This is a genomic window from Legionella steigerwaltii, from assembly GCF_001468065.1.
GTDB lineage: Bacteria > Pseudomonadota > Gammaproteobacteria > Legionellales > Legionellaceae > Legionella > Legionella steigerwaltii.
This window is the reverse complement of the sequence record NZ_LNYZ01000009.1, coordinates 57,672-100,569: the sequence shown is the minus strand read 5'-3', so window position 1 is coordinate 100,569 and position 42,898 is coordinate 57,672. Positions and strand designations below refer to the sequence as shown.

Here is a 42,898-nt window from a genome sequence, read left to right as displayed (position 1 = left end):
TACTCATCTCAACAAATTGATTTAGTCAAAAGCGCGTAGAATATCACATAAAATCAATAACTTTTAGACGCCAGGGTAATATCATACTCGTACATTCTGTCATCCCTGGGATCCATTTATTCTATATCTCCTGCATTGTTAGGATATTCTATCCTCCAACGTTGCGAAGTTCCCCAGTAAATTGGGTTAGGAACAATTTTGAAGGATGGATCCCTGCCTTCGCAGGGATGACGGAGTGTGTGCAAGTAACCAGTATCCTAGAGTCTCGAATTAAAAAAGATACTGCATACCAAGCGCAACGGTATAATTTTTATTGGATAAACCAGCGGAATTACTTGTATAACCTTGTTCACCGGTATCGTTATCGATTATTTCCGTATCCTCATGCCCATTAGAGTAATGATTGTAGGAGCCTTCTACGAAAATTTTCGCATTAGCTGTTAAAAAATAGCCCGAATTAATCGTTGCAGCATAATAAGTGAAGTTATCTCCATGTTCGTTGAACGTTAAGTTACGGGCATAATGCTCATCATGATCATGCGCTGAAACCCAATTGCTAAATTTTAAAAGAGCATTAAACTCAAAATTATTGATGAAATATTTCCCAGCTAGCCCCACATAAGGAGTACTAAATTTTTGTTGGTATCCAATTCCAGGCTGCTCGCTGGAAAAACATCCTGTATTGGTACCATTGTTGTATTGGTAACAACCCCCCCTTGCGCGCCAGCTAAAGGAGTCCCATTGATAACCAGCTGCTAAACCTAGTTTATAATCTTGTTGTTGCATCAACCACGCTCTTAAGCTTAGATCCAACTCATTAGCATAGTTAAGCTGCGTATTTTCATGATGTGACCAGTCAGTCCAGGTTTCTTGATTTGGATTGAGCCAATCATAATCATCCATAGCAGCCTTATTTTTTGCCACTGTTGTCCAGCCTCTACCATTGATGCTAAGCCAAGCGAGGAAATCATAATTGAATTCCCCGTTTATTATTGCGGCATTTTTTATGCGCCAGTCCAGTTGGCTTAATTTACTATCCGTTTCTGGATAATAAACATATTCGTGGGCCTTACCTGATAGAATTCCTAAAGAAGCACTTAATGACGCACCATTCAAATTGTACTCAGCAGCAAAAGTATTGGCAGAGAAAGTAATGGATAAGGAAGTTAATGCCAACGTAACTATTTTATTTTTCATATTTTTTCCTAGTTAGGGCCGGCAATCCGTGCAGCGAGACTGGTTTTCGATAAATTTATCGCATTATTGTGACTCATAATGATCTTGTCAAGAACAACATAGATTGATATTGAGCATCTCGAGACGGGGTAATTAAACGCACAAGGGCGCGCTCATTTTGCGTGCCCATGTGAGTGTCCGGAAAAGTAATGAAAAATTTCGATTTTATGGGATAGCACCGTATTCCTAGGATCTAGAAATGACAGACCCAAGGATTGTCTTAGCAAGTGTAGGCTGGGATAACTTTTTCGGGTACGAACATGAGCACGCAAACGTTCACGCGCTCATTGTGGTTATTCTTTTGAACCCACTACACGTGCTAATTCAATTGTTTCTTAGCATAGATCGTCATTGCTTCAACTAAAAAAGCCACTAAGTCTGGATGGAATTTATCGTAGAAGCCTTTAAAATCTGGATGTTCAAGATACATTTGACCTAGTCCAATATAACTCTCTCTAGTAGGTGTCCAAAAGTGCTTAACCCAATTATAATGCCTTTGGATTAAATCCTGAACTTCCTTAGCCCCTGGCTTATCGTGATTCAGAATGCAGTGAACTAAGCCCAGATGAATTTCCTCCCCTTCTTTTGCATGCTCATCCCAATTATCTTTTTTCCAATGACGAATATTTTTCCAGCTTTCATCAATTTCTTTTTGGGTTATATTACCGGTATCAATTAAGTATTTTTCATATTCCTGTTGCTTTTTAGGATCAAATCCTTCGTACATTTCGATGTCGCTCATGGTTAAATTTCCTCTAATATGTGACATAGTTTTATCAATTGTCTTAATAAGAGCTTTTGTCCTTTCAAGACTTTCTAAGAGGATCGATTTATGAGTTGTCAGTGTTTCGATTTTATCAAACCCATCGCTACTAATAATCCTCTGTATGTCATTTAGAGGAAATCCAAGCTCACGAAAAAATAGAATTTGCTGTAACATCAAAAGTTGCTCTTCCTCGTAATAACGATACTGATTATCTCCGTAATAAGCAGGTTTCAATAAACCAATCTCATCATAAAAACGGAGAGTTCGTGAGCTCACTCCTGAAATCTTAGCTAATTTATTTACTGTGTAAGGCATCTCATATTCCTCTAAATCAACAATGTCACACGATAAGGGATAACGTAACGGAAAGGTCAAGCGTTACATTATAAAAATAAATGGTACTCGCAAAGAAATACGTCTGAATCGTAAAATGAAGTTAGTTTATATCAAAGTCCCTTCTTATCCTGGTGTTTAATCAAATGATTAGAAAAATGAGATTTTGGATTCATAACGATTTTGTTTCATTTCATATTACTTTTTTCGAAATAAAATCAAGATAAATTTTATTAAATTTAGTCAAAAAATCTAAAAAATAGTTGACAATTTGCATTTATAGTTCAATAAATGTTTACCTTAAATCGATTTGGTTTTAAAATACCCAAAATGTTCCATATTGGTTTTAAATGATGTTCAGATTTTCATGGTGTTAGTAAGATAAAATTTTGCTTCTTCAGAACAAATGATCACATATAGAACACTCACGGCTTTAGCCTAACGAAGTGCAACACAATAGAGGAATCGTAGAATGGCAGTGGAATCAGAAGAGTATCGCGAAAAGAGCCTAAAAACCTTAATTGAACGTTGTGAAAAATTAAACGGCAAAAAGAAATTAACCGAAAAACAGAAAACACTTTTAACGGAACTTCATACGCTAGCAGCTGATAGTAATGACAGCATCACTTTAGGTTTTCAAAGCGATGCAGTAATTATGCTTATTATCAAACAACTTGCAACCTTTTCTGATAAGCCTACGCCAGATGCCGCTGTTTTCATTTATTCTAAGGTTACTGATCAATTTGACCGCGAAAAAGTTGAAAATCAACGCAAACACAGCAATCAAGGCCGTTACGATGTAGTATTTATTCAGAACCGTAGTACGCGCGATCAGTTGCAAGATCATGATATGAACAGGTTAATGCCTGGATCTTATGGAAATATCGACGTACTGGCCCCAGCAAATCGCTTCGACGCCATCTCTCTTGACGTGAAAGAGGGAATGATCAAGGCCCTTAAAAATAAACAAATTAAGCATATTTTTATTCCAGTTGGTCCTGGTCATTGGCGTGGCTTTTATTTAACTAAACCTGATGCTGATATCGAAAAATATCAGCTTGAACTATTTGATCCTTTTGGCCCCAGTGGTGCTAATGAAATCTGCGACTTTTCTCTGGATTTGTTAAAACAATGTGGAATTGAAGAAGATCAAGTAACAATTACGACCACAGGCCCAACTTACCCGCAACGAGATGTATACGCCTGCGGCGATTTTACCTGTGCGTACAGCCATAAAAAAATGAAAGAACTTGGTGCCCCAAGTAGCGCTTATATTCAAGAGTACATCACTGTGCTGGATAGTCAGGGTAATAAGAACGATGTGTTGCGCCATAAAAGCCGAGAACTGTCCAAGAGTTTAGAAACTAGGCCAGTAGTACCACTAGTCCCCCTTGAAGAAGTAGAACGAGATGATCTTCAGTTTACAGAAGTGGATAGACGTGAATTTTTGATTCAATTAGGTAAACAGCTTACAAATCCAGATAAGATAGACAAAGTCGTTCTTGACAAAGAAATTGCCAAAATAAAAAGTACATTCGGAACATATAAGTTCGCATCGTTACGTGAACTGGATGCTTATGGGGTATTTAATGCAGACGGTTCTATAAATAAAGTCATTGCAACACAATACGAGATCCAGTTTGATGAGCCCAAGATTAAAAAGCGATTGGAATTTTATGGGCTCAAACATCTCTCATTTCGAGAAATGATCATTTTTGAATCAGTTATTAGTTCGGTAATCCGAGACCTCACTTCCGAAAACACTAAAAAGGCACTGATGCTCGAGGCTGAACTTCATAATTTAGCCGATTGGGACCCTAACTTACGAAGTAGAAGACACGCAATAAAAACAGAACTAGAATACGTCAAGTCCCATCCACCTGGAAAAGGATTAGCTAGAGCGTGTTTTGCTGAATTTGGGAGCGCATCTAAAGAGTTTAAACTGACTCATCCCTTAAGCATGGAATTAGCAGGTCCGGCCAAACAAATGGTAGGGATGGGTTATTTTAAATTTAAAGACATCAACGTTTCAATTTCACCAGGACCTTATTCCGCCAGGTCATTGACCCCTTCTAAGAATCCGGAACTTTACGAACCACAACGTGATATTGCAAGATATTTAAACAACTTACTTACCAATAATGTGACCCATGTTTTTGCTATGGGAAGAGTGCGTCCCTACGCTCCGATGCAAGAAGGTTTAGAGCATGATTTTATTAATTATTTCATACCTGATGCGCATGGACGCGTGACCCTGCCTAATATTCCTGAGCTTAAAGACATCAATATTACTTCACGTCCGATTGAAAAGGTAGGACGATTTATAACTTATGAAATCAGCATCAATGGAAGTAACCCCATCCAAATCCATCATTTTCCTATTCAGGATAAGCAACCCTTGAAGTTAGCTCCAGAAGAATTAGCCTATGTCAAAAACGTAGGTACTACCGCTTCTGTTGGAGAAAATATCCATACCCATTGCCGAGACGGGAAAGGATGTAGCAGGCAAATCGCGTATCTTTTAACCTCATTGAATCCGCAATATAAACAAGCAAATCATGCGGAATTAATTGCTCAGATGAGTACAGAGAAAGCTGCAGCTTTTCTTGAGGAAGATCTCGAACTTTATGTCATTTACGGCACTTTATTAAAACAAGAAATTGATAAACACCTGAAGCAGATTGGCTCCCAAAAAATTGTAAAAGAAGAACATAAAGATCTTCTTGCATTGATGGAAAAATATCATGAGCTAAATTCGACTCCCTTTCCTCAATTAGAAGCTTGGGTTGCATCAGTTAGCCAAAACCCAATTATTGATCAATCAACGAAACCATTATTCGCTTCACTTAAGAGCTCTACCGATTTCTTGGTGCACGCGTTTAAAGAAAATAGGAACCCAGAAGAGCTTGAGTTGTTCTTTGACTTACAGGCTCGCAGAGGAGGTTATCAAGCAATTCTTGTTGAGTTCGCTTTAATTTCAACTGATCCTAGACTAGAGCGAGAAGAGGAAGCACGATTAAAAAAATATGAATCTTTATTTGTTGCTCGTCTACAAGACGCCTACTTAAAAAATTGGAAAAAGATCTCTCAAGAAGACCGAATAGTCTGCGTTGAAGTAAAAGCTAATGTTTCAGAAACACTGGTAGGAATACTAGATGCGCTTATTACGAAACACGATCCAAAAAAATTCACAAGAGAAGTGTTTGACAATTTAAAAAGAGAATACGAGCGATGTATACAACGTATCGAGCTATTAGAAAAAATAGACGATGATTATGAGATGCTTGATGATGAGTTAATGCAACGCAGTAAAGTCATAGCACAATTGCTTGTATTAGGTTATGACAATCTTGAAGTAAATCCAGAACATCTCATTACAAAAATGCATTTGATTTATCAACGATTAGGTGAATTAAGTGCCGCTAATGAACTGAGTCCACAACAGTGGGACGAGTTAAAAAAACAGTTTACTGCGCTAAAAACCATACTTAACTTTATCGAACCTGATAAAGAAAAACCCGACATACTCTTAACTTTGGATAAATTATTTCAAGGAAAAAGAGAACACCTTACCCATCCATTTAAATGGGCAATATCGCAAGTCAACACAAAAACAGGACACCTCGATAATTATGTGGGTGAGTTAGGTTATGCTGTATTAGACGCAGCGTTCAATGAACTTCCAAAAGGATATTATGGTGAAAATGGAAACGGGGCTTATTCTAAAGAAATTAAGCAAATATTAGACGCTATTACTCATTTAGGTGAAACTTATAAAAAACCAGCTCCAGAAAAAATTGATTTACTCCGAGAACCTAAATTTCTAACTGAAAAGGAATGTGAGCCAGTACGACAACAAGTTCTTCAACTCATTTCAAAACATGCTCCATTTCTCATTACCGCAACAGATGATCTTAGAGTGCGGTTTGAAAATTTAGATAGAGATTACCTACGCTTAGAGAAACATTCTCAATTGAGGGCTCCTGAGTTTCAGGAATTAAAAACACGCTTTGATGCATTGAAATCAGAATACCTAATCAGCGGCCAACACAATGTGTTGATGAACCAATTGATAGAAAAAATAGAAGAACAAATCAAAAAAGTCGTTGCTCTCGAGGCGAAAGACGGACTTCTTCTTGACTCGTCAGCAGAAAAATACAGCAAATCACTAGACAATATTTTAAGAATTAAAGCCATTAAATCTGGAGCCTCTCAAACAACTCTCGATGAAATTGATTATTTTGAATCGCGTATTGAAAAGCATATACCCAAAGGGATTCGCTATCCTAAACCTCCAAAACTTATTGTATTTGATATAGCTGATGTACTCACTGATTTCAGCACCAATGAGCTGAAGCGAGTAAACGAACTCATCCATGTCCTACAATATGCTGAGAAACATAGTATAGAAGTAGTTCTTACTACAAATGGAAGCCCATCTCCAGATACCGAGGATCAGGCACTCATCACAAAATTAAAAGCCAAAATCGCGAAAGAAGCAGGAATTGACATTTCGAATCGGTTAACTTTTTTAAATGCTGTTCCTTTGCGCCAAGAAAAAGCCACAATAGAAAAGTATCTTCAAAGCAAAATTTCTTTACTACAACAAGAAATTGAACGTTTAAAAAGCGCAACACCTCCAGCAGAAGATAAAGAAAAATTACAAGCAATTCTCAAAAAGTTACAATTGAAACTGAATTCTTTAATTGAAAAATCAGCTACCGTTAGATTAAGTTCAGGTAAATTCTTAAATTTAGATGTCGTCAGACATTCTCATGGGTTTAAAGACCTGGACAGTTATTATCAAGCGGTTGAGGGTGGTGTTTTAAAAGATTTTAAAGACCCTGAGTTAGCAAAGAACATAAGAATTAATGATTTTATAGAAAAAAGAGAGACTTGGATTAATTTATTTAAATTAGCAAAAGTTCTGATGCATTCTAAGTCACTTAAAAACCCTAAACCTTCGTTACAAACTGTATTAAAAGATCTGATTTTTGATGCCAACAAACCCGAGCGTTTGCAGAAAAAATATGGTGATCTCCATCAGTGGGCTGAAGCGATACAGGGGGTTAATGCAGCTAGGGCATATTTTATACGACATATTCCTCAAATCGACTCCTTTTATCAAGACCGGCTTGCTATCCAAAAATTAATGTATGAAAACAGCACTGTTTTGAATGAAGAAGACATCGTGTTTTTTGAGGCTGAGCAAGATGTTATTGATCGAACTCACCAACACAGTAATTATCGGGCAATTAAGTTAAATGATTACAATAAAGACTCATTTCAATACATGATTGATTTGAATTATGAGATGGGCGCCTATAATGGGGTCATCGCTTATTTAAACGAAGATAAAGACCATTCCCCTAAAGCTTATGGTCCAAAAGGTATCAACAAAACATTAGAATCGTACTTAAGCAGCATTCCTAATTTTGCCGAACATGGATTTCAACACTCCCCTATTGTGTTGCATGTAAAAATGTCAACTGTGTTGGCCAAATTACCCGAGTTAAGTACAAAAGATACCGTACAAAAACGTTATATGGAGCAATTTTTTGAAGCTGCCATGGAACGTTTCAACCAATTACCCGAAGAATTGCAAGATGATTTTGTAACAACCTATTATCGTGATGCAGATCACGCTTTAAAAGCAATAAATCAAAGACTTAAAGAGTTAATCACGTCTCCTCCTCAGGATCTGATGCAATTTCAAAATGAGTTAATTAAGCTTACTGATCAACTCAATAAACTTATTAAAAAGGATGCGAAATTTTCACGAAGAGTTTCACCAACGTTTATAGGTCCTGAGGCGAAATTATTAGTCTCAATGATTGAAAGAATACTTACATCCGGAAATATCGACGAGTTAAGTGCAGAAGCAGAACAGGTGCGGTTTAAAAAGGATCATGATAAAAATCGAGCCATGCTTTATACAGAAGCTCTAGCAAATGAACCGCAGGTTTATCTGAGAGAGATTCATCCGGCTCTGAAAAAATTGGGGCTTGTTAATACCGCATTTATAGCGGAGCAGTATTCACTTTTCGTGATGCAACGATTAGAACCTATGATTAGGGAGTATTTTGATGAAAATGCCACGGAACAGGTAGCTCCAACATTACCCTCTCTTTTAGGTTTCCTTCAAGATTTTATGACCCAAAATGATCCTGACAAAAATGATAAATTTAAAATCCTTCCCCTTTTGCCACTTGTGAAAAAACTAGGTGGTGATTTACTCAAAATTGTTCCATACGAAAATATGGCACACAATTTAAAAGGAGAAACTAATGTCGACTATAATCAACAAATCTCTGCCCTATTGAAACAAGCAACTGATTATACAAGCAAAATTGAATCATCCGAAGAATATAAAGCCAAACTCTTTTTGGATAAAGCGGAGCAGTATTTGCTTACTAAAGAATGGAACGTTGGACTTCAATGGACACCGCGCACAGTCGAGGTAAATGGTGAAGAGAAGAGCATTCCGGCAACCGTAGCAGAACAATTAGAGGTTATAAATCGGGCTCGGAAAGATCATAATTATCTGGACGCTAAAGCAGAATTTATACGGATAGGCCACGATAAGGAGATTTCTTGGACCACATCGTCCTATAAGGCAAGAAAATACTATTCTCTATTTAAGTTTGAAGAAAATGAAAGTGATGAAACTTCTTTAGAAATGGAGTTTTCAACAATAAACGAAACGTCAATGCCATAAATGGGATTATCCAAGCAACTCATGCTGAACGAATCATTCATTCATTTTTACTGTTAAGCAGGTCGGGCCCTGGCCCGACAATTATTCTGATATTCGTAGAATTATCTATCATAGTCTGCATAGTGTAAGCGAGGTTATGCGAGCTAAAAAATTTTTTCGTTAATAATTTCTTAATCTTATTCCAATATAATGTTGTTCAATTATTGTTCGTTTCGATTTGGAGTAATAGTACCTTGAAAAGAAAACTTGAGTTAAGCAAGCATGAACAACACTATTACAAAGAAGCCAGTAAGAAAATCACACCCATAGAAGATGAGGATGAGCAAAGAAAAATTGATGAATTTCTGAAAAGGCATTCAACCCCTCCTAGAAGTACAGCTCGTGAATCGGGTTATTCCGCTTATCTGTTCCATGGAGAAAACGTTGAAGTAAATACGTCCATGGTGAAAAAACGGAAAGTTGATAAAGAACATTTTCTTATTTCAAGAACCGCTAAAGCTCCTAAATTACCCGTTTCTTGTTTGGCATCCGCAGAGCATGTGGTTGCTATGGAGGATGAAGTGACTGATTTTAAATCGGAATCGGAGCCCAAAACAAAACAGAACGTGATGTATCTCATCTCATTATCGTGTAACACGAAAAAAGCTAATGCTACAAATGAAAAAAAAGCGATTTTAAAACTCATGCAAGAATACGACGATACTTTAAATAAAAAGAATGTCCGCATTACCTACAATAGGAAAAAAGCGGTTTTTGAAATTAGAGTAAGCACCCAAGTTGCAGACATTCAATTACTTGTTCGTGCACTGACCAGTGTACCAAAATATCAAATCGTTAACTGTGATTTTGCAGATATAGGTTTAAATGAAGGGGTTTGCCTGGTTAAAAAGGATGCATCCAATCCAATTCATGCCCTGGTCAATATTGCAAATTCAGATACTGAAAAAGGATTTCTTGAACGAGATGCAGGTACAACATCTGGGCGCAGTACCGCTGCTTATCAAGATAGAAATTGGACCTTTAATTTCTTTAGTAGTTTGCCAGATATGCGCAAGAAAACTGAATATCCTCAAAGTGCTCTTGCTATAAAAATTATTAATGAACACTAGTTCTTATCCGTAACAAACAAACAATTAATTAATATAAATTCAAATAGTTAGCCTAAGTTTGCTGAGATAAGCTTTTCCGGGCAGCATACGTTCATTAATGGATACGTGGTGGGAAATTTTATTGACGCGAGATAGCTTAAAATAGAAATAATTTATATAAATTCAAATAGTTAGGATAAAATTTTCATATTGACAATAGTGTTCTTAATATATACAATGCCCGGATGGTGAATTATTTTTAATTCAATCGATCAAAATGGAGGCTATCGGTTCAAGTATGGTCAAACATAATCCCATTCAATTTTCAGTAGTTCGAGAAGATCCTGAAATTGAGAGAAAGGTTATCCTTTCCTCAGGTGCAAAAGAAGTTTTACTCATCGCTTCGGGAGGTTGTACTGCCCTATCCTTACAAGCTTACTTCCCTCATCTTAAGTTCACTTTAGTCGATCCAAATCGTGCGCAAATTCAATTAATACAAGAAAAAATGAACGCCTTAAAAGAATTTTCCTCTGCAGAGAAAAAAGCGTCTTTTAATGTAGGAAATAATTCACCGTCTGGCCTCAATGAGGGTGGAAATTTTGAGTCTCTTTTCCGTTCGTTCAGAAACTTTATTACTGAATTTATTTTGAATCCAGAAGAATTAAAGGATCTTTTGACCCAGCCAAGCCATGCCTCTCATGTGAGGACCGTGCTGTTTGAACACAGATATTGGAAAGTAGCCTTCGATTTGTTTTTTCATCACAATTTTCTCGAAGCCATGTTCGGACCCGAAGCAGTGCAGCACGCACCCAGAGGTTCCTATCCGGAATATTTCAGAAAAGTTATCGAGCAGGGGCTGGAAAAAGAGGATATGTCCAAAAATTATTTCATTCATCATCTATTTTTGGGGCATTATATCAACCAGGAATCCTGCCTCCCTTACTACCTCACTGTGCCAACACCAGAATATCACTTTGAGTTTATTAATAATACGATTGATAAAGTCGAAAATTTTCATTCATTTGATCTGGTCAACCTTTCTAATATTTTTGATTGGATGGATGAAGACAAAATTAAAAATCTGGCCAATCGTCTCAATCTTGAAATGAAGCCAGGAGCACGACTGCTGACACGCCAGCTCAATAATCAAAAAGATTTTATGCAGTATTTTCCTAATTTTGAGCTTTTGCGCGAGGAAAGTGCTGCGTTACTAGCAAGTGATAGAAGTTTATTTTATTCACAAATCAATTGTGCCGTAAAAGTAGGATAAGTATGAATCAGCTAATCGAGCAAATCCTCCGCGAAACAAATTATTGGAGTAATTCCTATTTTGTTCATCTCAACAATGGGACTTTTGACAAAAGTGATTTTGTCGAAACACAAATCCAATTTTATTCTGCCGTTGAATTTTTTGCCCGCCCCATGGCAGCTTTGGTATCCAGAATTCCCTGTCCCGATCAAAGACTTGGCATTTTAAGAAATGTATGGGAAGAGCATGGAGAAGGAGATCGTGATCGATTCCATAAATTTACTTTTCTGACCTTTTTGCAGAGATTAGATGGATGCACGTTTGAAGATGTGACGAATCGTGTCTTATGGCCAGAACTTCGAATTTTTAATTCTACCCTGGAAGGCGTATGTAACTCCGATAACTATTTGATCGGGGTTGGCACGATGGGAATGATCGAACAAATGTTCTCTGACATTTCGTTTTTTATCGGTCGTAGTGTGGTGACACGAGGATGGATCACTTCCAGCCAGCTAATCCATTATGATCTTCATGAAAAATTGGATATTAAGCATGCGGAAGACTTCTTTGCCATTCTGCGAACAGCCTGGAATTCAGATCCACACACGCACGATTCAATTGAGCAAGGACTTCGTTTGGGAGCCACTCTCTTTAATGGATTGTATGAAGGACTCTTTCAAGCACGCAGCAGACGTTGGCTTCGGGGAAATTTGGCAAACCCTAACATTGTGGAAGACAACAAGCTGATACAAGAGGCTGTGTAACTAAAGAGTATTTATCACCAATAGGTTCAATTTTATGAAATTAGTTCGTTTAACCTCTGAAACCAAAAATCTTTATCTTGAGCAGATCCTCGATTTAGAACGTGAGGTTACCTACCCCTATGGAGAGAGTTTTTTTAAAATTGATCATGGCGAAGATTATTTTGCCTTTTTTGAGAGGCTAGGAACACTCTATTATTATGTGCTCGTAGACAAAGATCGGGTTGCTGGGGTAGTTGCAACTGTTCTGATAAATCCTCCATCTCATATTGGCTTGAAAAAAATTTGGTACTATTGCGACCTGAAAATTCATCCGGATTATCGAGGTCGACGTTTACCCATTAAAATGGCTTATCAAATTTACTTGCGAAACGTCCTGACCTGTTGGAATGGTTTTGGAATTTCTATGAATCCGGCGTCAGGTAGCCGTCAAAATCGCATAAAAAAACTTTCAAAATGGCTTAGGTGGATTCCTGTAAGAGATACCCAGCTTAGCCTATTTTCGTTAGATCACGCTGCGATGCAGAAAGCTTGCCCCATTTTGGAGCGACATCGAGGGGAAATACGATTCCTCTCGCTGGAAGGAATCAAGGATCTTATTCTAACGCACGATCAAAGTAGAATCCCTGTCTTGCATGCCCAATTTGGTGAGCTAGGGGAAACAACTGGGAGTGAGCGCGAACCCCAAGAAGGTCACATCCACATGTTTTGCGCTCCATCTGAAGATCCTCTAGTCGACGAACTGAAACAGATACAACTTGTTCCTTCATCGACAATCACTTTACTGAATCATGGGAAGAAACTACAAGATTGGGATTGGATATTGACCAGCGATCTTTAGGGTCTGTTACAATTCTACTAGCTTGAGCCAAAATGCTGCGATTTTATGTGCTCCGATACTCACATACTTCGTGTATGCTGCGTTTCGGTGCTCTAAAATCACAGCATTTTGGCTCAAGCTAGCGATTTGTAAACAGACCCTAGGCAAAACGGGAAATAAATTTATGGGACAAGCACATTTTAACGGGTTAGTATACACATTGACCAACGAAGATTCGATCGTCGAATCAGAGCTTCTTCCTGATAATACAGAACGAGTCATCGCAATTGCAGGAAGTGGAAGCAGAATTGTTCCCCTACTGACCAAGTCTCCTCAAGAGCTTGTTTGTGTGGACCTCTCTGTAGAACAACTTTACCTGACTGAATTAAGAATCGAAAGTGTAAGACATTTAAGTCACGATGAATTCATTCAATTTTTTGGTTACCCATCTGCAAATGATTCTGCTCTAAGCCGAGAGGAGCTTTTTAAGAAATTAGTCACCTTGAGCCCCTCCGCCAAGGAATTTTTTTTAAATTTATTCAGCAATACGTCCTGGAAATCGCTTCTTTATTCCGGAAAATGGGAACAAAGTGCTCGTAAATTCAGTCGATTTATTCGAAAATTCGTGGGAAAAAAGGGATTGAAAATTTTTGATTGTGAGACTCTGGAGGAGCAAAGAGCTTATTATGCTCATCAATTTCCTCAAAGAGCTTGGCGCTGTTTTTTACGAATTTATGCTGTATTGATGAGAATCACATGGAAAGTAAAGCCGGGTATATTCCCCCAAGTTGATCCCAAAATCAGTTTTTATCAGACTTATAAGAAGATTTTTGATGAGATGTTTCTCAATACCTTGGCTAGAAAAAATTACATACTGCAATTGATCTTTCATGGAGAAATTATTTCCCCGGAAGCACTTCCGGCAGAATGTGATCCACTTCTCTTCCAAGAAGCAAAAAAAGCGCTACTAAAAACCAAAATCAGTTACATTCAAGACGATATTATTTCCACTATTGAAAAAAGCAAAAACAAAAGTGGATTTATTTCCTTTTCAAATGCGCCTTCTTATTTTCCGCATGAACTGGCTAGAAATTATCTCGAACGGATTGCTTCTCAGCTTTCTGAATCTGCGATACTTGTAGTACGCCATTTTCTCAATGATCCAGCTATGGCTTGCCTCGATGGCTTCACAGATGTCTCAGAACGTTATTCGGATATTCTTGCCAAAGAGATTACTAAAACCTATGAGATACAGATTCTGCACAATTCAAAGGCTACGCCTGTGGGAGCTACAGGCTAAATAATTATCCTATTGAATAAATAAAAGCTATGTTATATTGCTTTTTTTATTTAACAGTTGCGCAATGTGACTAACAAATCCTCTTCTGAGCCCTCTTATTTCAAAAAAAGTGTCCAATTATTGTTTGATTATTTTAAAAATTCAGAAAATAAGTGGAGAGCCTATGCACTCCTTTCGGGTAGCGTGCTTTGTGTTTTAGCTTTATCTGCCCTTGGTTTTATTTTGGGATGGTGGTGCTTTCCCTATATTTTTGCGGCATTTATTGCTAAGGATTTAACACTTTTCGCAATGGGGATTGGGGCTGGTCTTTTGATCGCTGGAGCAATGGCTGGATTTAATTATTTGGCAAACCTGCTTAAAAATCAGGTATATGTGGATTGGCGGTCTTGGTTAACAAAAAAAATAATAAATCAGTATTTAAACAGCAAAACGAATTATTTAGAAATTTCCAGAATTTACAAAGACCTGGATAACCCAGAACAACGCATTCAAGAAGATATTGATAAAATTGTTGATTCATCCTTGGAGTTAACTATAGGATTTATCGACAATTTTTGTAATCTTACAATGTACATCATACTCTTAGGGATGGCTGGAAGCTCTGTAGCGTTCCCGTTCTTGGGTCCAGGCTACTTAATCCTAACTGCGCTACTGGTAGGAGGCCTTTCCTCTTTGATTGGTTACTCTATAAGCAGTCACTTGAATAAATTGACTAATGATGAGACTAGAGCACAGTCCAACCTGAGAGGGACGCTACACCAACTTAAGAATTCCGCTGAAGAAATTGCCATTGAACAGGCGGAAAAATACTACAAAAATCGGCTTGAAAACGAGGTAGATTCCTTAAATACAAAAACGATAAACCGATTATCCATTGAGAATAGGGTAAAAACATTTAATATGTTTAACAGTGTTTTTCAAGTCATTGTTCCATTTGTCATTGCAATTCCTCTATATCTCACGGATCTAATCAGTTTGGAAGTGTATTATTCTGTTGGCTACTACTTCTCCATGGTGGCTCGCTCACTAAACTGGTTTATTCAATCCTTTGATGTAATTAATAAATTCAGAACAAGCCTAAATCGTGTTAATGAGTTACAAACCATTTTAAATAAAACGAATGAAGCTGAATCAACACAAAAAATTATTCATATCATAGGTGAAAATACTAAAAATCTTGAGGTAAAAAACTTAGAGCTTAAATTGCATGGCAGTAATGAACTTCTTATTAAAGGACTTAATTTAAAATTCAAGCGAGGGATACATACTCTAATTCAAGCACCTTCCGGAACAGGAAAAAGCAGTTTATTTAAAGCAATAGCAGGTACTTGGTTATCTGGTGAGGGTAATATTTTAATTCCTAAGAGTAGGGAGTCTATTTATTTTTTGCCCCAAAAACCGACGCTTCCTGATGATACTTTAAGAAACGTACTCGCCTATCCAGATTCATATTGTCCTTATTCTGATGAGGAATTAATTAGTGCCCTAAAAGCAGTAAACATGGAAGCACTTACCAATAAATTAGATGAAAAAATCGGCTTTAAATCCTTGGGCGAACAACAACGAATCGCCTTTGCACGCGTCTTATTAAGAAAACCAGAATGGTTGTTTTTAGACGAAGCGACTGCCTCTTTAGATGAAGATATAGAAGCGCAAGTCTATCAGCTCATTAAAAAACTTCTCCCCAACACAACAATCATTAGCATTGCCCATCGTTCAACGGTAAAGCGTTATCACGATAATATTTTATTTTTTAGGACAAATGAAAACAAAGAAGTACACGTAGAAACAGAGAAGATTTCAGATTTATTTCCCAGTTATAAAACAGCCCAGGTGTAATCATTTTGACCCAACATCTTTTTTGTTCATATAAAAAGGATTTTTGATAATTTTATGCTAATCTCCACTACTTTTTTAATAGACAACGGCGAGCAAAGATGTTTGAAATATTTAAAAATAATCAATTTGTTTTATATTATGAAAACAAAAACAACAGTTCTGGTTTTACACATTTCCTTAATAGATCATTGGGTAAAATAAATCTCTGCTATAATCATAAAACAAACGATTCATTTTGATTAAAAGAATAAAGGGATTTAAAAATGAAATCTTTTTTAGGCACTGGTTTTCTAATCATTTCTCTTCTGACGTACTCAAATTTTCTTAACGCCGACACTAATTCACAACTCATTTCATGGGTTCAAGAAACGCTTACGGATACTCTGTCAGTCAATTATACCGAAAATCTCACAGACACTGATCCGGTTATATCCCATTACTCCTATAATGCTTGGCAAGGCATGGTACAGTTTCTTGGTGGCTATATGGATGTAATTAAAGAAAAAAAACTGACCATTCATCCTGTACTCGACAGAAATCCAACCATTACGCAGACAGGATACTCTTCTGGAGTACCTTATTGGCGCGTGAATCAAAATGTAAATCTGCCCGAATTAAGATTAAATGTTAGCTTTTCTTTAATGATTACTGTTCCAAGCTCTGGTTCAGCTCCTTACATCATTCAAAATCTAGATATGCAAAAAAGCACTTATTAAGCGAATCCAAACATCTACTGAGTAGGGTCAAGCCTTGCGTTTTGCTTTTTTATTTAAATAGGCAAAAAGCAAGACCTGCCCCCTTTGATACTTTGATATCAGCAATCTGGTGAGAAGAACATAATTAGAAAATGCCAGGCCCACACTTGATGTAGGTATTATTTGTCAACGAAGAACAGTCACTAAAAGAATTTTTTTTATCTTTAAGAAAGACATTAAAAAAATCGATTAGATATCGATTTATTGCTTTAGTAATTTGCACTCCATTCCCTTTACCAAGGTAATTTCCAAAATTCTGATGAACTCTTTTTGCCTGATCAGACTTCATAGAGGCTTGATATGCTGGCATGTATTGTAATGTGGAAAAGTCAGTAAAATTCATATGATAACTGTAATGTTTCTCATTTTTGTTTGGTGATAAGGTCACCAAAAATCCATTTTTATTTAATCGATAATGAAGATTGAACCAGGGAAACATTGACCGCCAATAAGCTGAAATAAAATGCATGGCTGGTATGGCGTTTTTAGACTCAAAAGAACCCATATGAACTTCCATATCAAAAGTTACCAGTGCCTGAAACCACTTTTCATGATGATTGGCCGCATTAGCTATAGCCCTCCCACCAAAGGAATGGCCTAAAGCACCAATGTGGTGCAAATCCATTGATTTAAATACGTCATCTTGTGCTGTATCATGAATTCTTTTGTAAACAAATGCGATATCTCGTTCCAAGATAGGAATTGTTTTTTGCGTCACCACATCCCAGCTTTGAGGATCTACCATGCTGACAATCCTGTTATTGGGTAAGAGAATATCTCCATTAACAAATACTGAATTGATTCCAACCACAATATACCCCTGACTCACAAGTTCAGTAATCAGGTTTTCATAGAGTTGAACAACCCCTCCCAATCCAGAAATGAAGAGTACAACAGGAAATTGTGCCTTTTTAACAATGGGAGCATTTTCAGTTGTATGGCTTTTGAGCAATGATAATTTCTCAATATCTTCTGGTTTGACTCCGGGTTTTGTTTTTAAAATATTTTGTTCGGCATAAATAATAGGTGGATAGTACGGCACCCCACCATAGTCTTTTAAACGAACTGGATAATAAATTCTGACCATTAATTCATGGCAATGTTTCTTGTTATCTAATGTAAAATCCTTTTCTCGTTTTTCTGAAAAATTTGGATCGGGACAAACAGCATCGTTAACCCAATGCAGATCTTTAAAAGAAACACCATACTTACCCGTAGGTTTGAGTAAGTAATCCGTTAAAGGGTGCCCTGCCATAGCGAGATGACTCAATAAGATGCTGTATAAAAAGTATTTTTTAAATAGTGCAATCATAATAGAGTAGGTCGGGCCTTGGCCCGACAATTCCATCAAAATGTGTTAATTATAAAAAATATCACCTGTTCATTCGATATTTTATTTTTGAGATTTCTCTCTAGTACGTATTGTCGGGCCAAGGCCCGACCTACTTTGTTGATATTATAGAAAATGCTTTTTAAGGAAAAAGCGCTGATGCCCTGGAGGGCAATTTTCAATTATCCCGAAAACCTCATAACCGTGTTTTAAATAAAAATCTTTCGCCTGCCAATCAAATGTATCGGTATGAGATACTGTTGCTCCCTTAATTTTGGCTTCCTCCTCAATTTTATTGATGAGCATAGAGCCTATCCCCTGTTTTCGAAATTCGGGGGCCACGTAAAATTCGCTGATGTAAACCATTTGCCAACACGAAAAAGCGTTGATACCAGCGATAATCAAACCATGTTCATCCTTTATATGGTAATTAAGAGGTAGGTAATCCATTTTAGATGTATATTGAACTTTACTTCTATTGAACTCACCCAGAGTATTATCGATATATTCAATATCATGTTCTGAACTTTTTACAATGTTAAATTTCATCTGTTGCCTTTATATAAAAAAGAAAATAAGAGGATGTACTCAAATAAAGCTTTGATCGATCTTACCTTTGAAGGATAAAATACTGCAACTTTGATTTAAGGCAGTACAATTTAATGAAAATGAAAAAGATATTACTTGTTTGGCTTTTATCATTGTTTAGTAGCACTATTTTAGCACAAGGTGGTTTACCGCAATTATTTTTGTTTTTAGGAGGAAACGAGGCAAGTTCCTATGCAGAGATGCTCAAAAATAATTGCATCAATGGAGTACAAATAATTTATTCCTGGAAACAATTAGAACCTAAAAAGGGTTTTTATGATTTTTCCAAAATTGAAAAAGATTTAGAGTTTCTTAATAAAGAACATAAAAAGCTTTTTATCCAAATACAAGATCGATCCTTTACGTCAGATGTGTTTAATGTTCCTGACTATATCCGCGAAGAGAGTGTATATCATGGTGGCGTGGAAATGCAGTATGATTTTCCAGGTGAAGGAAAACCGATTACCACAGGATGGGTTGCACGAACTTGGGATCCTGCCGTAAGAAAGCGTTTTCAATTATTAATACGAAAATTATCATCTCAATTTGATGGAAAAATTTACGGTATTAACCTACCAGAAACATCAGCTGATTTTGACCCTGATCATATGCCTAAAGACTTCACATCGGATAAATATTTTTACTCAGTAATTGATAATATGGGTTACCTAAAAAAAGCGTTTAAAAAAACCAGGGTTATCCAATATGTCAATTTTTTCCCAGGAGAATGGAATAATGATCATCATTATATGAGTAAGTTACATTCGCCATGAAGCATCACATTGGCTTAGGTGGTCCTGATGTTGTGCCTTATAAAGAATCACAAATGAAGAATAGTTATCCTTTTTTCCATAAATATAATGGCAAAGTATTAACGGCTATAGCGGTTCAAGAACCTGATTACACGTATAAAAATCCTAGTACGGGTGATTTTTACACTTTTTATGATTTCTATTCTTTTGCAAAAGAATACTTAGGTGCCTCAATTCTATTTTGGAACATCGAGGAGCCATTTTTTTCGAACAAACTGTTACCAAATTCCAACGTTAATTATTTTATGTGCAATGAACAAAATGCGTAGAGTGCCTTTTCATATTAAAGTCCTGCTCGTTGAGAAGAGAACTCTTTTTTTAGTTCATCAATACACAATTGCATTTTATAATGAGGAACTGGATGCCATGAGGCTATAAATTCACCAACAATTTTAAAACCCGCCTTTTTATATACATGAACCGCACGCTTATTCGAAACCTCTGGGTCGATAAGCACTATCTTGGCATCAGAAAATTGACTTAAGATGAATTCATGGATCATCTGTACCGATAATCCCTTACCTATGTAATCCAATCTGCAAATAAATAAATCTAACGTAATTGCTCCCTCTGAATACTCTTCTGATTTCTCAACTTCAGAAGTAATCAAATAAGCGAATGGAATTTCATTATCGTACGCTATCCAATGGGTAGCCCATGCTTCACCATTATTTAAGAATCGCTCAATATCTTTGATGGTATTGTTTAGACCCTCACCATGAAGCCATTCGCTAATATGCGGTTGATGAATCCATTCCAGAACTAAATCATGTTGTGATTTAGTCATTGGTTTAAAACAAAAACGAAACTCTTTTGCAACATCACTAATCATGCCAGGAACACTCAATAATTAAAAAAATATCCTAGAATTGTATCATTTTGTTTGGTTTACTTCTAAAAAAGTTCATTTCTTATAAGGATCATGAGATATGGAAAGTGGTGTTGGATTAAATATAGTGTCTTCTTGTATTTTATCCTCTTCTGTTTTCTCAATTTCTTGAACTTGCTGGACAGAGCTTACTTCTTCCTCTTGCGATTTAACAGTTTTTGTCGATGGTTCTGGTCTGAGCGACAGGGGGTTAATGCTCATTTGATGAAACATTTTTCGAGTACTATCAGTAGATTCAGTAAGATCTTCTTCTAACTCAGGTAATTTAGAAGAGTTATCTTCAGATTGAAGCGTTGGCTCAAAATGTGGGGTAGCCGCTTTTGTTTTGTAGGCCATTTCTTTTAATTCAGATTTTAAGACTCCGGGATTCATCCCATGGAAATTTGTTCCATCCAACTCTTCGACATCGCGAGCAAAGCCATATGTTGGAAAAAAATAATCGAGCCCAGGTTTTAGTACACCAGGTAAAAATGGCTCTGCAAGAATATGTCCATTGGGTGATTTAGTCAGATAAACTGAAGCTTCAAGACAACGTTTACTTTGAGGATCAATGACTGCCCCCACTCCCGAGCGCCATTCGGCTGTATTATCGCCCATATCACCGGTATGATAGGCTCCTATAATTTGGCCTTGCTTATTTTTTACCAGTCCAATTCCCAACCCCCAAGCGACAAGGTCTCTGTCCTCATCCTTAATATCTATGTCTTCAACAAGCCTGCCTACTGATTTTGGGTTTGGCAAATAGTCATTCTTCATGGAGTCAGCAGGTGTTACTGGGGTGAACGCGTAATTCAATTTATCATCGTTAATCCAGGCTGTTATGAATTGGGCATATTCTTTTGCAGTTGTTTTTAGGCTATTGGCAGCTACTCTTTCAGGGCCATAAGTGCTTTTAGACATTTTTAATGGTCCAAATACGTGCTCTTGAGCCAATGTTTCCAGATTATGGATGCCTGTTACTTCTTCAATTGCTACTTGCAAACATTCAATACCAGGTCCCGAATACGCATAGTGTTTACCAGGCTCAAATTGGAATTGATACGGTGGCTTACCCACTATAGGTAATCCTGTTGTATGGGATAAAACCATTTCAGCGGTTAATTGCTTTGCTTGTTCCTGGTCACTGAATAGCTTGAGAAAAGGGTTATTATCACCCTCCAGTACAACTCCTTTATCTCTAAAGACTGTGTATAAAGGGGTCTTTAAATTAAAATCTGTTTTAAATTTTCCCACCCAACCCTCTTCAGCGGATTTTGTTTTATTCGCTTCAATTAATTTTAAAACCAAATAAGCAAATACAGGCTTACTCAGAGAAGCACATTGAAAGGGGGTATCTTCTGTGACTTCGAGTTGTGAATCTTGATCTGGAATAGTACCTACAGGGGTCGGTGTGATCTTACCTTTAGAATCAACTGTAGCAAAAGATGCGCCTGTAATTCCTCCTGTTTGCATCCTTCTCTCAATTTCTACTTTGTTTCTCATGCAATGCCATTATTAAATCGTTGTTATATTATTATAGTATGGCTTTCATAGTATTTACTTAAGAGAGAGTTCACCAAAATGTATGAGGTGAGATATGGGTAATGGAAAATTTGGTGCGAACCTTTTGGCAATGAAAAATAGATTGTCTGATATAAGAGATGAGGTCTATCGCGAAAAATGGAGTAAAAGAAGGCCCCATGGATTTTTAGTTTTAACGTTAACAGCAAAACATATCACGCAACTTCGTGCCTTATTAGCGTCAAATCCAACAACCCTGACGGACGCACAAATTCAGGCGCTTTATAAAAAAGTAATCTCTGTTTTAGAAGATACAAAAGGGCACAAAGAAACAAGTAAAAAGCTCACTCTTCTTTATGCCTATTTAAGAAAAAAATTCGGACTTGATACGGAAACTGACAATGAAAATCCTCTCACAGAAAAAATGGTTGGTTTAGGAAAGAGTCCTAATCAGGATGAATGGAACAAACGCGCAGAAAACGCGATAAATGAACTATACAAGAGAATGCTTGCCAATCAAAATTTGTATGAAATATATGAGTATGCGCGGATAGAACGAAGTGCAATTGCTGATGATTTAGGTCAAACCTTTTCTACTTCTGATGCTATTCAGTTCGGGCAATCCCTTTTTGGAAAAATTAGGGAACAAATGCATGGAGTTACTAGTGGCGATATATATATGGAGGGGAAACTGATAGTCCCTGAAACAGGGAGAGATTTGTTTCCCAAATTACTTGAAATAGTTGCTCAGCAAAATAACTTAAAAAAAACTGAAATAGTGAATGGTCAGTCTAAAACAATAAAGTATGCATCAGGTGATTGTTGCAGCGATGAAATGTTACTTGTACATTCAATCGATTATGAGAAGGGAACTAAAACAGATGAACGAATAAAAGTATATTATCCCTATTCAGATGAAGATTATTATAAAGAAAAAATGCAACAATTTGATCTGATATTTTCAAATTTAAAATCGAACCATTGTAAAAATGATGAGGCGGCTTTTAAATTAGGATTGCTACTACATGATTTATGTTCACTAAACCCGATTAGTCGCGGGTCTGCAGCCGTTCATGGCTGGCTCGCTCGAGCAATCGCAAGAATGAAAGAAATTCCAGTCCAAAATTTGAGAATATTTGATATACCATTTGATATGTATGCTCAGGTTCAACGTGATAGGACTCAATTTGCCAAAGATTTTGCGAGTGCTATTAAACCGGATTTCGTTTTTCATCCGGATTATTTAAATATTGATGTGCGTTATTATTATATCAATAATATTTTACAACTCATTGAACCGCTCACTCCTCCTGAAGACATACAAAAATCAAAGGATACCCTCTTCGCACCGAATCAAAATTTGCCAAGTTATAAAGTAAAGCTGACAAGACTTAATGATACCGAGATACCCTCCGCACAAGCCTTACATGAAATTCAAGAAGTATTAGCTGATCTCTTAAACAAAAAGGGAGTTTTTAACTCAGATACCCATGCGAAGTTGAACAACATGTCTACCGAATTAGGTAGGCATATTGCAACCCCAAAAACGCTCACTAAATTGCATTAATGATAGCAAGCGTAGCTGCACAAAGGCTCTATAGTTGAGTCACTCCACCATCGACAAAGAGCTCACTTCCTGTGATATAAGATGATTCTGATGCAAGTAAGAAGGCAACAGCCGCTGCGACTTCTTCTGCAGATCCAAAGCGCTTCATAGGATTAGATACCTTGATATCATCCAGAATCTTATTCACCTGATCTGCGGGCAAGCCCCCTTCTACGAACCACAGTGGTGTATCGATTGGCCCCGGGCTAATTGCATTGACACGAATTTTTCGCGCCACAAGACTCGCAGCAAAAGTGCGAGCCATGGATCGCACTGCCGCTTTGGTCGCACTATAAACTGAAGCGGTAGGACGACCTGTACTTCCAGCAATAGAGGAATTAATCACAATGGATGCACCATCAGCAAAATGAGGAATCGCTTTTTGCAAGGTAAAAAAGACACTTTTGACATTCGTATTCATGAGTTTGTCGAAATGCTCTTCCGTCACTTCTTCTACCGGTTCAAAGATTACCGTGCCTGCATTGGCAAAAAGTCCATCAATAGGACCAACATTTTTTTTAATGAACGAGAACAAGGCATCAATATCACGGATGCGACTGGCATCAGAAGCAATGGACTGCGCCGTTTTTCCAAGTTTTTTTACGGCAGCATCCAGATTCTTCTGATTACGGCCGGTGATAATCACGCGTCCACCTTCATCAGTAACTCGTTTTGCAACAGCAAAGCCGATGCCACTACTTCCGCCAGTAACCAGTACCGTTTTTCCATTAAATCTCATTCATCTTCTCCTTTAAAGTGGGCCTCAGCCCAATGGCACTCTTTATCCTATATAAATCCTTTTTCTAAAAATTTGCAGAAAATTGTTCTACTGGTTGATCTATTTTATATAGTGTAGCCTTTCCAACACCCATTACCTTATAAATTGATAAATAATAAACACATTTCTGTGTTAAGCTTCCCGAATCTAAAAAGCGAGTTGAGTCATGATTAAAGTTGGGCAATTTAATAAATTAAAAATGGTACGTGAGGCTCCTTTTGGGGTATATCTTCAAGGAGGCGAGTGGGGAGAAATTTTATTACCCAACAAATCGGTGCCTAAAGGTACTTTGGTTGGTGATGTGCTGGATGTATTTGTTTATTTTGATTCAGATGACAAAATTATAGCAACAACAGTGCGTCCTCATGCCAAATTAGGTAGCTGTGCTTTTTTAAAAGTGATTGATGTGAATCCTGTAGGGGCTTTTCTTGATTGGGGTTTAGACAAAGATTTATTGGTACCCAAACCAGAACAACATCGTCCTATGGAAAAGGGGAAATCTTACCTTGTCTATTTAAAGCAAGACAATCAGGGACGCATTATTGCAAGCTCAAAACTCGATTATTTTTTGGATAAGACAGCAGCTCACTATAAACCAGGGGAGGAAGTGAGTCTGCTTATTGCAGATACTACACCGTTAGGACGAAAAGTGATTATCAACAACAGTCACTGGGGATTAATCCATGCCGGCGATATTTTTCAAACATTAACTTATGGCAAAAAAATAAAAGGGTACATTAAGAGGGTACGTGAAGATGGCAAAATTGATGTTGTTTTAAGACAAATAGGACAAAGCAGTATTGATGGATTAGCGCAACGAATTCTATCCAAGCTCGAGCAATCCGGTGGTTTTTTAGCGTTACATGACAAAAGCGCTCCTGCAGAAATTCAGCAGATATTTGCTGAGAGCAAAAAAAATTTTAAAAGTGCCTTGGGGCAACTTTATAAACGAGGCTTGATTGATATTGAAGAGCAAGGAATTCGTTTGCGCGTTGTAGAAAAGAAATGATAGTTCTATATGTTTGATTCGTGATGCACAACTCGCTATAGTCAAACGAAGTCGAATCTCAGTGATCTATGCTACAACATGTCTGAAAAAATCTATTGGGTTTATATTTTGCGATGCAGCAATCAAAGTTATTACACAGGATACACAGACAATCTTGAAAAACGTTTTCAAGATCACCTTACAGGTAAAGGCAGTAAATATACGCGGAGCTTTAAACCCCTCTCAATTGCTCAAAGCTGGGAGATCAAAGGTGATAAATCAATCGCAATGCGCATAGAACGCTATATTAAAAAACTTTCTAAAGCTCAAAAGGAACAACTCGTACTCAATCCTGATTCGGATACGTTAATCAACATTTTATCCAATGAGTTTTAAAGACTTTAATTTCGAGATAAGCAAGCCGCCGTGCACCTTGCTGTCTCTTGATCACATCTCTGCCAACGCCCCGCGGCTTGTCCGCAGGACGTAGGAGAGCAGAGCGGGACTGAGTTTTCAGAGATGTGTAGAGGACTCAGGTGCATCTTGTAGGTGCCAAGGCTCGACCTTGCCAAGTTTTAATCTTTTACATTCTAAATTCCGACGGTAAAAAACTCTCTTTGTTTTCATCGCAAAGTGCTTTCAATTTATTTAGAAATTCATCCTTAGCGGCACGCGCTTCTTTAATGCCACGAGCTACTTCAGCGCTAGTAAAAAATGCAATTTGATAACGCTGCTGAAGTTCCTTTTTTGTATTAGGAACTTGAGGGGCAATAACAACTTTCTTTCCATTGGCAAATTTAATTGAAGAAGCGTTCTGCTCGTTCTCAGCCAATAAAGTAACTAAGTCATGTAAATTATTTATTTTTTTATCATTGACTTCAACGACTCGATGACTTTCACATAAAGAACCTCGATTTAAAGCAAAATTTTCATACCCGTCAGTATCTTCAGAAGCCAAAATGTGGTGTAACACAACAACTTCATATTGCTCATCATCTAATGCAGATGCTGTGAAATCATTAAACATGGGAGGCATATTAGAATAATCGGTAATGGTCTTTTGTGTGGTGGCATAATTCGATTTATAGGTGTCCATTAACGCTTGGGTGCATTTTACAAATACAAAGCCTCCATTTTTTCCAGACGGTTGAATGTGATACTTAAGTGGTTTACCGTCTTTAGTTCCGAATATGCTACGCCCCAATTGCTCATTTAATCTAACGTCAATCTTTAGTGTTTCGATATTACCTTCGGTATTTTTTCTTTGAACTAGAAACTCCATATTATCCATGTATTTTTTTCTTTGGATTAAATAAAGAAATGATATGGGATATTCTAATTCTGTTACTTCCACATTCCCATTTGACAGGATTGGATGACCATCGATTGCGAGAATAACATCTCCCTCTTGCAATTTATTAAATGCACAAGAATTTCTAGATACCTTTGTTACATAAATTCCTGTCAGCTCTTCATCTAAAGTACTAGGCTTCATTCCTACCTGATGTCGTAATGCAGAATTTTTTAATGATTGCCATTGGAAGGAAACTTGTGGCACTGTGACGTAATCAATACATTTTGCCTCCTTAAGCTTTTTATATTTCTCATAATTTTCTATTACGTGTACCACCGTGCTTGCAGGAATAAAATAGCCTACGTTACTTAAGGAGGTGTTTCCCTGGCTCACAATTCCAACACAAACTTCCTTATCTTTAACTTGTACTGTAATTGGTCCTCCACTATTTCCTGGATTAATTGGAGCACTCGTTTGAACGGTGATCCCTGGGAGATTGGAGTAAGCAATTTGCGAAATTTCAGTTCTGGAAATATGGCCTTTGGTAACAGAAAGTCCTTTACCACCTGCGGGATAACCATAAGCATTAACTTCAGTAGACGAGGCTTGAAATTTAGTGTCTACTTCTAAAGGCTCCGTTTTTTTTAATATTAAACTGCTGTCTTCAACAGTAGTCGCCTTCAGGATAGCGACATCCATAACTGGGTCTACCCAGACTGCGCTGACAGGTTTTTCCTGAGAGCCCTGATTAAATTTTACTTTTAAAAAATGAGCATTGGCTACAGCATGGGCATTAGTTACCAGATAAACAGTTTCTCCATATTTTAATACTGAAACTGTGGCACTTGATTTAGAGGGAGAGCCAGTAGACCAAGCTGTTGTGTAATTAACGGATTGCTTTTCTGCCTCGAGCTTGAGTGTTGCGTTGTTTCCCATAATTGTCCTAAAAAAATTTGAAGGGCAGCGATTGTTTATTTAAATCACATAAAAATCAATATAGATGCAAACTATTTAATTAATGAGATTTGCTTATGATGCAAAAAGGTCGGGGCTTGCCTGACAATTCCGCCATTAAGAAGTTTATGACCAACCAGAATTGCATCACAAAACATCCCTCACACCGTTCGATTGATTTGGGTTAATACTATTTTAAGGAAGATCATTTACAATAAGACTCCATATGACCAATATGCTGCAAAAAGAGCATAAATTATGGATTGCATCCTTGGCGCAACAAGGTTGCTCATTCAATTATAAGGTAAGAAACAATGAAAAAATTTGTCTTTATTTTAATTCATTTTGTGGTTTTTAATGCAAAAATTTTTGCTACACCGGTTATCTATACCACCCAAACTTTCTATAAAATAACGGGAACAACCGAACAAGAGTTGCGCAACCAGCTTAATCAGTTAGGGCCTTTTTCTACAGATCAACGATACGATGCAAAAACATCTTGGTATATCAATTGGGACTATAAATGGCATTATGATAATCCTTCGAAAAACCCTTGTTACCTTACAGAAGTAAAGGTAACGGCTGACATTGTTACGATTTTACCTGAATGGGAAAACAAGGAGTACGGAAGTGCTGAGTCCCAATTAAAGTGGGAAAATTACCTTGTTAATTTGAGTAAACATGAAGAGGGACACGAAAATAATGGCAAAGAAGTGGCAGCTGAGATAGATGACGCCTTATTAAGGATCGCGCCTATGCCCTCCTGCGAGATGTTGCAATCGACCATTGAAAATACAGCGCAAAGTATCCTGAAGAAACACAACCGCTGGGATATAAATTATGACGCTACAACACAACATGGTAGAACACAGGGTGCTTTCTTTCCCTAAGCAAGAGTAGGTCGGCCTTGGGCCGACAATTCCTAGATTAAAAAAGATATAGAAACTACTGATAATCACAATAAACACGATTCAAAGCAGCATCAGCTAAATCAATTGCCATCTGAAAAGTGTCTCCTTCGGTGATAACCGCACACAACAAATTGTCATATCCTTGCGGTGGAACCTTAACAAACTCATTGACCTGTCGCAAAAGTTTAAAATCCTTTACCCCAGGTTGATTGCTCATTTCTTCAATATGTTTCCAATCCATAATGGTGCCATTCTCGGTAGCAAATAAATTGCGCTCGCATGCGAATTTATTTTTAGTTGCTTTTAACTCAATGGGTTCGCCTAGTGCGGTTAATATGCTTGCTTGTGCTAAATCAATTCCGGAGGCTATGGGAACTAGATGACTTGAAACAAAGCCCCCTGCCATTCGTGAGTTCACTTCAACGATTTTTGGCCCTTCCGTGGTCAACATGACTTCCACATGAAAAGCACAATTGTTGATGCCAACTGCATGAATCGCCTTTTCAACAACGCAATAAATTGAAGAACAAATATCTGAATCCAGATCACAAGGAAAACAATGCATCCATTCGGTGAAGCCAGGTTTTTCTACAAATTTTTTGGTAATCCCTGCAAAATGTATTTGAGTCTGATTAATAATCCCTTCAACGCTAACCTCTTGCCCCTCCATAAATTCCTCAGCAATATATTCATCGGAATACAACCAATAGGATACACGTTCACAGGTACTCATCAGTGCAAATGCCTCTTCGAGTTCAGCTTGGTTGTTTAATTTAAAAACCGCGACACTTGTTGAAGCAGCCACTGGTTTGAAGATTAATGGAAATCCAAGGGTATTTGCTGCATTTTGCAAATCTTGGAATGTTTTTACAAATTGAAATTTTGGATGGGGGACTCCATACCACTTCAATGCTTCCCGCATTTTGTATTTATGTTTTACAGTGGTTGCTGCTGCAAGTGAACTGCCTGGCAATTTAAATTCTTCAGCGATTGCGGCGACCAACTCAACGCTTTTATCCAGTATGGTAATTACACCGTCAAAAGGTGTTTTTTTATACTCTTCTTTTAAAATAGTAATAGTCTCAGCAAAATTGGTAGTATCAGCCTGAATAAATTTATCAACTGTTTCTTTAGCCCAATCAGGTAAATTAGGTGCTACCAAAAAAACCTTAGCTCCAAGCTTCTTTGCAGCTTCTATTTTTACTAAATTATGTTCATCAGAAACATTTACAAATAAAATCGATTTACACATATATTTTACTCCATATTATTAAATGCTCTTCCTAAAGGTTGCTCATAAGGTCTGGGTTTTCTGCACTCACCTAAATAAACAAAAAAATATGAAATCAATGACAACATTCCAATGATGATAAATAAGATTTGTCCCCCAAAAGATTCAAGAATCACGCCACCCAAAATAGGACCTAAACCTAAACCCAATTCTCTAAAAGCTAATGCCCCAAAATAAGAGCCTTTTAAGTGCAAAGGAGCTATGTCATCAACAAACAAAAATGCGAAAGGAAATATGAACAACTCACCCACAGTGATAATTAAAATGGAATAGTAAAAGTAGCTTTCTTTATTGCCACAGCAAGAAAAACCCACACAACCCAGGAAAAATAAAAAGCATCCATAAAAAATGGCTTGATGCTTTGGCATTCCTTTACACAATAGAAAAATAGGGGCTTGTCCAATCAGCACAAAAAATGCATTTAATGCAATCGTTAAGGAGTAAACACGTGGCCCATCATTGATTTGCAGGGATATATATTGGGCTAATGTAGAATCGATTTGTGAATAGCATAATGCAAATACTATATTAAAAAGAATGAAATTTAATAACCTACGATCTAAAGAAATAACGCGCAAAGTAGCAGATAAGGATACATTACTCTGTTTGTTTCTAGAAAATAGTCTTTGTTCCATTAAAAGAACAATATATAAGGAACAACCAAAAATAAAATAAATTGAGCCTGCAATGTAAAACGCGGTCGAAGATAAAGTAACTCCTAAATATACTGCTAATAAAGGTCCTAATACAGCACCAATATTCATTGCCGAATAACGTAAGTGAAAAAATAATTCTCGATCTTTTTCATCAACTAATTCGCTGAGTAATGCAAGCGCTACAGGTTGAAAAAAAGAAGAAAATAAACCAAACATCCCATTTAAAATGCCAATCAATATTAATTGAAGATACCGTGAGTTAATTTGCCAGCTTAAACCTATCAATATGAAGATACACGCTGATGTGAAAATCGAAATATATAATAAAGGAATTCGTCCGTATTTATCCGATAATTGACCACCGATAAAACCACCGAATATTGAACAAAAGGGAGCAATTCCACAAACTAAACCACTTATCCATAACGAAACATGAGTGTTATGATTAAGAAATAAGATTAAAAAAGGAAGGCACATAAATTTTGCTGTATTCACGCAAACAATGCCCGATAGCAAACACCAAATCAGCTTTAAATTAGGGCCAAAAGATCTCATTCTTATACCCCTAATTAAGCCATTCAATTTTTGTCAAAATTGCATTTACATGTATTTCAATCGTATCAAACAATGGAATACTAACGTCCGTTTTTGATATCAATAAAGGTAGTTCCGTACAACCAAGAATGACTCCATCTAAATAATAGCTCGAAGCTAATTTATTAATAATATTTAGAACAATTTCTTTTGATCTAACCGTGACAATACCATGGCATAGTTCCTGATAAATGATCTGATGAAGTAACTCCCGATCATAAGCATCGGGAATTACAACTTGAAGTCCTTTTTTAAGTAGTTTATTTTTATAAAAATCTTGTTCCATTGTGTAACGAGTGCCAATTAAACCCACTTTTTTGGCGCCCAAATAATGTAAATAATCACCGGTTGCATCAATGATGTTAATTAGCTTTTTATGGATCATTACATCGAGTTGGTTAGCCAACTTATTCGTAGTATTAGAACAAATTGCGATTACATCTGAACCTGCTTTATCAAGTAAAATCACTTTTTCTTGAAGCAATCTTAATTCCATGACTTCATTTTGTTTTTTTTGATGTTCAAGAATTTCTTCAAAATCAAAACTATACAATACTATTTTGGCTGAGTGATTTTTGCCTTTTTCTTTATTGATAATTAAATTAAGTCGCTTGTAGTATTCCATAGTAGAGGCCCAGCTAACACCTCCTAGTAAACCAATGCACTTCATGCCGCACCTCGCAAATCCATTTCTTCATTAAACTGATTGGATTTTTTCTTCCTGTTGAGACTATTTTTATAGGTCAGCAGAATAAAATCAGACATTGAGATATTAATTTCATTGAGCATTTTTGGGAAAAAGCTGGCGTGGCTTAACCCAGGTAATGAATTTACTTCAAGGAAATAAATCTTCCCTTCTGAAACAATAAAATCGAGGCGAAACATATTTTCAAACATCAAATCAAAAAAAATTCGTTTTGAAATATCTGCTATTTGAGTTGTAAATTTATTATAAGATTGAGGAATAATCCGCTCACTAACTCCAAACTTACACAGTTTTTCTCGGCGACCAAAAAATCTATTTCGGGTTCGCACAAGAATTAGAGGTAGTACTTCGATGTTACTCAGAATTTCTATACAGCCACAAGAATACTCTTCACCTGGAATATACTTTTGCACCAGTGCAATATCATCAATCTTTAAAATACTGATGATTAAGTTTGAAGCGCTATTAATTGATTTCTCATTAAGCACCATACGCTCAGTGAACATGCTTGTGCCAAGTGAATTTGGTTTAATCACTATTTCTTGGTTATAAAAAGGCAATAACTTTTCCTTTATACTCGATATATCCGTATCTCTAATAGACACCATCGGTATTGGTTCTAATTGGGGATACATTGATTCAATGTATTTTGAGCAGTGAAATTTACTTTTAGTTAGGCTAGAGGAAAGCACTGAGCCAAAGGAATTTTTTATATCTAATATTTTTCCTAAACCTTGAATATGTCCGTCCTCGCCAAATTGTCCATAGAGTAAAGAAAATATATATTCGTTATTTTTTTTAATTTGCTGGAGAGCCTCGATAATTGATAATGGGGCTCTTTTGCACGTCATGTAGTAGTCTGGATCTTTGTCAATATTAAATGGTTTTCTAATCACAAATCCTTCTTCAGTTACATAGTAAACATATTGATATAGACTGGTATCTTTTGTTTGATGCTGCAACTCAGAATAAATGCTGTGAAAAGTCCTCAAAGAAAGATCTCGCTCAACAGAAACACCGCCAAAGATAAGACTAATTTTGGGATTTACAGTATTGTCCATAATAATTCTCCAATTGATGCAAATAGTTATCTTGAAGATAACGATTTAGTTTTAATATTTTGTTATTTGATTTTTTTGATCACATTAATTTACAAACAATGTATTAGGTAGTTCCTGGTCTGAACGCCCATGGATGGTGTTATCTTCATTCATAAAAATAACTTTGGGGATATGATTTGATACCTGATGTTCATTAAGGTTGCAGTAACAAATGATTATAATTTTATCACCTTCGTGAACAAGTCTTGCAGCAGCCCCATTCACACAAATCTCACCACTTCCTTTGCGTCCTTTGATTACATAAGTTTCAAATCGAGAACCATTATTTATATCCACAATTTGAACTTTTTCATTTTCTTGTATTCCACTTTCTAATAATAAATTTTCATCAATAGTTATACTTCCTATATAATTCAGATTCGCCTGAGTTATTGTGGCCCGATGAATTTTCGCTTTTAACATTGTGACTAACATGATTGCTCCTTTTTTTGTATTTTCAAATTACTAATGTCGTTCAGTTATCTCGTGCAGGCATTCAACCATACTTGACTTTTCAACCAAACCACTTTAAAAAGCGCTGTTATTAATTGTTAATAAAACCCCTTTTTAAAAAGGGTTTTTTTAAAGGATTTAAGTGCATGTTTACGACAATTGATGAAAAGAATGGAGTAGTCAAAACACAGTGGGATGAAGTAAGAAGTAAATTTCAAAAAGTTGATCCTCATCTTTCCAAATTAATAGATGCTGTATCCCCAAATCAAAAAATGCCAATTTATTTAATTTACTTCCCTTATGGGATGCTAAAAGGTGATACTAAAAATTCGTATTTGCCTCTATGTGATGGAGGTCACGTCAAATTATCTGATTCAAATATTAATAAAGAAATATCTAAGGATCTTAGTTATGGAATGAACTCATCCCCGCTCGGAATAATTCTTGACAAGCACATTGAATACTTTAGTGAATTGGATGATCAATTGTTTCCATTCCAAATTTGCGGACCAGGCACAATTTTCAATAAAGGTATACTTTTAAAAAATCAAAGCGGAAGAAGTTATAGCCCCAATGGGATTCTTAAGGCAACATCGGGTGCAAGAACAGCATTTATGCTACCAAGCATCAATAATCATAATGGCATCAATAAACTTTCAAAACTTACCAATAAGGAATTAACCACACCAAGAAGATATGTAGATCACTTTGATCTATTTGTAGCAATCAATCAATATAATAATCAAAAATGGAAATCCTGTCTGGCATATTTCTCTGAAAGTTGGGTGACTCATTTACGTTCTGATCCAGCATGGATTGAGATTAAAAATTATATACTTGAAGGAAAAAATATTAATGATTCTTTTAGCTCTAATAGTGAATATTATGATATTTTCTATTCAAAAGTACAGAAGGATAGAAACCTTAGAATCTCTATGCCATATTTAACGAATACAGCTATTCACTTAATTAAAATTGCATTAGGTAAGCATCCAGGATATATACCTGCCATAACAGAAAATTTGTTACCATTAGAAAACATACAAAAATTTATATCTGATGCATTTCAACTAAGAAAAATTCCGACAGTTATGATTCCACACTCATTAATATATGAAAATGAAAAAGAACCTGTCTATTACTCAATGCAAAATCCAACTACACCCCATTGTCTTATTAAGAAAAACGAACGTGTTACTGCAAACCAAGAGATCGATATAGTTCATAGAATCTTGAGTAAATTTGTTGAAGAAATGTCTAAAAGTGATTCCCTTTTATCAGGGACGGTTTTTTCTGAAATTTCAGATAATATTATATTTAACTATTTTCACAATTATCCTCCAAAAGATAATAGTCTTATTAATAACTCACGCAATCTTGCAGAATTAGATCCAAGATTTACATTTTGCTTCCATGAAAATAACTCCAGTGACTTTAGTTTTGAAGGCCAGTTTTTAAGAGGTTGTATTCAAATCCAGCCAATTAATAATAATGACATTTCGATTTTATGAATCGTGCACCATGAAATAAAAAATAAAATGAAAAAAATATTGTATTCTTAAGCCAAAAGCTCAAAACAATTATATGCGAAAATTAGCTCATCTTATCTTTAGGATTCTTAAAAATAGTATCATAACTAATGAAAAGGTAGATGATTAAGAATCCAAAATATTAAGTGTTGAATTATTTCGAGATAGTTTCCTGCTTAAAGTCTACTTTTCACAGTAATCAGACTTAAGAGAATTTTATCGATGTTGTTCGCCTCCCTCCCCTAATTATAATTAATTTATTTAGAATCATATTGGAGTTTTTTAAAGTTTAAGATAGTTTTTTATATTTCTCCAAAAAAGTATAAAGCTCGACTGCTGATTGATATTCATTAAGTCCACAATTTATTTTAGATTTGTAGTAATTAGCCCCAATGAAAAAAATAGAAGGTGTACATAATAGCCCGTCTATAACCCTATAATTGGAAAAATCGTAATTATCACCTACTGGATTATTTTTAATAAATTCAATTTTACATCTCCACTTTTGGATATCATTCTCAATTCGATCCTTGATGTTCCTAATGTATTCGTAATCTCCTTGATCGTAAATTGAATTAAATATATAGCTTTTTGCAGATATTAGAACCAAAACATCTTTATAAAAAAATGCTGCATCAATATCGGTTATAGGTTTTGATTTAAATTTAATATGTTTCTTCTTAATTATAGATTTAATGTACTCATCGGGCTCGAGTGTACTTGAATTGATGAGGGATTGAAGAGATTGTTCAAATTGAATAGCTCGTAAATTAGCTTCTGAGCCAGTTTGCATTCTATGTTCGAGTAGCTTATTTAGCCTTAAAGTACAGGTATCGAGATCAATACATAGTTGATTTCCCCCTATATCAAAATAGCCTGGAGGAAAAAAAGGGCAACCCGATTTGGATCTATTTTTCATACATGAAAGAACATGCTGGTAATTGAAATTTATTGTTTGGTGGAATATTGTTTCTATAACATCTTTAACTTCTTGATAATTTACTTCAACAAATTTTTTAAAGCTTAGCTTATCAAATAGAACATAACCAATATTGTAAAAGCTTACTAACTTTATATTTTTTAAAATAAGAAAGCTCAGAGCGAGAAGTAAAAAGGTAGCATTTACCATTATAGATTCGAAATCAAAAGCATCATTACCGATTACTCCAAAGTATTCTTGTAGTGATTTATATTCTTGGAAGCCAATGCAATACCTGGGATTTCTTATTTTTACTTTTTCTTTTCCTAGAGGAACAACTAGCAAATCTTGATCTATATTCGCATATAAAAGAAGAACAGTAGGTAGAGCGCAAATAGAATTATTGTAACTTAAAAAATCAGTTGCAGAGATACCAGTTCCGCTTAAAATACTTGCATGGTTACCAAAGGTTCTTTCAATTCTTTTGTCATAGATTGAAATGCTCTGTTTTAAATATTCATCTTCAACTTCTAAAGGATGCCAATCATTTCTTTGTTCTATAAACTTCACACCTTTTGATGAACGACGGATTAATACATCTATATGCGACAAAAATTTTATGTGAATTATAAATCTAATAATATATTTTACTTTTTTGGCAGTCAGAGATAGAACTATTCTTTCAGCCCCTTTTCGAAGTTTTTTTTTTCTTTAGAGAACGATGCAATATAGAGTGCAAGTAAGCTGTCATAACCAGAAGTTGTTTTTAGCCGGCCTGAAAATATTTCGGAAGGGAGTCGTCTTAAATGGTAAAGCCATTCATAATAAGTAAACAAACTTGAAAGGTTTTTACATTTTTCCTCCAATGATGCTCGAAGTAAATGTAAATGATTCTTTACAAGGAGAGGATCATAATTATCTAAAGTAACATCAGGGAATGGACGTTCTTTGAACAAAAATTCATTTACTTCATTAGTTGCTTCCTCAATTAACTTAAGGTCTTCTTTTTTTATAAAATTTATGTAACCAGTATAAAATACAGTATCCAAAATTCCCCCTATTAAAGGTATAAAGCCCTTCTTAAAACTATGGATTTATATATATAATCGGCAGATTTCAATTTTGTTTTAGCTTCTTTTATTTCCATATTACGTCCATTAATTACGCACATGAATTATAGAGTGAGTGATTGGAATATTAGAGAGAACTTAATATCGTTTCACCAGAAAGCAGCCAAGGGGGCCAACTCGATTGATTAAAATAATAATTTCACACATAATTTTAATTACAATCAAAAAGATATAAAAAAACAAGTTTTTACAAATCGAGTCTGGCCTCAGTGATCCTCTCTAAATTAAAAAATATATAATGTATTAACTTAGTAAATTTTCTTAAAATTACACTGTATAGCTTTATCTCGCCTCTTTCAATCATGGTAAAAAAATGGTAAATTCATGGAAAAATAGTGGAAAACTATGGATATAATATATATTTTTAAATTACAAGGTAATAACTAATTGAGTAACCTTATGTCATTATCACAACCAGCATTATTCAGATCTGTACCAAATAAAGACTATTTAAACCTTTTTCATGATGGAATGGTAGACGGACAAAAAGTTGTAGATATTTTAAAGTATAAAAAGGATGATGTTGCCGTAGCAGCAAGCGTGCCGGTTAATTCAATCCGTTATGATCCCAAGAAAATGCCCGCTGATCTTAAAGAACGGTTACAGGAATGGGCAACAGCATTAAATCTAGTTGAAGAGTTTTTTCAGGATCCAGAGAAAACTATTCTTTGGTTTTCAATCCCTAACCCACTTTTGGGAGGAATGGCACCAAGAGATATGATTCGCGTGGGACGTTTTAAAAAATTACTTAGTTTTATTCAAAATGCACTAGATGAAAATAAGAGATAACTTTATATGACACACGGAGGTAAATCTAAAACTAAAAAACCACAAATAAACCATTTGCTTGAATCAGGTTCTATTAAAGGATTGCAGGAAGCAAAGCGACTTACTGAAAAGCATATACGCTATCGCTGGAAAGAATATTCTGAACTTGCGCAGCAGCGACATGAAATTCAAGATAAGATTAAGAAAGCGTTAATTCAAACTTGTGTTCCACAAACAATTGATCACTGGCAAAGAGCTGTAAAATATAAATATGGATTACATCCGTTATCTACAGCAGGTAGTTTAACTGATATTGGCGGTCGATTTAATACAGGCAAAGAGGTGAATACAGAAGTCCCATCATTCTCTGGGTTATATATTGCACAGGATAAAGACACTGCATTGCAAGAACATCTTGGTCAAATTCCAAATGACAAGCTTACTCCTCGTGAGATTGCATTAACGAATCCTGCATCGGAAACAATTGTATCAATAAGCGGGAAACTGGATAAGATCTTTGATTTAACTAAAGAAGAAACGCTTGAACCATTTGTTAAGTTAATTAAAAAATTCAAACTTTCTTTAGAATTGCAAACAATGGCTAAGGAATTAGGATTAAAAGCGGCGAAACTCATCAACACCCAACAAAAGTTAATGGGCTCTCTTTTAGATCCCGATTGGCGGAAGCTACCAAGATTATTTGATATTCCTGCAAATTCTCAAATTTTTGGATATCTGGTTTTTTCAGCCGGAATAGAAGGAATTTTATACCCATCAAAGTTAACTCAATCCCCTTGTCTTGTCCTTTTCCCTAAAAATTTTCCTGATACTGATTCATTTATTCAGTTAGATGATGAAACACCTCATGATAAAGTACCAAACAGAATCGATGGATCAAATTGGAGAATCTGTGATTTAAGCCCTACGGAGTTACTAGCATTATAATTTTACCCTGCCCTTCTCTGTTCTCCAACGGAAAATCAAGCCAAATGAGTTAATAAATTTGGTTAATTTTTCTAAGTTAATTAATTATTCAAATTTTTGAGATAATTTATTAAAGAAAGTTAAATGAAGTACTTAGTCCCACTAATAATTTAAGTTTGGGTGTCACGGCGCAAGTTATGGAGCCTGAGACCTATGTCAAACTAGCGCGCACAAGGTGAAGTGATAAATGAAGAAGATGAAGCAAAGTTATCACTATTAGGGCGGAAACATATTAATTTCTTTGGACACTTTTCATTTATGTTGTCTAAAGTTGTAGCAGAAGGTCGATTGAGACCATTAAATTTTGCTGGAAAGCTAGAGCTTGCTTAATGATTTTTGCTTAAAGTACCTTTTCGTTCCAATGATTGTCACGCCCAAACTATAGTAAAACAGATCTTATGTTTCTAATGGAGCAACGGCAAGATATACAGGGTTGGCAAAATTCTCTGGGTAATAGATAATCACTTTTTTTGAACATCATCGTACAGGGTGAATAATATTATGGATAGAGATAAGCTCAGTGAATTTTTAAGTAGAAGAGACGCTCGGATTACAACCATTGAAATTGCAAATACATTGTATCAAACCCTAGGAAAGGAACATCTTGACGAATTACCACTTCAATCAATGCTGGCGCCTTTTCAGGCAGGTTGTGTAATCCAATATTTTGCATTTACGCAAAAAACATTAGTAGACTTTATCTTTATGAATTTCATTACTGTAATTGGCAGTTATAATGCTAAAAATGACTCTTTAAAAGCGTGGACGACAATTTCATTTACTGATGAAAGTGAAAAAAATAGTGTTATGACACGATTGAAAGAGATAAGAGCAAGGTATGCTGATCCAAGGAATAATTTTATATGCCACATAAATGATGAAATGCAACATTGTTCTGTCAGTGTACTAACAGAACAAATTAGCAATGATCTGGCTTCATTGAGACATATTTTTAATATTATTCGTCGAAGCAATAACATTCCTATTGTTGTTTCTGTTTCCGATCCCACAGACCACTATCCAGTTAATGGTTTAAAAAATATTTTTTCAATTCTTTCAGCAAAATCAAACATAGAAGAACCGAGTCTATTATCTTGCGGTATGACAACTTAGTTCCTTGTTCAATAATATAGTTGGAATTATTTTACAGAAAAGAGAACTAAGTTATCACAACAGCCCCGACTGTGTAAGGAAATATTGTATATAAATCACGAATCAAACTTTGATTCCTAAAATTAATTTTAATTGATTGAAATTACGATCCAAATGTCTACTAATTTATAAATTAATAGACATAGGACATTGTGGCCGTGCAGTGTCTATAAAATCCCTTTTAACAATTTCGTGAACACCAATGTCTATCAATCGATTTAATGAACATAAACATGGTTTTTTGGGACACGATTTGGGTTCACTCAATATGAATATACGGTGATTAAAATTGCTTAATTTCTATATTATTACTGTCAAAGCCATTACTAGCTAGTAATGCTTCTAAATTAATTGTACTTCTTACTTTATTGTGTGCTGGCCCTAATGTGATACTGCGTAATGCAATTGTAATAAATTCACTTTCATCAAAATACCAGCCATTAGAGTTGTATGAGCACCAGGCATATTTTCCCTGCAATAAAATACTTCTGATTTCTTCCTCAATACTAAAATGCTTGTGTTTGGTATTAAGGGTATTCATTATAACCGCTAAAGACAAAGATTTAACGAGCTCTAATTTGAACTCCTCTTGATGGCTAGAAGATTTAAAAGGTTGACTATTTATAATTGTTAGTGCTCTTTTAGCTAGTTTTGATATTTTTTTCTTAAAAACTTCTTCACCATATATAACATGCGTTAAAATAGGTATGTTTGGTATTTTCATGTTTGTTTCGTTCTGGAATGGCAAATTTTGGCTAAAGCCTAGAGAAACACCGAGCCCGTTGTCACCATATAAACGCCATAAATTTAAGTCATCAACTTTCTTACTAAAGCAAGTTACATATATCTCTATACCTTCAAAATATCTTTCAATCATTTGTTTTAGGAAGTCATTAGAACTATCAAATCCCACTTTATCTAAGATATCTGATAGATATTGAAGTGAGTACTTTATTTCTAAAGAATCATTAAGCTCATTGCTTTTTGTGTGAAGTAACGACTTAGAGCTAAGAATTTTTTTTAAATTATCGAATGATGTAAAATGAAACATCTCCCTATGAGATTGTGGTTCGAAATTTTCATATGATTTGAAGCACTTCTCTTTGTATTGACTAACAAGTTCTTCTGCTTCCATTATATTGTCTTTTATCCATAAGTAATTTTATTTTAGAACACTATTTTAAATTTTGTGTATATGAATCATGTTAATATGGTGGGATTGTGAGACAGACTCCATATAATAGATCTGGGGGCAGGCCTTGAATCTTGAATCACCTCCTCAAACTCAATAAACAATATTCAAATTCAAAGTTCAAGACCTGACCCCAGATGCCGAAATGTAAGTTTGGATTCAATCCTTCGACTTTCATCCTATCGGTTTTTCCCCTACATGATGCAACGAATAGAAAAGCATATTCCCCCAACTACCCAAAAGGCTCCTATTTTGTGATGTTGGGGCCTTCCTTACCCTTATTCAATAGTTTTGGGTAATACACAATATTTTTGGCGAAGTGTACTTAATGGTATTTCGGCAACTTCCCATAAAGACCAGTCATGCGCAAATAGATTAACTTGCATTTGCGAACCTCGATACCAGGCCTCCCAAAACGCTTCCGGATTCATTTTGCATCGTGATGCCCCTGCAAGATTATTAATTTTAATACCCAAATAAAAAGAATAAAATACAGGGATGATATGTCCTTCCATCGCGTTCTTTTCAAGCATGGTTGATGTAAAGGTAGAAACTAATAATTCGCCGAAAGGAGTAGTATCATATCCGCTTAAAACATGTAGTGAATCATGAGGCATAATAAAGGCATAATTTGCACCCTCTTCTTCTCCTGGAAAGAAGTAGTTATTGTCTTTAAATTGCTTCCAAATCCTATAACCAAAAGAATCCTTCGGTAATTTCTGTAAACGCTCATACTTGGCTACTAAACCAGGATCATGGTGCTCACGATAGGGAAAGAGCCATTTGTCAATATCCTCCTCTCTTTGTAAATTAGGAAATAAATCGAAGCTTTCAAGATTTTTAAGGGTTATGTCTCTGATTAACCAATTGATATCATTATCTAAAGTTTTTTGTAATTGCAGTAAATAATGGGGATAAATACCGACCGCTTTGGCATATTGGAACAAGGTTTTAATTTTTTCATGATCAATTTCCCCATCCATTAATGACGCAATAGTAAGAAAACGCAATGCATATTCAGCAATCTCTTCTGAAGAAAAATAATTGGGAAATTTTTCAGGATTAACTGAAGGGAGCCTATTTAAAGCTAATTCATCCTTGTGGGAAAAAACATATTTATATAGTGCTTTAATTGATCTGGCTTGTATGTCCGTTAGGGATTGCTTTCCTTGTGCTGTTGCAACATCCCGCATAGCGGCAAGAATTGTATCTATTTGGTCTAGAAATAATTTCACGTTAGAACTTATGAGTCAATATAATTTTAATAATAGAAAAAAAAGACAACTCTGTCCAAAATCGCCAAAAGTTGTACCTAGAGGGTCAGGCCTTGAATTGTGAATTATCAATTAACAGTTGCTGAATCTATTGACGATCAGGATAAATGAATTAAAACATTGCAAGGAAAAAATAATCAAAATTCAAGGCCTGCCCCTCTAGGTGCTTGGCAAATTAAGAGATTTCTTACATGATTATGCGCTATTTTGAGTATAACTCATTAAAATTATTCGCTATGCTTAAATCAGTACGAGGAAGGACAGCGGATGTCTTAATAAGGATTATTTGAACGCATCAAGGACGATGCACTACCACAAGGATGTGGTCTGCCTCCTCGGAAGACAATTCACCATTGCCAATTATAAGTAATCAAAATTTATTGCGCTTTTTATCACATCTCAAGCCAACGAACTCCCTGGGTAAAACCCTCTATTAATTCAATTAAACTTTTATCTAGTTAGTAAAATGAAAATTAGTCTCCGTTGAATAGGAGTAAAATGACTTTATCTCTTCCGCTCGTTCACTGGAGGGTAAATCCCCTATCTCAACATGCAATACCTCAGCTATTTCTGATAAATCAACACTAGAAGGCTCTTCAATATGATAAATGACATCAAGCACTTTTTTAGGTAAC

General features: G+C 35.8%; 36 protein-coding genes (1 of these 36 running past the window's edge). 18 read left to right on the top strand and 18 right to left on the bottom strand.

Annotated elements, in window-relative coordinates:
- Positions 1-270 precede the first annotated feature (270 nt).
- Together Lstg_RS06620 and Lstg_RS06615 are read right to left on the bottom strand one after the other, a co-directional pair.
- The gene (locus Lstg_RS06620; RefSeq protein ID WP_058476879.1) at positions 271-1,197 is read right to left on the bottom strand and encodes an omptin family outer membrane protease; all 927 of its coding nucleotides are present in this window, start codon (positions 1,195-1,197) and stop codon (positions 271-273) included.
- Positions 1,198-1,555: 358 nt separating this feature from the next.
- A complete protein-coding gene (locus Lstg_RS06615) occupies positions 1,556-2,317 on the bottom strand; it encodes a MerR family transcriptional regulator (RefSeq protein ID WP_058476878.1) in 762 nt (253 codons plus the stop codon).
- A gap of 490 nt (positions 2,318-2,807) precedes the next feature.
- Between Lstg_RS06615 and Lstg_RS06610 the strand changes: the two genes are divergently transcribed.
- The 8 genes from Lstg_RS06610 (at position 2,808) to Lstg_RS06575 (ending at position 16,826) form a co-directional block, all read left to right on the top strand.
- Positions 2,808-9,053: a hypothetical protein gene (locus Lstg_RS06610; protein WP_162264076.1), complete on the top strand. Its 6,246-nt coding sequence runs from the start codon at positions 2,808-2,810 to the stop codon at positions 9,051-9,053.
- A gap of 233 nt (positions 9,054-9,286) precedes the next feature.
- Positions 9,287-10,162, top strand: coding sequence for a hypothetical protein (locus Lstg_RS06605; RefSeq protein WP_058476877.1), 876 nt, complete (start codon positions 9,287-9,289; stop codon positions 10,160-10,162).
- A gap of 277 nt (positions 10,163-10,439) precedes the next feature.
- Positions 10,440-11,411 carry a DUF3419 family protein gene (locus Lstg_RS06600; protein WP_058476876.1) on the top strand — a complete coding sequence of 324 codons (972 nt, stop codon included), beginning with the start codon at positions 10,440-10,442 and terminating at the stop codon, positions 11,409-11,411.
- A 2-nt stretch (positions 11,412-11,413) separates the two neighbouring features.
- Complete coding sequence (locus Lstg_RS06595) at positions 11,414-12,154, top strand: iron-containing redox enzyme family protein (RefSeq protein ID WP_065235605.1); 741 nt, start codon at positions 11,414-11,416, stop codon at positions 12,152-12,154.
- Positions 12,155-12,188: 34 nt separating this feature from the next.
- Positions 12,189-12,992: a hypothetical protein gene (locus Lstg_RS06590; RefSeq protein WP_058476875.1), complete on the top strand. Its 804-nt coding sequence runs from the start codon at positions 12,189-12,191 to the stop codon at positions 12,990-12,992.
- A gap of 163 nt (positions 12,993-13,155) precedes the next feature.
- Positions 13,156-14,271, top strand: coding sequence for a DUF3419 family protein (locus Lstg_RS06585; RefSeq protein WP_058476874.1), 1,116 nt, complete (start codon positions 13,156-13,158; stop codon positions 14,269-14,271).
- Between the two features lie 66 nt (positions 14,272-14,337).
- A complete protein-coding gene (locus tag Lstg_RS06580; protein ID WP_058476873.1) occupies positions 14,338-16,110 on the top strand; it encodes an ABC transporter ATP-binding protein/permease in 1,773 nt (590 codons plus the stop codon).
- 263 nt (positions 16,111-16,373) lie between these two features.
- Positions 16,374-16,826, top strand: coding sequence for a DotI/IcmL/TraM family protein (locus tag Lstg_RS06575; protein ID WP_058476872.1), 453 nt, complete (start codon positions 16,374-16,376; stop codon positions 16,824-16,826).
- A 124-nt stretch (positions 16,827-16,950) separates the two neighbouring features.
- Here the strand turns inward: Lstg_RS06575 and Lstg_RS06570 are convergent, their stop codons facing one another.
- Together Lstg_RS06570 and Lstg_RS06565 are read right to left on the bottom strand one after the other, a co-directional pair.
- Positions 16,951-18,177, bottom strand: coding sequence for an alpha/beta hydrolase (locus tag Lstg_RS06570; protein WP_165481744.1), 1,227 nt, complete (start codon positions 18,175-18,177; stop codon positions 16,951-16,953).
- Between the two features lie 144 nt (positions 18,178-18,321).
- A complete protein-coding gene (locus Lstg_RS06565) occupies positions 18,322-18,744 on the bottom strand; it encodes a GNAT family N-acetyltransferase (protein ID WP_058476870.1) in 423 nt (140 codons plus the stop codon).
- Positions 18,745-18,857: 113 nt separating this feature from the next.
- Here Lstg_RS06565 and Lstg_RS06560 point away from each other — a divergent pair, with 113 nt between their 5' ends.
- Together Lstg_RS06560 and Lstg_RS17980 are read left to right on the top strand one after the other, a co-directional pair.
- The gene (locus tag Lstg_RS06560) at positions 18,858-19,556 is read left to right on the top strand and encodes a beta-galactosidase (RefSeq protein ID WP_238585387.1); all 699 of its coding nucleotides are present in this window, start codon (positions 18,858-18,860) and stop codon (positions 19,554-19,556) included.
- Entirely contained in the window at positions 19,553-19,864 is a 312-nt protein-coding gene (locus Lstg_RS17980) for a hypothetical protein (RefSeq protein WP_238585386.1), read from the top strand. The genes Lstg_RS06560 and Lstg_RS17980 overlap by 4 nt, the downstream gene beginning before the upstream one ends.
- 14 nt (positions 19,865-19,878) lie before the next feature.
- Here the strand turns inward: Lstg_RS17980 and Lstg_RS06555 are convergent, their stop codons facing one another.
- Entirely contained in the window at positions 19,879-20,427 is a 549-nt protein-coding gene (locus Lstg_RS06555) for a GNAT family N-acetyltransferase (protein ID WP_058476869.1), read from the bottom strand.
- Between the two features lie 72 nt (positions 20,428-20,499).
- Positions 20,500-21,966: a serine hydrolase domain-containing protein gene (locus Lstg_RS06550; RefSeq protein WP_058476868.1), complete on the bottom strand. Its 1,467-nt coding sequence runs from the start codon at positions 21,964-21,966 to the stop codon at positions 20,500-20,502.
- A 94-nt stretch (positions 21,967-22,060) separates the two neighbouring features.
- Between Lstg_RS06550 and Lstg_RS06545 the strand changes: the two genes are divergently transcribed.
- Positions 22,061-23,551 (top strand): hypothetical protein, encoded by a 1,491-nt coding sequence (locus tag Lstg_RS06545; RefSeq protein ID WP_058476867.1) that lies wholly within the window; start codon positions 22,061-22,063, stop codon positions 23,549-23,551.
- Between the two features lie 28 nt (positions 23,552-23,579).
- On the opposite strand, the gene Lstg_RS06540 is transcribed toward Lstg_RS06545, so the two are convergent.
- Positions 23,580-24,329, bottom strand: coding sequence for an SDR family oxidoreductase (locus Lstg_RS06540; RefSeq protein ID WP_058476866.1), 750 nt, complete (start codon positions 24,327-24,329; stop codon positions 23,580-23,582).
- A gap of 205 nt (positions 24,330-24,534) precedes the next feature.
- Between Lstg_RS06540 and Lstg_RS06535 the strand changes: the two genes are divergently transcribed.
- The gene (locus Lstg_RS06535) at positions 24,535-25,377 is read left to right on the top strand and encodes a CvfB family protein (protein WP_058476865.1); all 843 of its coding nucleotides are present in this window, start codon (positions 24,535-24,537) and stop codon (positions 25,375-25,377) included.
- A 78-nt stretch (positions 25,378-25,455) separates the two neighbouring features.
- Complete coding sequence (locus tag Lstg_RS06530) at positions 25,456-25,752, top strand: GIY-YIG nuclease family protein (RefSeq protein ID WP_058476864.1); 297 nt, start codon at positions 25,456-25,458, stop codon at positions 25,750-25,752.
- A gap of 187 nt (positions 25,753-25,939) precedes the next feature.
- Here the strand turns inward: Lstg_RS06530 and Lstg_RS06525 are convergent, their stop codons facing one another.
- The gene (locus tag Lstg_RS06525; RefSeq protein ID WP_058476863.1) at positions 25,940-27,586 is read right to left on the bottom strand and encodes a S1C family serine protease; all 1,647 of its coding nucleotides are present in this window, start codon (positions 27,584-27,586) and stop codon (positions 25,940-25,942) included.
- Between the two features lie 332 nt (positions 27,587-27,918).
- On the opposite strand from Lstg_RS06525, the gene Lstg_RS06520 reads away from it, so the two are divergent.
- Positions 27,919-28,494, top strand: coding sequence for a DUF922 domain-containing Zn-dependent protease (locus Lstg_RS06520; protein ID WP_058476862.1), 576 nt, complete (start codon positions 27,919-27,921; stop codon positions 28,492-28,494).
- A 55-nt stretch (positions 28,495-28,549) separates the two neighbouring features.
- On the opposite strand, the gene Lstg_RS06515 is transcribed toward Lstg_RS06520, so the two are convergent.
- From Lstg_RS06515 to panD, 5 genes are all read right to left on the bottom strand, one after another.
- Entirely contained in the window at positions 28,550-29,767 is a 1,218-nt protein-coding gene (locus tag Lstg_RS06515; protein ID WP_058476861.1) for an ATP-grasp domain-containing protein, read from the bottom strand.
- 5 nt (positions 29,768-29,772) lie between these two features.
- A complete protein-coding gene (locus tag Lstg_RS06510; RefSeq protein WP_058476860.1) occupies positions 29,773-31,017 on the bottom strand; it encodes an MFS transporter in 1,245 nt (414 codons plus the stop codon).
- 10 nt (positions 31,018-31,027) lie between these two features.
- On the bottom strand, positions 31,028-31,726 hold the full coding sequence (locus tag Lstg_RS06505) for an aspartate/glutamate racemase family protein (protein WP_058476859.1): 699 nt from the start codon (positions 31,724-31,726) through the stop codon (positions 31,028-31,030).
- Positions 31,723-32,823 carry an ATP-grasp domain-containing protein gene (locus tag Lstg_RS06500; protein WP_058476858.1) on the bottom strand — a complete coding sequence of 367 codons (1,101 nt, stop codon included), beginning with the start codon at positions 32,821-32,823 and terminating at the stop codon, positions 31,723-31,725. Before Lstg_RS06500 ends, Lstg_RS06505 begins: the two co-directional genes overlap by 4 nt.
- An 84-nt stretch (positions 32,824-32,907) precedes the next feature.
- Entirely contained in the window at positions 32,908-33,297 is a 390-nt protein-coding gene (gene panD, locus Lstg_RS06495) for an aspartate 1-decarboxylase (protein WP_058476857.1), read from the bottom strand.
- A 164-nt stretch (positions 33,298-33,461) separates the two neighbouring features.
- Between panD and Lstg_RS06490 the strand changes: the two genes are divergently transcribed.
- A complete protein-coding gene (locus Lstg_RS06490; RefSeq protein ID WP_058476856.1) occupies positions 33,462-34,826 on the top strand; it encodes a hypothetical protein in 1,365 nt (454 codons plus the stop codon).
- Positions 34,827-35,133: 307 nt separating this feature from the next.
- Here Lstg_RS06490 and Lstg_RS06485 read toward each other — a convergent pair whose 3' ends face one another.
- Positions 35,134-36,375: a hypothetical protein gene (locus Lstg_RS06485; protein ID WP_133129200.1), complete on the bottom strand. Its 1,242-nt coding sequence runs from the start codon at positions 36,373-36,375 to the stop codon at positions 35,134-35,136.
- A 62-nt stretch (positions 36,376-36,437) separates the two neighbouring features.
- Entirely contained in the window at positions 36,438-36,812 is a 375-nt protein-coding gene (locus Lstg_RS06480; RefSeq protein WP_058476854.1) for a hypothetical protein, read from the bottom strand.
- 480 nt (positions 36,813-37,292) lie between these two features.
- Here Lstg_RS06480 and Lstg_RS06475 point away from each other — a divergent pair, with 480 nt between their 5' ends.
- The 3 genes from Lstg_RS06475 (at position 37,293) to Lstg_RS06465 (ending at position 39,758) form a co-directional block, all read left to right on the top strand.
- Positions 37,293-37,682 carry a hypothetical protein gene (locus Lstg_RS06475; RefSeq protein WP_058476853.1) on the top strand — a complete coding sequence of 130 codons (390 nt, stop codon included), beginning with the start codon at positions 37,293-37,295 and terminating at the stop codon, positions 37,680-37,682.
- Positions 37,683-37,688: 6 nt separating this feature from the next.
- Positions 37,689-38,606, top strand: a complete 918-nt coding sequence (locus tag Lstg_RS06470; protein ID WP_058476852.1) for an RES domain-containing protein — start codon at positions 37,689-37,691, stop codon at positions 38,604-38,606.
- 540 nt (positions 38,607-39,146) lie between these two features.
- Entirely contained in the window at positions 39,147-39,758 is a 612-nt protein-coding gene (locus tag Lstg_RS06465) for a hypothetical protein (RefSeq protein WP_058476851.1), read from the top strand.
- Between the two features lie 322 nt (positions 39,759-40,080).
- Here Lstg_RS06465 and Lstg_RS06460 read toward each other — a convergent pair whose 3' ends face one another.
- From Lstg_RS06460 to Lstg_RS06450, 3 genes are all read right to left on the bottom strand, one after another.
- On the bottom strand, positions 40,081-40,932 hold the full coding sequence (locus tag Lstg_RS06460) for a DUF2971 domain-containing protein (RefSeq protein ID WP_058476850.1): 852 nt from the start codon (positions 40,930-40,932) through the stop codon (positions 40,081-40,083).
- 335 nt (positions 40,933-41,267) lie between these two features.
- The gene (locus Lstg_RS06455; RefSeq protein WP_058476849.1) at positions 41,268-42,224 is read right to left on the bottom strand and encodes a hypothetical protein; all 957 of its coding nucleotides are present in this window, start codon (positions 42,222-42,224) and stop codon (positions 41,268-41,270) included.
- Positions 42,225-42,717: 493 nt separating this feature from the next.
- Positions 42,718-42,898 carry the 3' portion of a hypothetical protein gene (locus Lstg_RS06450; protein WP_238585385.1) on the bottom strand. It continues 167 nt past the right edge of the window, so the window shows 181 of its 348 coding nt (coding positions 168-348); the start codon falls outside the window, past its right edge; the stop codon is at positions 42,718-42,720.

What these genes read in the sequence shown, in the direction of transcription:
- Lstg_RS06615 (WP_058476878.1), bottom strand. Translation starts at nt 2,317, where the DNA reads ATGCCTTACACAGTAAATAAATTAGCTAAGATTTCAGGAGTGAGCTCA.
- Lstg_RS06510 (WP_058476860.1), bottom strand. Translation starts at nt 31,017, where the DNA reads ATGAGATCTTTTGGCCCTAATTTAAAGCTGATTTGGTGTTTGCTATCG.
- Lstg_RS06535 (WP_058476865.1), top strand. Translation starts at nt 24,535, where the DNA reads ATGATTAAAGTTGGGCAATTTAATAAATTAAAAATGGTACGTGAGGCT.
- Lstg_RS06515 (WP_058476861.1), bottom strand. Translation starts at nt 29,767, where the DNA reads ATGTGTAAATCGATTTTATTTGTAAATGTTTCTGATGAACATAATTTA.
- Lstg_RS06550 (WP_058476868.1), bottom strand. Translation starts at nt 21,966, where the DNA reads ATGAGAAACAAAGTAGAAATTGAGAGAAGGATGCAAACAGGAGGAATT.
- Lstg_RS06620 (WP_058476879.1), bottom strand. Translation starts at nt 1,197, where the DNA reads ATGAAAAATAAAATAGTTACGTTGGCATTAACTTCCTTATCCATTACT.
- Lstg_RS06475 (WP_058476853.1), top strand. Translation starts at nt 37,293, where the DNA reads ATGTCATTATCACAACCAGCATTATTCAGATCTGTACCAAATAAAGAC.
- Lstg_RS06560 (WP_238585387.1), top strand. Translation starts at nt 18,858, where the DNA reads ATGAAAATGAAAAAGATATTACTTGTTTGGCTTTTATCATTGTTTAGT.
- Lstg_RS06585 (WP_058476874.1), top strand. Translation starts at nt 13,156, where the DNA reads ATGGGACAAGCACATTTTAACGGGTTAGTATACACATTGACCAACGAA.
- Lstg_RS06595 (WP_065235605.1), top strand. Translation starts at nt 11,414, where the DNA reads ATGAATCAGCTAATCGAGCAAATCCTCCGCGAAACAAATTATTGGAGT.
- Lstg_RS06520 (WP_058476862.1), top strand. Translation starts at nt 27,919, where the DNA reads ATGAAAAAATTTGTCTTTATTTTAATTCATTTTGTGGTTTTTAATGCA.
- Lstg_RS06600 (WP_058476876.1), top strand. Translation starts at nt 10,440, where the DNA reads ATGGTCAAACATAATCCCATTCAATTTTCAGTAGTTCGAGAAGATCCT.
- Lstg_RS06470 (WP_058476852.1), top strand. Translation starts at nt 37,689, where the DNA reads ATGACACACGGAGGTAAATCTAAAACTAAAAAACCACAAATAAACCAT.
- Lstg_RS06540 (WP_058476866.1), bottom strand. Translation starts at nt 24,329, where the DNA reads ATGAGATTTAATGGAAAAACGGTACTGGTTACTGGCGGAAGTAGTGGC.
- Lstg_RS06590 (WP_058476875.1), top strand. Translation starts at nt 12,189, where the DNA reads ATGAAATTAGTTCGTTTAACCTCTGAAACCAAAAATCTTTATCTTGAG.
- Lstg_RS06570 (WP_165481744.1), bottom strand. Translation starts at nt 18,177, where the DNA reads ATGATTGCACTATTTAAAAAATACTTTTTATACAGCATCTTATTGAGT.
- Lstg_RS06545 (WP_058476867.1), top strand. Translation starts at nt 22,061, where the DNA reads ATGGGTAATGGAAAATTTGGTGCGAACCTTTTGGCAATGAAAAATAGA.
- Lstg_RS06575 (WP_058476872.1), top strand. Translation starts at nt 16,374, where the DNA reads ATGAAATCTTTTTTAGGCACTGGTTTTCTAATCATTTCTCTTCTGACG.
- Lstg_RS06490 (WP_058476856.1), top strand. Translation starts at nt 33,462, where the DNA reads ATGTTTACGACAATTGATGAAAAGAATGGAGTAGTCAAAACACAGTGG.
- Lstg_RS06610 (WP_162264076.1), top strand. Translation starts at nt 2,808, where the DNA reads ATGGCAGTGGAATCAGAAGAGTATCGCGAAAAGAGCCTAAAAACCTTA.
- Lstg_RS06525 (WP_058476863.1), bottom strand. Translation starts at nt 27,586, where the DNA reads ATGGGAAACAACGCAACACTCAAGCTCGAGGCAGAAAAGCAATCCGTT.
- Lstg_RS17980 (WP_238585386.1), top strand. Translation starts at nt 19,553, where the DNA reads ATGAAGCATCACATTGGCTTAGGTGGTCCTGATGTTGTGCCTTATAAA.
- Lstg_RS06460 (WP_058476850.1), bottom strand. Translation starts at nt 40,932, where the DNA reads ATGGAAGCAGAAGAACTTGTTAGTCAATACAAAGAGAAGTGCTTCAAA.
- Lstg_RS06465 (WP_058476851.1), top strand. Translation starts at nt 39,147, where the DNA reads ATGGATAGAGATAAGCTCAGTGAATTTTTAAGTAGAAGAGACGCTCGG.
- panD (WP_058476857.1), bottom strand. Translation starts at nt 33,297, where the DNA reads ATGTTAGTCACAATGTTAAAAGCGAAAATTCATCGGGCCACAATAACT.
- Lstg_RS06555 (WP_058476869.1), bottom strand. Translation starts at nt 20,427, where the DNA reads ATGATTAGTGATGTTGCAAAAGAGTTTCGTTTTTGTTTTAAACCAATG.
- Lstg_RS06500 (WP_058476858.1), bottom strand. Translation starts at nt 32,823, where the DNA reads ATGGACAATACTGTAAATCCCAAAATTAGTCTTATCTTTGGCGGTGTT.
- Lstg_RS06505 (WP_058476859.1), bottom strand. Translation starts at nt 31,726, where the DNA reads ATGAAGTGCATTGGTTTACTAGGAGGTGTTAGCTGGGCCTCTACTATG.
- Lstg_RS06565 (WP_058476870.1), bottom strand. Translation starts at nt 18,744, where the DNA reads ATGAAATTTAACATTGTAAAAAGTTCAGAACATGATATTGAATATATC.
- Lstg_RS06530 (WP_058476864.1), top strand. Translation starts at nt 25,456, where the DNA reads ATGTCTGAAAAAATCTATTGGGTTTATATTTTGCGATGCAGCAATCAA.